This is a genomic window from Methylobacterium sp. J-088, assembly GCF_022829295.1.
Taxonomy (GTDB): Bacteria; Pseudomonadota; Alphaproteobacteria; order Rhizobiales; family Beijerinckiaceae; genus Methylobacterium.
In genome coordinates, this window is sequence record NZ_JAKSYH010000049.1 from 113,171 (window position 1) to 154,580 (window position 41,410).

A 41,410-nucleotide genomic window follows, 5' to 3' on the forward strand; every position below is an offset into this window, starting at 1 on the left:
CAGCTCGCCGGACGGCGTGCCGTCCGGCAGCTTCGGCACGCCGTCGATGGCCGTGTGCTCATCGAAGCCGGCCATCTCCAGGAGCAGGCTGTTGACGTTGGTGATGTGCAGGCTGGCATGGTGGACCATCACCGGCCGGGTGGTCGAGACCCGGTCGAGGTCGTGGCGGGTCAGGCGCGCGCCGCCGAGATGCAGCGGATCGAAGCCCCAACCGTAGAGCAGCTGGTCCGGGTCGGCGATGGCCCGGTCCGCCTCCGAGAGCCGGTCCACGACGGCGCCGATGTCGCGCAGACCCGGCACGCGACGTCCGTCCGGGCTGCGGCGGTCGCCGGCGCCGACATAGGTCTGGCGCCAGAGGGTGCCCTCCATCACGTGGGCGTGCCCCTCGACGAAGCCGGGGAGGATGACCTTGTCGGCGAAGCGGCGATCCGGCACCGCGTCGAGCCCGTCGAACTCGGCCGGCGTCCCGACCATCAGCACGCGCCCGTCCCGCACGGCGATATGCGTCGCATCCGAACGCGATGGGTTCATCGTGATGACCCGCCGGGCCTCAAAGAGGGTGATCTCACTCGGCATGGCTGTCCTCGGCACGACGCTTAGGATGCCGGCCGTTCGCCCGGACCGCTAGCGCCAGACGCCGGGGATGAAGGGAGCCAGGGCGCGGCGCCGCCGATCGGAGCTCCGGCCCACGCGGCGATGCAGGTGCTGCCGGGGATGACATGGCCGGTTCCGCGTCCCGAACGGCTTGGTGGCCGACCGTACCACCACACCGAGGGATCAAAAACCTAGGCGGAAAGCCTCAGGATCACCGCGGACGATCCGGCGATGTGAGCCAAGGTGACCAGCACCGACCCGGTATGAAGCACGCCGAAACGTCTACGATTGCCCATGTCGGTCGCCCCGTTGATGGCCGGCATGAGGATTTGGCGCGCGAGGAGTGCCGTGACGGCGATGAGCCCCAAAATGAGAGCGGAGGTCCTATCGATGCTGGCTGTCAGCGCTGCGCCGAAGAGGGCGCACCCTATGACGAAAACGTAGAAGTGCGGGAAGGCGCGGCGCAGGAGCGGGCCTGCCGCGTCGGCGGGCAGAGCGCTAAACAAGAACGTGGCGAAGCCGAATGAGTACAGGATCATCCCGCCGAACAGGAGGGCGGTCAGGAGGATAGCTGTTTGCGAGAGCATCGGTTTCAAGCCTCATGATTTTCTGATCGCCCTTGCGGGTGGCGTTCGGTTCCCTCGGCCCCATCGATGCCGTGCTCCTTCCTCGGGAGAATACTCTCTTGCTTCACGAGCGAGGTGGGGGGCGACGCTCAGATCGAGTCTTTCAGTGTCTGTTTAGTGCAGGCATTGAACACGTCGCTGATCGCCAAGTTGGCATGCGCGTCCATGCACAGTGCGATGGACGTTGCCGTCGACCACCTCGGCTAGCGATCGGCCGTAGAGGACCGAGGCGAAGCGCGCCTCGTCCGTGTCCTGGGCCGAGGGCTTGGTACCGAACCAGTACAGGAACTTGGCTGCGTCCTCTTCCTTTACGAAGGCGGAGATCACCACCGAGGTCGAGAGCCCGATCGAGTCGGCGGTCTCGAAGCGGAAGCCCTGATCGGCGGCCGAAGTGCCCCGGTTGGACGAGGTCGTCCACTCGCGCGAGACGGGCGTTCGGTCGACGATGATCAAACGCGCGGCTGGCACATAATAGTCTGACAGCGTGCCGGTGTTGGGCAGCTTGGTGTGCGGGATCTGGACACGCTTGGCCGCGACCTTGCTCTCGGAGAGGAAGCGCTCCGAGCCAAACTGCGCCTGCGTTGTCTTCGTGTCCCCGCTCTCCGAGATCACAAAGGCTGATTGGTTCGGTAGGATCTCGATGTACTCGCCGTAGTCGTACTTGCTGAAGTAGGCGCGCGCGGGCTCGGGCGCTGCGGCAGAGGCAAGGCCCAGGACCAAGACGGCGAGTGGCACCCGGCGGGCGGGAGCCAGCCAGATCACTGCTAGAACGGCGAGGAGTGCCAGGAACGGCAGCGTGGAGCCGCCGGCGAGGTCAGCCGCGATCTGCGTCTTCAACGGAGCGATGTCGCTGTCGGACAGCTGATCGACGGCGATGCGACCCGCAGTCATGGCGGCCTCGGTCGAGGCGAGCCGAGGCAGGCCGGCGAAAATGGCCAGGGCGCCGAGCGAGAGGCCGGCGCGGATGAGGGTGGACATGGGAAGTCTCGATCGTTCAATGCCCATGACGGGCGACGGCAATATCAGTGTTCGGGATACGCTTGCTCAGTGGGGCTTCAATGAAGCTCGGCCTTGAGCCGAGCCAGCGTCGCATGGAACTTTTCGCACCTGCGTAAAGGTTGCCGAGCGGGTCTGGTCAGGCTAGTCGCTCGCGGGTTGCAGCCCAGTCCCTCGGGTCGATCTTCCTGACATCCGGTAAGATCGGACTTTCATGCGTCCGCTTCTGGTGACCGGGGAAGATCAACCTGACGACAGAATTGGGTTGGTTGGAGAGCGTCCGCTTTCGTGGTCGCCCGCCTCCGAAGCGGACCGGCAGCTTTCGTCCAGATGCAGCCTACACGAAGCGCTGGCCTAAGCGTCTAAGATGGGTGGAAAGCGGCTGATCCGCTTCCGAGGTGGCCAACAACGAAAGCCGCCGTTTGGCGGGCGTTGCTGGTTATTACCAGGGGCAAGGCTCGATTAGAACTGGCAGGGCTTCGGCAAGTAGGATCAGGCAGGGGAAGCTGAATATGGGTGGACGGCTATGCGCATCGGTGGTTCGGCGAGAAGCTCGATGATCTCGTCCCGCAGACTATCTGCAAGCGGGCTATTCTCATACCTATCTTTGGCTTCGTCGGAGTTGAACACTTCGATGTTCCAAAGCACATCGGGGTTGCCGTCTTCCCGCGCGATGATGTAGCGATCCGAGGCGCCGGATTTCGCCATACCGATGGTGGCAAGTTCGAAGAGCCTGTCTCTGGTTCCGGGCTTGGCCCGCATCCTGATTATGTAAGCAGGCCGATCCTGTAAGGTCATGCCGGTCCCTCAATTTGGCGGACAGCCAATTACTGCCGAATGGCCGATTTATGGGCCTCTAGCAACGGGGTCGGAGGTCGAGGCGGATCGGAAGCCGAATGGCGACTTGAAGTGATTTTCTGCCAGTCGGCTTTGGAGGATCAGCAGCGCGAGATAGGACGTTCGCTTAATCAGCCACTGAGATCCGCCTCAAGAGCCTCGGTCGGCTGATACCGGGCAGCGCCCTCCTCGACATCTCAGGCGGGCAACCGGGTGGTAGGCTTCCTGACCTCGTAATCGCGCATACCCGGTCCCGATCCCTTGATCTCAAAGTATCCTGCATCTCCAAGTGACTGGAGACGACCGAACAGAACGATGTCGCTAACCACCTGACCGGGTGGGTCAACCTCGTCGGTCAGGTGTTGCATGGTGCGCCCGATCACTCGTGCGGCTACTTCCCAGTCTCGTGTGGCTTGGGACATGAGCGCGGCGTCGTAGTGTGTCAGTGGAGCCGAGACCAAGCGGCCGTCGCGCACTATGCGCAGCGGTGCATTCTCGCTCCTCAATGCCGTCCACGCAGCAGCGGCGGCGTCGCGCTCGGTCCGAGAGAAGACGCGTCGCTTGTCCCTTAGGCCAGACGCGACGATGTCCTCGCGGCGCATGATCCCAAGCGACCAGGGCTTTCGAATGCCGTCGCGCGTGACGAAGTCGAGAGCCGTGGCGTCGATGATGTCGAACGGGCGGCCATTCATGCGGAACGCGAATTCGAGAAAACTGGCGTTCTCGGCCGCGTCGCTCATGCAGACCCAGTAGACCAGATGCACGCGGGGTGACGTAACTTCCATCCATGGCTCCTCTGCCTCACGCTGATCGGCGTAGGGATCGGGTCGCATGACGGCTCTGAGCCACGCGTGGCGAACATCTGGGTCCGGCGGATCGATGGGCCCGAAATGCAAGGAGCCTGAGAGCGCGATGACCCGCGCTTCGTCGCCCTGCGACCGCAGGGCGTCACGAATGGTGTCCGCCCTGCTCACACCCCATGCCACGTGGACGACTTCGGCCTCACTGGGCATCTGCGATCCTCATTGCCGCATAGTAATCAGGGCGGCTGGAAGCATTGTCACCATCCGACATGGCTGTGATGTGATCCTGCTGGGCTACTGTGTATCGTTTGGTAACAGCATCCCGAGGTTGTCGTGATCCCTCCCCGCTAAGCGTCGATCCTGCGTCCGGTTTTGGGCGAAGGGCAGACGAGCGTGGACGACCATGTTGGGTCGGTAGGAGCCTGTCCGCTTTTCCGGCGGCCCTGCTCCGAAACGGACCGATTGCTTTCGGCCAATCCTGGTCACCGCTCAGGGCCCGCGTGAGCGCCTGAGATGGGTGGATCTCTGACCGTCTGCTTGCGCGAAACTGAGGCATGAGAGCGGACGGCGAGATCCTGCATCATTTACTTGGTCACACTCAGCCGCACCCAGGACGCACCTGCAGCGGTTTGGCTCGGTCCACGACATAGAAACTGCCGCGGCGAAGGCGACATGCGCGCGTTCACCTGATCCGGCAGGTCGGCTTTGGACTTGGGGGGAGCCGGAGCGACTACTACGCGGCGTGAATGTTCGGCGGCCCGAGATGCTGCAGAAAATCCGGCTTGCCGAGGCTCACTCCAGCGCCGCGGAGGATCCCGTAGGCTGTGGTCACGTGGAAGAAGAAGTTCGGAAGCGCGAAGCCGGTGAGATAGGCCTGCCCGTTGAAGCGGTATCCCATGCCGTTCGGAAACTTCAGCTCGATTTCCCGCTCCGCGCCTGAGGCCAACGCCGCCGGATCAATGCCTTCAACGAAGGTAATCGTCCTGGCACAGCGCTCCTTGAGTTCAGCGAAGGTCGCCTCGACGTCGGGCATCGAGGGCGCTTCGATCCCAGCGAGCCGTGCCACCGCGTTCTTCGCGCTGTCGGACGCCATTTGGTACTGGGCAGGCAGTGGCCTCATGTCCGGAGCCAGCCGCCGGATGAGCAACTCGGCCTCCGGCTTTTCCGATGCCGCCTTGTCGAGCCACGTGCTCATGTTGCGAAGCGCGTTGACGAAGACGGGGACGCTGACGTCGTGGATGCTGATGCTCATCTGAGCTGGCTAAAGCACCTGCTTTCAAAGACACGGTGCGAAAGCGCACACCGTCTAAGGCTGCGTCGAACGGAGTTGCCAAACCGCGGACGAACATCCGCTTTGGAGAAGCGACGGGAGCGGTTCGGGCGGCTGGGTTGGGTCGGAAGCCGCGCGTCCGCTTTTACCGCGGACCTTCTCCAAAGCGGAACAGCAGCTTACGGCCAAACTACGTCACGCCGCGGCGCCATCGCTTACAAGACCGGACCTTCGGCAAAGCGCCCATTCCCGCCGTTCGAACGGTTACGCCAGGCGCCGAGAAGCGGACAGCGCGAGGGGCTGACGCGGCAGCTCTTGCACTGGGATGCTCTCATCCCCGAGCGGCTGACCGATCCCGGAAGCGCAGCCAGCCGAACACAGCCGGCATGAACCACGCCTTGCCAGCGATAAGCGGGACCCACCGCGGCGGGCGGAAGTCGAGGGCCGAGCCTCCAGCCTGATCGCTCAAAACCTGATGCGCCGCCTTCCGCCCGGCCCATCGCGCCCACACCACGCCCGATCCGCAGTAGCCCGCGGCGTAGCGCCGGCCGTCTCGCGCGAAGATGCGAGGGATCATGTCGCGGTTCATAGCGACGTTGCCGTACCAGCTGTGCTCGATCGCGACGCCGTCGAGCTGGGGGAAGATGTCGGCGAGCGCGCGCCGCAGGCTCGCGGTCGGCCATTCCGCCTCGCCGGCGATCGTCCCGTCGCGCCCCCCGAACAGGATGCGTGTCCCGTCGGGCGAGGGCCGGTAGTAGTAATGGAGCTTGCGCGTCTCTGAATACATCATAAGGCTCGGCATCAATTCGCCCATGAGGTTGGTCGAGAGCGGCACGGTCGCGATAATGCGGCTGCGCACGGGCACGAGCCGGCTGCGCAGCCATCGGTCGAACCGGTCCGTGTAGCCGTTGGTGCCGACGATCACGTGGCCGGCGCGGACCGCACCCCGCGCGGTCAGGACCTCGTAGCCCCCGGCCTCGCCGCGGATACCGAGAACGGCGGTCTCGCCGTGCACGAGGGCGCCCGCGTCCTGGACGAGGCGGAGCATCGCGGCGTGCAGTTTGGCCGGATGCAAGCCCCCGATGTCCATGCGGATGTTGCCGCCATGGTAGAACGTCGTACCGATGTAGCTGCGCTGCTCGCTCCGCATGACCGGGTGGGCCTCGATGCCGAACGCGCCGCGGAGGTGATCGGCCTCCCGCGCCAGGCGGTCGTAGTCGGCGGCCCGGGAGGCGCCGGCGAAGCGGCCGACAAGCTTGAAGTCGCAGTCGATGCCTTCCTCGGCGATGAACCGATAAAGGTCCTCGCGCGCCGCCTTGGACTCGGCCACGAGGGCGGCCGCCCGCTCGGCGCCGAACCGCTTCGTCAACGCGGCGAGGGACGGGCGCAGATTTCCGCTCGTGATGCCGCCGTTGCGAGAGGAAGCGCCCTCGCCGGGTCTCTGGCGGTCGAAGACCTGAACGCTGCGGCCGGCCCGAGCCAGCGTTAGCGCCGCGGACAGCCCAGTATAGCCCGCGCCGACGATGACCACGTCGGAGCTGTCGCGCACGGGCATAGGGTCCGACGCGGCCAGAGGTGCCGCCTGCCACCAGTACGGCTCGCTCTTGATCATGGGCGCTCCCTTCGACGGCCGGCGAGACCACGCTCCGATCTCCGACGTGAGTATGCAAGCGCGGGGCTAGACCGCGGACCACCCCGGCAGCCCGCTGCGTGTGCGGGACGTCGCAAATGCGATCAGAATCGCCCGTGATTTCTACTAGCCGGGCAGTATTTCCTGCGCCTAAACTCCGCGCCGAGGTAATGGGAGCCCGCGGTGCCGAAGCTGTCCACGACCCCGACGCGGCGCAGCCTCGTCATAGGCGGCACGGCATTGCTCGCCATGCCGGCCGTGATCACGAATCCCGCCCGGGCCGCCACGCAGCTGCGCGTGCGCACCCCCGGCGGCTCCTTCGACGAGATCAAGCGCCGGACGGTCTACGAGCCTTTCCTGAAGGAGACCGGCATCGAGATCGTGCCCGTCCCGAGCACGGTGGGCAAGCTGCTCGCCATGTACAAGGCCGGGCAGGTCGAGATCGACTGTATCGACACCGGTAACGACGCCAACCTCATGCTCGAGGAGGCGGGTGCCCTCGTCCCGATCGACTACGGCGCGTTTCGCTACACGAAGCTCGAGGACATCGATCCGAGCCTGAAGCTCCCCTATCAAGTCGGCTCGTTCGTGTACGCGTTCGTGCTGTGCTACCGCACGGACGTGTTCAAGCCCGGCTCCGAGCCGAAATCCTGGGCCGAATTCTGGGACACGCAGGCGTTTCCAGGGCCGCGCACGCTGGCCGGCATCGAGTCCGGGGCCCCGAACCTCGAGATCGCGCTCCTCGCCGACGGCGTGGCGATGGACAAGGTCTACCCCGTCGATATCGAGCGCGCCCTGAAATCCATGGGCCGGATCAAGCCCAGCGTGCCCAAGTTCTGGGACACCGGCGCGTTGTCAGCGCAGATGATGGCTGACAAGGAGGCCGTGCTCGGCGTGCTCTGGAATACCCGCGCCCAGGCCTCCATCGACGGCGGCGCGCCGCTCGGCATCCAGTGGAACCAGAACCAGGTCCTGGTGCAGTCCTACGCCATACCGAAAGGGGCCAAAGCGCCCGAGGCCGCGCTCAAGTTCATCGATTACTCGATCAGCGAGGACGTGCAGAAGCGCTGGCTCGCCGAGTACAAGGCGATCCCGGTCAACACCAAGGTCTACCCGCACACCTCGAAGCTCCTGCTCGATCCCGCGACCGGCACGCCCTGGACCGTGTCGAAGGGCTTCAAGAACGACATCAACTGGTGGTCGGCCAATCGAACCAAAGTGAGCCGCGCTTGGTCAAATTGGGTGCTGTGATCGGACGGGGCGCGACCGTGCCGGGCGCCGTCGGCCTCGCCCGCCCGCACGAGCGCGCGGCAGCTTCCATCTCGGCACCAGCCGGCAAGGCGTTGGAGCTTCAGGGGCTGACCAAGATTTACGGCTCCGAGACTGTTGTTGACCGCTTCGACACCCGCATCCAGGCGGGCGAGTTCTTCTCGCTGCTCGGACCCTCCGGCTCGGGCAAGACCACGACCCTGATGATGGTCGCGGGGTTCGCGGCGATCGACGCCGGGCGCCTCCTGGTTGACGGGGTCGACCTCGCGGCTGTGCCCCCGGAGCGGCGGGGCTTCGGGATGGTCTTCCAGAACTACGCGATCTTCCCGCACATGGACATGTTCGAGAACGTGGCATTCCCGCTTCGGGCGCGCGGGATGCCGAAGGCGCTCGTGCGCGAGCGGGTCGCAGCCGCCCTTGACCTCGTCCAGCTCGGGCACCTGTCCGACCGCTACGCGCGCCAGCTCTCGGGCGGGCAGCAGCAGCGCGTGGCCATCGCCCGGGCGATCGTGTTCCAGCCGCCCGTCGTGCTCATGGACGAGCCGCTCGGCGCCCTCGACAAGAACCTCCGCTACGACCTGCAGGTCGAGATCAAGGAGATCCAGCGGCGGCTCGGCATGACCGTCCTCTACGTCACTCACGACCAGGAGGAGGCGATGAACTTGTCCGATCGCGTGGCGATCATGAGCCGCGGCCGCGTCGAGCAGATCGGCGCGCCCCGCGACGTCTACGAGCGTCCGGCCAACGCCTTCACCGCCCGCTTCCTGGGCGAGGCGAACCTCCTACCGGGCGCAGTGGTGACGTCCTGCCCAGGCCGCGTCGCGTTTCAGCTCAGGGACGGGACAGTCCTGCACGCGGACGATCCGTCAACGCGCACGGCGGGGACTGAGGGTGAGCTGTTCGTGCGCCCGGAGAAGCTGACCCTGCACCCTTTAGCCGATCCGCCGCGCGACGGTGTCAACCGCCTGAGCGGCACGGTGCGGCGCGCGTCCTTCCTCGGCAGCGTCGTGCGCTACGCCGTCGAGACGGGCAGCGGCGCGCTCGTGACCGCCGACGCCCCGAACGTGGCCGCCCATCACCACCCGGAGCTCGGCGAGCGCGTCGCCCTTGCGTGGTCTCCGGCCGACACGGTCATCCTGCCGCCGGACGCGGCCTGATGGGACGGGACAGAACGTGGCTCCTGCTCCTGCCCGCGCTCGGCCTGCTCGCGCTTTTGTTCCTCGGGCCGCTCGCCTGGTTCCTGGCGCGGACCCTGTTCGTCGAGACGGCGCCCGCCGAGGTGCCGGCGCTCTTCGTCGACGTCCTGACCGCGCGCTCAATGCAGGTAGCCGCGCTCACGACGCTCTGGGTCTCAGTCCTCGTCACGCTCGCGACCTTGGTGATCGGCTACCCGATCGCGTTCTACTTGGCCAACCGCCGCGGCTGGCGCGCCGCGCTCGTCGTGTTCTGCGTGATCGTGCCGTACTTCACCAGCGTGATCGTTCGGACCTACGCGCTGACCGTGGTGCTCGGCCGCAGCGGGCTCATCAACGAACTCCTGGGCGCATCGGGGCTCGTCGGGGCGCCCCTGGCGCTCCTCTACAACATCTTCGCGATCGTGGTCGGCATGGCCTACGTGCTGCTGCCCTACATGGTGCTCACCCTCTACGCGACCATGAAGGCGATCGATCCGAGCCTGCTGCGGGCCGGGCGCGCCCTCGGGGCGAGCCCGCTCTACCTGTTTCGGCGCGTTTATTTCCCGCTGTCCGTCCCTGGTGTGGTGTCGGGCTCGCTCATCGTTCTCATCCTGGCGCTCGGCTTCTTCATCACGCCCGCGCTGATAGGCGGCCCCGGCGACGTCACCGTCGCGATGCTGATCGAGCGGGCGGTCGAGATCCTGATCGACTGGCCGAGCGCGGCCGTGATGTCGGTGGTCTTGCTCACAGCGACCCTGATCCTTTTCGCGATCTATGCCCGCGTGACGGATCTGCGGCGCATGATGGGGGCCTGAAGCGTGCGCGCCGCTCTGCCGCTGTTCGTCGGATGCGCCTGCCTGCTCCTGATCCTGCCGATCGGCATCGTGGTGGTGCTGGGCTTCAGCGGCGGCACCCTCCTGCGCTTCCCGCCCACCTCCCTGTCGCTGCGCTGGTTCGCGGCCTTCCTCGGCGATCCGGCCTGGCGTGCCGCGCTGTGGTCGAGCCTCGCGATCGGCGGCGTGGCCTGCTTCGTCGCCACTGGGGTCGGGTTCCTGGCAGCCTACGCGCTCGTGCGCGGCGCGTTCCCGGCCAAGCGGCTGATCCTGGCCGTCGCACTCCTGCCGATCGTCTCGCCGACCGTCGTCACGGCGATCGCCATGTACTACGCGTCCGCGCGCCTCGGGCTGGTCGGGAGCGTGGTCTGGGTCGGCCTGTGCCACGCGGTGATCGCCTTCCCGGTCGTCCTGCTGATCCTGTTGTCCGCGCTGCAAGCCGTCGACCTGCGCCTGGAGCAGGCGGCCCTGGGCCTGGGCGCGAGCCGCGCGCGGACGCTGCGCACGATCGTCGTGCCGCTCGCCGCACCCGGCCTCGCCTCGGCCGCCCTGTTCGCGTTCCTGACCTCCTTCGACGAGCTCATCATCTCACTCTTCCTCACCAACGCGGCCACGCAGACCCTGCCGGTGCGCATCTGGAACAGCCTGCACATGCAGGTCGAGCCGACGGTGGCGGCGGTCAGCGCGTTTCTGATCGGCGTCACGGGCGTGATCCTGGCCGCAGACGCGCTCCTGCGCCGGCGCCGGGCCACATGACCCCATGCCCGGTTCTCGCCCCGCTCCCACGATCCCGCCCGCACCGTGCGGGCGACGCGCGGTCCGCGATCGCCGGAGCGGGATCCAAACGCCATCCGTCCGACCAAGCACGGTCGAACCACCGCCTGTCCTCGGCCGCCGGAGACGCTGCATGAGCGATGAGAACACCGCGATCGTCCTCGGCGCGGGCGTGGTCGGACTGTCGACCGCGCTCTACCTCCGGCGCGCCGGCCGGGATGTCACCGTGATCGATCCGCTGCCGCCGGGCGGCGGCGCCTCCTACGGCAACGCCGGCATGATCAGCGCCGACACGGCCTCGCCGATCGCGATGCCCGGCATGCTGCGCCAGGTGCCCGGCTGGCTCCGGGACAAGAAGGGACCCCTCGTCGTCCACCCCTCCTACTTGCCCACCGCGCTGCCCTGGCTGATGCGCTGGATCAAGGAGGGGCGGATCGAGCGCGTCCTAGCGATCTCGGACGCGCTGCGCGCCCTGCACAAGGACGCGTTCGCCTGCTGGCAGGACCTGATCGGACCGCAGGCGTTCGGCGAGCTCGTCCGGCGCACCGGCCAGATCCAGGTTTGGGACGGCGAGGGCGAGAGCGCGGGCGCGCGCGTCGAGCGGCAGATCCGCGAGCGGCACGGCATCGAGGCGCAGGTGCTCGGGGCCGACGACCTGCAGCAGATGGTGCCCGGCATCTCCCGCGCCGTGCGGCGCGCGCTCCTCGTGCCCGGCAACGGCTACACGATCAGCCCCGCCAGGCTCGTCGGGGCCCTGGCCGAGCGTCTGCGCGGAGAGGGCGGCACGATCGTCGCCGAGCGGGCCCTGAAGCTCATCCCGCGCGAGGGCGGCGGCTTCACGGTCTGGACCAACGTCGCGAACCGCGTCGCCGCCGACGTCGTGGTCGCGGGCGGCGCGTGGTCGAAGGCGCTGCTCGATCCGCTCGGCGTGCGCGTGCCGCTCGAGACCGAGCGCGGCTACCACGCCATGTTGCCCGCGCCCTCGATCGAGCCGCGCTACACGATCAGCTACAAGTCGCGCGGTTTCGGGGTGACGCCGATGGAAGGGGGCCTGCGCGCGGCCGGAACGGTCGAGTTCGCGGGCCTCGACGCCCCGCCGGACGAGACCCGCGCCCGGATCCTGGCCGAGCACGCGCGTGCGCTCTTTCCCGGCCTCACTCACGGGGAGCCGCAGCTGTGGCTCGGTTTCCGCCCCTCACTCCCGGACACGCTGCCCGTGCTCGGTCCGGTCCCGCAACAGCCGGGCCTGCACCTGGCGTTCGGCCATGGCCACTACGGCATGACCGCCGGCCCGCCGAGCGGGCGCCTGGTCGCCGCGCTTCTGGCACGGCGCGCGGCCCCGATCGATCCGGCCCCTTACGCCGTCGGCCGCTTCGCGTCCTGAGCGCAAGTGCGGCCGCTCGCCCTGAGACGGATCTAGCGGCGATGACGCGGCGAGACCTCAAGCGGAGGGTGAGGCCGCCTCAGGAGGCCGAGCGCGTTCTCGCCTCGTTCGCGGCGGATATCGAAACCTCAGCCGCCGGGCCGATCGGACACGGCTTCCGGGAAGTAGAGGTCGCGCCACGACGCGGGCGCACTCGCGATCATGCCGGTGCGTGCCATGAAGTGGGCGAACGTCATCACGTTCTGCGGGGTGAGGCTCCAGTTGGTCCCGGGCTCGTCCAAGACGCGCGCGGCGACCGCGAGCGGCAGCTTGGATCCGGTGGCGGCGATCCAGCCCGCGATCGCACCGCGCGGGTCCGCCGCGATCGCCGCCTCCGCCTCCTTCAGGGCCACCACGATCGCGCCGAACAGCTTCGGGTTCTCGTCATGGAATCGGGTCGTCGCCAGGACGTTCGCGTAGCTGTGCGGCCCGCCCATCACGGCGAACGAGCTGAACAGTCGGCGCATCCCGGGCGCAGCGAGCAGCTGGTCTTGGAAGGGCGGCGTGCTGACGACGCTCTTCACGGTATCAACGCCCGCCAGCATGCCCGTGGTGGCGTCCGGCTGGCCCATCGAGAACAGTAGGGGATCGAACCGGGAGACGCTCGCCTCGCCCAGGGTCTGCGCGACCGCCATCTGCAGCAGGACGGCGTTGATCGTGCCCTTGCCGCCCGGGGTGGCGATCCGATCGGTGTCCTTGAAGTTCCGGATGGAGGCGATCGCCGGGTCGCGGGTCACGAGATAGAGCGGAACCGCGCCGATCGCCGCGATGCCCTTCACCGCCTGGCGCGAGCCGCGCGTGCGTGCCCAGACGATGAGCGCCCCCGGGATGCCGGCCGCCGCCACGTCCGCGCTTCCGGACAAGAGCGAGGAGATCATCGTGTCCGGCCCGCTGAAGGTGAGCCAGTTGACCTTGACCTCCGGCAGGCCCGCCTCGCGGGCGTGCTTCTCGATCAAGCGGTCGCGCTCCATGACGATGAGCGGCAGGAACGCGATCGAGAACTGCTTGGCGATGGCGATCTCGGTCTTCTCAGCCTGCGCCGCACCGGGCAGGCCGGCGAGCAGCGCGATCAGCGCCGCGGCGAGCGCCCGCCGCCAGGGCCGGCGATACGGTGATGCGAGACGGGAGCCGGCGATTGCCATCATCCTCAAACCCTCCGATCGCTCCGCGAGGCTACGCGCCCCAGACATCGCCGAGGAAGCGAACCCAGTTTTCGCCCATGACGCGCCGGATGCGAGACTCCGGCCAGCCGCGCGCCTCCATGGCGGCGGTCAGCGCGCCGTAGCTCGCGTAATCGACAAAGGCTGCGGGCCGGCGCTGCGGCGCGAAGGTCGTGAGCTGGCGGGCGTAGCCCTTGTCATGCGTCCAATAGGGCGGGTCGGCCTCGGTGTAGTCCTCCCAGTAGATCGACCACGCCTCGTAGCGCTGCCGGGCGTCGGTGCCGAAGCCGACGCCCTCCTCGCCCACGACGCCGATGATGTGCTCGACGACGTCGAGGAAGTCGTCGAGCGTCGCGTCCATGCCGCGCGCCAGAAACGTGGTGAAGAAGGTCACGCCGACGAACCCGCCCTTCTCGGCGATGGCGCGGAGCTGGCCGTCCGACTTGTTGCGCGGATGATCCTTCAAGGCCCGCGCGGCCACGTGGGAGTAGCAGACCGGCAGGCGTGAGGCGGCGATGGCCTCCTCGGAGGTCCTGGGCCCGACATGCGACAGGTCGATCAGCATGCGCACGCGGTTCAACTCCGCCACGACCTCGTGGCCGAAGCCTGTGAGGCCGGAGTCGCGCGCCTCGTAGCAGCCGCAGCCGATGAGGTTCTGCGTGTTGTAGGTCAGCTGCACGACGCGCACGCCGACGTCGTGGAAGAGCTGGATGAACGGGATCTGATCCTCGATTGCCGACGCGTTCTGCCAGCCCAGGACCACGCCGATCCGGCCCTCCCGTTTGGCGGCGCGTAGATCGGCTGCGGTGAGCACCGGGCGCGCGAGGTCGGCGTTCGCAGCGAGCGACATCTTCCAGCGCGCGATGCGCTCCATGGTCGGGCGGAACCCCTCCCACACCGAGCAGGTGAAGTTGGCCCCCGTCAGCCCACCGGCCCGCATGAGCTCGAGTTCCCGGCGACCGCCGGAGGTGAGGATGAGGCCGTCGAAGACGAGCAGGTCGGGATGAAGGTCAGATGCAGCCACGGAGCTCCTCGCGCGTGGGTGTAAGGGGATGCGAAAGCCCCGCTTCCGCGTCCTCGGACGATTCGAGCCTATCGCGAAGGTTCGCCGCGCTGTGGCGAACGGCGCTCCCCGCGCGCACCCTGAATCCCGCGGCGCGTTCCAAGAAGCATGCCTACCCGGTTCGACCACTCGCCGAAGTTCGGCTACTTGGTCTCGGCGGAAAGGATCGTGCTCGGCCCCGCCTATCCTTCCATCACGACGGGGCCGTCAGGCACCAACACCCCCCGGCGTCGCCAGCGCAGGTAGAGCTGTCCGAGGATCAGGATGGCGCAGACGGTAAGGAAGGCGGCGCTGATCGGGCGCTCGACGAACACTGTCAGGTCGCCTTGCGACAGCAACATGGCGCGCCGGAAGTTCTCCTCGAAGCGCGGCCCGAGCACGAAGCCCAGCAGGATCGGGGCCGGGTGGAAGCCGAGGATCAGTAGCAGGTACCCGAAGATCCCGATCACCAGCGTCTCACCGACGTGGAACAGGCTGCTGCTGGTCGAGTAGACGCCGATGCACACGAAGAACAGCGCGCTGGGATAGAGGTAGCGGTAGGGGATCGTCAGCAGCTTCACCCAGATGCCGATCAGGGGAACGTTGAGCCCCATCAGGAGAATGTTTCCGACCCAGAAGCTCGCGATCAGGCCCCAGAAGATGTCTGGGTGCTGCGAGATCAAGAGTGGGCCTGGCGTAATCCCCTGGATGGTCAGGGCGGCGAGCAGCAGCGCCATCACCGCGTCGCCCGGGATGCCGAGGCTCATGGTCGGGATGAAGTCGCCCTGGACCGAGGAGTGCGTCGCGGTCTCGGGCGCCGCCACGCCCTCGATCGCCCCCCGCCCGAAGCGCTCAGGGGTGCGCGAGATCTTCTTCTCGGCCGCGTAGGCGACGAACGAGGCGATGGTCGGGCCGGTGCCCGGGATGAGCGAGCACAGGCTGCCGATCAGCGTGCCGCGCAGGATCGGCAGGGCGGAGCGCTTCAGGTCCGCACCGCTCGGCCGCATATCGCGCAGGCGCACGCTCGCGCCGCCGCGCAGCGGCTCGACCTTGTTCACGCTCTTGAGGAATTCCGCGATGCCGAACAGCCCGAGCGCGAGGGCGACGATCTCGACCCCGTCGGCGAGTTCGGGCAGGCCGAAGGTGAAGCGCTCGAAGCCCGAGGTGACGTCGGTGCCGAAGATGCCGAGCAGGAGGCCCAGCGTCGTCATGGCGATGCCCTTCAGCGCCGAGCCGCGGGCCAGCGTCGAACCGGCGAGCAGCCCGAGCAGCATCAGCGAGCACACGTCGGCGGGCCCGAACTTCAGCGCCGCCCGCACGAGGAGGGGGGCGAAGAAGATCATCATCACGATGCCGAACGAGGCGCCGAAGAAGCCGCCCATCATGGTGATGCCCAGCGCCGTGCCGCCCTTGCCCTGCTTGGTCAGGGGATAGCCGTCGAGGCAGGTCACCGCGTGCGGCGGATGACAGGGCAGGTTGAGCAGGATCGAGCAGATCGCGCCCCCGTACTGCGCCCCGTAGAAGATGCCCGACAGCATCAGGATCGCGGCCACCGGCGGCATGGCGAAGGTGAGCGGCAGCAGGATCGAGATCGCCGCCATCACGCCCATCCCGGGCAGCACACCGACGATGTTGCCGAGCAGAACCCCGGCGAAGCAGGCCAGGAAGTTGGTCGGCTGGAGGGCGACCTCAAAGCCGTGGGCGAGGTCGGTGAGCGCCGTGCCGATCATGACTGCCCCCAGGCGAACGGCGGCAGCTGGATGTGCAGGCCGTAGTAGAACAGGGCGCAGCCGAAGGCCGCGATCAGGGTCGCGAGGAGGGAGGCCCCGCGCACCGTCGAGGTGCGGTCGCCCATCGCCGACAGGAACACGCAGGCGAACGTCGCCGGGAACAGGCCGGCGGTCCGGGCGAGCAGCAGGAAGGCGAGCATCCCGCCGATGATGCAGGCCCAGCCGCGCCATTCGGGTCGGCTGAGGTCGACGCGGTCGTGGTCGTGCGCGTCGGCGGCCGGAGCCTCCGACAGCCCGATGCCGAGGCCGCAGGCCAGGAGGATGACGCCCATGGCCAGCGGGAAGGCCCCCGGCCCGATCGCCGCCATCGTGCCGAGACCGTAGGTGGCCGCTTCCGCGATGGCCCCCAGGCCGATCAGCGCGGTCAGGACGCCGGCGTAGCGCTCCCTGTGCTGTTGAATCGAGTGAAGCACGCGTCCCTCCGGTCGACCTGGCTTTCTTTTCTTGCTCGTGCGACGGCCCCGGGCGTTGCGGGGCCGCTCGATCCGTCAAGGACGATCAGACGTAGCAGGGGCCGTCGATCAGCGGATTGGCGGCGAGGAAGCGCTCGTCGACCTCGACGCCGAGGCCCGGACCGTCCGGCGGGCACACCTTGCCCTCGGCGTCGAGCCGGTAGGGCAGACCGACCACGTCGTCGCGGAAAGGGTTGTGCCGAGCCACATCCCCCTCGAAGTAGCCGGGGTTGTCGACGGCCGCGAGCACGTGGAGCGTCGCCACCATGTTGATGCCGGTGGCCGAGGTGTGCGGGTTGACCGAGATCTTCCACGCGGAGGCGAGGGCGGCGATCCGCATCGTCTCGGTGATGCCGCCGGTCTTCGATAGGTCGGGCTGGACGAAGCCGAGATAGCCGGCCTGCAGCGCCTGCACGAACTCGTAGCGGGTGAAGTGGTTCTCGCCGGCGGCGAGCGGCACGGTGCCGAGCCGCGCCGCCTCGCCGTAACTGTAGCCGTCTTGGGGTGGGAACGGCTCCTCCAGCCACGCGACCCCCGCCGCCTCGAACGCCGGCATCACCCGGCGCACGTCGTCGACCGTGTAGCCGGTGTTGGCGTCGACCAGGATCTCGACGTCGGCGCCCAGGGCTTCGCGCACCGCCTCGACCCGGGCGATGTCGCGCCGGGGGCTATCGCCGACGCGCAGCTTCACCGCCCTGTAGCCGGCGGAGACGTGGCCGCGCGCCTCGTCGGCGAGCGAGGCCGGCTCCTGCCAACCGAGCGAGATGCCGCCTGCGTAGGCCGGCACCGCGCGGGGGCCACCCCCGAGCAACCGGTAGATCGGCCATCCGGCCGCCTTGCCGCGGATGTCCCACAGGGCGATGTCGAGGCCGGACAGCGCCATCGCGGCGGCTGCGCCCATGCCGTGGCTGGCAAGCTGCATGCGGTAGACCCGGGCCCAGACGCCGTTGACGTCGAGGGGATCCATGCCGAGGACGAGCTCGGACAGGGTCGTGTCGATGAGCTTGGCGATGGCGCCCGGGCAGCGCCCGTGATGGGCCTCGCCCCAGCCGACGAGGCCTTCGTCGGTCTCGACCTTCACGAGCACGGCGTCGCGCTTGACCGCGCGGCCGATACCGAGGCGGACGTTCTGACCTTCGGGGACCCGGAACGAGATCGGGACGGACTGGATGCGGGTGATGCGCATGGGTTCTCTCAGGCGGACAGGGTCTCGGGTAGGATTTCGGGGTTCACGAGGTTGCGCGGTCGATCGCCGCGCAGGATGCGCAGCATCTCCTCGACGGCGCCGACGCTCATCGCGCGCGAGCTGGTCTGCGTGATGCCGGCCACGTGCGGGGTCAGCAGCAGGTTCGGGCAGGCCAGGAGCGGGTGGTCGGAGGCCAACGGCTGCACGTCGAACACGTCGAGTGCCGCCCCGGCGAGCGCGCCGGAATGCAGGGCGGTGGCGAGCGCGGCCGTCTCGACCACGGGCCCGCGGGCGACGTTGATGAGGACGGCATGCGAGCGCATCCGGCCGATCAGCGCGGCGTCGACGAGGCCGCGGGTCGCCTCGGTGAGCGGGCAGGCGATCACCACCGCGTCGCTCTGCGCGAACAGGGTCTCCAGGTCGACCGCCTGGACCAGACCGCCGAGCGTCGCGCCGCTGCGGGAGGCGCCGAGCACGCGCAGGCCGAATCCGTGATGGGCGATCCGCGCGACGCGGCCGCCAATCTCGCCCAAGCCCAGTATCCCGAGGGTGCCGCCGCCGATCTCGGCGAGGCCGTCGGCGATCGGCCGCACGGCGCCCCATCCCTCCGCGCGCAGGCCGCCGTCGAGGCGCCAGACCTGGCGGCGCAGGTGAAACAGCGCCGCGAACACGTACTCGGCCACGGCCTGCGTGTTGCTGCCGGGCAGGTTGGCGACCGGAATGCCCCGCGCGGTCGCCGCCGCGACGGGGATCATGTCGAGGCCGACGCCGTGGCGGACGATGCCACGCAATCGCGTCGCGCCGTCCAGGATATCGTCGGGCAGCTTGACGCGCACCACGAGCCCCTCCGCTTCGGCGATGAGCGCCCGCAGGGTCTCGGGGCTCGGGTCGGGTGCGGTGACGGGGCGGGCCTGGACGGCCAGCATCGCCTCCGCCTCCGGATGGATCGGGTTGGTCAACAGGACCACGGGGCGCTCGGTCATGGACCATCCTCGACGATGGGGCTGATCAGGCTGCCTAGACCCTCGACCCAGGCGGTCATCGTCGTGCCGGGCCGAATCCAGGCCGGCGGTTGGCGCAGGGCCGCGATCCCCGCCGGCGTGCCGGTGGCGATCACGTCGCCCGGCTCCAGCACGGTCTGCCGCGACAGGTGGGCGACGAGGTCGGCCACCGAGAACAGCATCCGGGCCGTGGTGGAGGCCTGCAGGCTCACCCCGTCGATCGACAGGCCGATCCGCAGCGCCTGCGGGTCGGGGACCTCGTCGCTGGTCGCGAGATAGGGGCCGAACGGGCCGAAGGTCGCGATGTTCTTGCCCGGGCCGAAGCCGTCGCGGCGGATCAGCTCGCTGGCGCTGATGTCGTTGAACACGCCGTAGGCGCAGACATGGGCCAGCGCGTCCTGCGCGGCGACGTGATCGGCGCGGCTGCCGATCACCGCGGCGATCTCCGCTTCGTAGGTGCAGCCGCCGATGCCGGGCGGCAACACCACGGGCTCGCCCGGACCGATCACCGTCCACGGCTCCTTCATGAACAGGAACGGCTCGGCCGGATGGGGCGCGCCACGCTCGGCCAGCGCGTCCACGTAGTTGTGCGCGATCCCGAAGATCCGGCCGGGCTTGGGCAGCGGTGCGCGTAGGCGCACCGATCGCAGCGGCAGCTGTGCCGCCTCCGGGATGGCGTGATCGCGCAGGCGGGCTGCGGCGGCGGCCAATCCGGAGCGGATCAGGTCGAGGACCTGCGGCGGGCAGCCGGCGAGCGCCGGCTGCAGCGCGGGATGGGCGAGGTCGACGACCATGTCGTCCGGCCCGCTGGCGTCGCCCAGCAGGAGACCCGCCCGCTCCACGCCGTCGCTCGAGAAGGTGACGAAGCGCATCGCGGTGTGCCTCAAGCGGCGCGGTAGCGGTCGATCACGGCGCGGTCGACCTCGATCCCGAGCCCCGGCGCGGTGGGGACCGCGACCTTGCCGCCGACCTGTCGGATCGGCTCGAGGGCCAGGTGATCCCGGAAGGGGTTCTCTTCCTGCTCGAACTCGAGCATCGGCGCGACCGGGAACAGGCAGGGCGGCTGATCGGGGATCGAGGCGAGGAAGTGGATGGTCGCGGCCAGGCCGACGACCGAGCCCCAGGCGTGGGGCACGCACTCGACGCCGTGCGCCGTCGCCATCGCGGCGATCTTCTTACATTCGGTGATGCCCCCGGCCGCGCACACGTCCGGCTGGACGATGTCCATCGCCTTGCGCGTGATGGCGTCGCGGAAGCCCCAGCGGGTGAACTCGTTCTCGCCGCCGGCCACCGCCATGTCGAGGGCGCGGGTGACCTCGACGTAGCCGTCGAGATCCTCCGGCGAGATCGGCTCCTCGAACCACTCGATGCCGAGTTCCTCCAGCCGCCGCCCCATGCGGATGGCGGTCGGCACCGTGAGCGAGTGGTTGGCGTCGACCATGAGGCGGATGTCCGGGCCGACCGCCTCGCGCACCGCCGCCACGCGCGCGATGTCGCGCTCGATCGAACCGAGGCCGATCTTCATCTTCACGGCCTTGAAGCCGGCCTCGACGTAACCGCGCGCCTCCTCGACCGCCTCGTCGACGAGGCGGTCCATGTCGGTGAAGTACAGGCCGGTCGCGTAGGCGTCGACGCTGGTGCGGAAGGCGCCGCCAATGAGCTTGTGCACCGGCTTGCCCACACTCTTGCCGATGATGTCCCACAGCGCGATGTCGATGCCGCTGATCGCGGCGATCGACATGCCCTTCGGCCCGTAATCCTTGATCCGGTTGTAGAGGTCTTCCCAGACGACCTCGACGTCGAACGGGTCCTGACCGATCACCCGGGGCGCGAGCTGCGTGTCGATGAACGCCTTGGCCACCGCGGACGGCCCGTAGCACTCGCCCCATCCGACGATGCCGTCCGCCGTCTCGATCTCGACGAGGCAGGTGCCGCGGGTCTTGTACAGCCAGCCGCGCGAGGAGGTGAACGGCCGTTTGATCGGCGTGGTCACCACATGGCAGGTGATGGTCTTGATCTTGGTCACGCTATCCGTCCCAGTCGTTATTCAGATCGTTCGAGCGCTCGGAGTGGCAGGTCGGCTCAGGATTTGAAGACCTTCTCGGCCACGACCTTGATCGACTGCTCGACTCGATCGACCTCGGCGGCCAGCGCGTCCCCGGTCAGCGGCGCGGTCAGAAAGGCGTTGCGCTCGGCAAAGTCCTTGAAACGCTGGTCCCCGATCGCGGCGCTGAAGCCGTCGATCAGCTTGGTGCGCACCTCCGGCGGGAGCTTGGCCGGGGCGACCACGTAGGCCATCTGCACCACCGGGCCGAACGGGAACACGTCGTAGCCGCGCTCCTTGAAGGTCGGCACGTCGGGAAACTGCCGGAGGCGCTCGTCGGCGAACACGCCGAGCGCACGCACGAGGCCCTGCTGCAACTGGCCGAGCGACTCGGCGGGCTTGAGCACCGCGGCCTGGATCTGCCCGCCGGCAAGGTCGGTGATGACCTTGGCACCGCCCGTGTAGGGCGCGTTGATGTAGGCGACGCCGGCCGCCCGGGCGGTCATCGAGGCGAAGATGTGATTGAGGTTGTAGTTGCCCGGCGTGCCGATCGACACGCTGCCCGGGTTCTTCTTCATGTGGGCGAAAAAGTCGTCCAGCGTCTGGTGCGGGCTCGATCCGGGGACGAGCAGCATCAGGGGATCGATCGACACGCGGGCGATGTGGGTGAACTGATTGCTCTTCAGGGGCGTCTTGCCCTCGGCCATGTAGGCCAGCGTCGAGCTCGTCCCCATGCCGAGCGTGTAGCCATCCGGGTTGGCCGTCGCGACGCGCCGCATCCCGATCGTGCCGGTGGCGCCGGGCTGGTTCTCGACGATCATCGTGATGCCGCGCTCCTTGAGGAGCGGCTGAAGTCCGCGCGCCAGGATGTCGTTCGAGCCCCCCGCGTTCCAGGGCACGATGAAGGTGACCTCGCGCGCCGGGAAGGGCGACTGCGCCATGGCGGTCTGTGCCCCAAGGGCACCCAGGGCGAAGCTTCCGACGAGGCTGCGGCGGGTGAGCATGGCGTTCCTCACGTCTTTGTTGTTTGTTATAACGATGGAATGCGGGTACGTTGTCAAGCGGGGTCGAATCCCCCGGGTCGGTCTGGCTCGATCTGCGCCGCGTGGGCTGCCGAGAGGCTGGGGGGCCAACATCATGAGGCACGTCGAGCGGCTGCCGCTCTGGGATCAGGCCTATGCCGAGCTGCGGACCGCCATGCTCGGCGGACGGTTCGGGCCGGGTGAGCGGATCCTCCTGCGCGAGGTGGCGGCCGAACTCGGCATCAGCCTCACGCCGGTCCGCGACGCGGTCAACCGGCTGATCGCCGAGCACGTGCTGGAGCGTGGCAGCTCGGGGCAGGGGGGTGGCGCCGTGGTCCCGCGCATGAACGTGGAGCGTTTCGACGAGTTGCTGACGATCCGCTGCGACCTCGAAGGTCGGGCCGCGGCCCGCGCCGCCGAGCGCGCAGTACCGGACGACCTGAGTGTCCTCGACGCGCTGCTCGCCGAGATGAAGGCCCTGATCCGGCAGCAGAGCCTCGACGCGTATCTCGATCTGCACCGGCGCTTCCATTTCGAGCTCTACGCCCTCGCGCGTATGCCCATCCTGGAGGGGTTGATCGAGAACATCTGGCTCAGGTGCGGCCCGGTCCTGACCTACGTCATCCCGGACTACGTGCTGCTTGAGAAAGGGAGCGACCTGCACACCGCGGCACTCTCGGCCCTGCGCACGGGCGACGCGGAGGCGGCAGCCGCCGCGATCCGGCAGGATATCCGCGAGGCGGGCCAGTACATCGCCGGTCTCGCCGACGCCGCCGGGCTCATCGAAGACCCGGCGGCGAGCCGCCGGCCGCGGGCGCACGCGGCGTCATGACTTGTATGGGCACGCCCCTAAGTCAGGACCGCCTTTGTCTTCGCGTGGATGAGTTCGTGGTCGATCTCCGCGCCGAGCCCCATCCCCGTGGGCGCGTGCACCATGCCGGTGGCATCGACCGCGATGTCCGCGGCGAGGCCGTACTTCTGCGCCGCATCCGGCAGCAGCACCTCGAAGAACTCGGTGTTGCGGATCGCCATGACGACGTGGAGGTTGGCGACGTTGTTGAGCGAGTTGCCGCCGTGGTGAACCTCGAAGTTCATCCCGAAGGCCTCCGCGAGATGGGCCGCCTTGACGAGCGTGGTGATGCCGCCCTTCACCGCCACGTCGCCGCGCAGAAAATCGGTGGCGCGCTGCAGGATCCAGGGCGCGTAGGACTCGAAGCCGGCCTGCGGATACTCGGTCGCCATGATCGGCACATCGAGCTTGGCCTTGAGCTTGACGTAGCCGTAGAGGTCGGAATCCGCGAGCGGATCCTCGTACCAGTAGTAGCCCGCCGCCTCGATCGCGCGGCCCACCCGCAGCGCCTGCTCGTAGGAATACCCCCAGCAGGCGTCGAGCATCAGCGTGAACCCGTCACCCATCCCGGCCCGCACCGCCTCGCAGATCGCGATGTCCTCGCGCCAGACTTGAGGTGGGTGGATCTTGTAGGCGCTCCAGCCGGCGTCGCGATACGCACACGCCTGCTCCACGTAGGCCGTGGTCCCCTCGAGGATCTGCGAGCTGGCGTAGGCGGGCACGCGGTCGCGATAGGTGCCGATGAGCCGATGGATCGGCAGTCCCGCGGCCTTGCCGGCGAGATCCCAAAGGGCGACGTCGAGCGCGCCGATCGTTCGGACGGAGGCCGCGCGCACGCGGGCCCACAGCTCTTGGTTCAGGCGCTCGCGGTCGAGGGGATCTCGCCCGATGAGCACCGGCTTGAGCACCCGCACGAGAAGCGGCGCGTCGAGATCGGCCGGTCCGTAGGCCGATCCGAGGAAGGCGTGCCCCTCGATGCCCTCGTCGGTGTAGATCGTGACGAGGCCGAGTTGGCTGCTGCCCACCGCGCGCGCCGTGCGTCCGGAGTAGCGCGTCGGCGGGATATCGTCCCAGCCGAACAGGGTCACAGTGACATCTCGTATGCGCATGACGTCGCCTCCGGCCCGGGGCCACCGCGGATGCGGCCTTCGCTCTTCGGCGCGTTCGGGCCACCCACCATCTAGAGCCACCGTGACCCGCGCGTCGAGACGTGGGCCGGCCAAATACTGGGAGGAACACCGTGAGTATCCCGTCGATGCCGGCTGACGCGGTCGGCCGAGAAGCTCTGCGCAGGATTAGTCTGCGTTTGCTGCCATTTCTGGCGCTGAGTTACCTCGCGAACTACATCGACCGGGTCAACGCGGGCTTCGCCGCCCTGCAGATGAACCGGGAAGTCGGGCTGACGGCGAGCGCGTTCGGCCTCGGCGGCGGGATGTTCTTCATCGCCTACCTGCTGTTTGAGGTGCCGAGCAATCTCGCGATGGTCCGGGTCGGAGCGCGCCTATGGCTCACGCGGATTATGATCACGTGGGGGCTCGTCTCCGGAGCGATGGCGCTGACCTCCGGTCCGGTCTCTTTCTGCGTGCTGCGGTTTCTGCTGGGTGCGGCGGAAGCCGGCTTCGTGCCCGGCGTGATCCTGTACCTGATGCAGTGGTTCCCGGCCCGGGAGCGGGCCCGCGTCATCGGCCTGTTCATGGTCGCGAGTCCCGTGGCCGGCATCGTCGGCTCGCCGATCTCGGCGGCGCTGCTCGGGCTCGACGGCTGGCTCGGCCTCTCGGGCTGGCAGTGGCTGTTCATCATCGAGGCGATGCCGGCCGTCTTGATCGGCCTCGTCGGCCTGTTCTGGCTGACCGACTCGCCGGCGCAGGCGCGTTGGCTCGACCCAGAGCACAAGGATTGGCTCGCCGACCGGCTCGCCGCCGACGCTACCGCACGGATCAGCGTCGAGAAGACCTCCGTCTGGGCGGTGATGGGTGATCGCACCGTGCTGGTGCTGTCGCTGATCTACGCGGGGCAAGCCACCGCCAACGCAGGCTTGTCGCTGTGGCAGCCGCAATTCCTGAAGTCGTTCGGCCTCTCGACGGCGGAGGTCGGCCTCGTGAACGCGATCCCGTTCGCCGTCGCCGCCTTGGCGATGTACGCGGGCGGCCGGAGTTCCGACAGGCGCGACGAGCGCGTCTGGCACACGGCCGTCCCCACCGCACTGACGACGCTGGGCCTCTGCCTGTGCCTCGTCCTGCACGGCTTGATCCCGACCGTATGCCTATTGTGCCTCGCCTTGTTCGGCGTATCGGCGTCGCGCGGCCCCTTCTGGGCGCTGACGACCGAGTGGTTGTCCTCGCGCGCGGCAGTCGCGGGGATCGCACAGATCAACGCGGTGGGCACCGGTGCGAGCTTCTTCACGAGCTGGGCGACCGGGGCGATCAAGGATGCGACCGGAAGCTGGCCGTTGGCGCTCCTGCCGCTCGCCGGCGTGACCGCGGTCGCCACGGTGGCCGTCGTTCTGCTCGGACGCCCGAGGCCCTCGGCCGCAGCGTCTTCGGACCGACCCGAGCCGCACGTGACCCCGACGACGCCCGTGGCGGCGGAGCCGTGAACGCCGTCCGCGCCCCGCGTGACCCGATAGTCGCGGCGCCAGCCTGACGCCGCGACGTGTTTGGGCACGGCCGCGCCGGAAGGCTTTGTGGCCACGCTGCGCGCCGCGGAATTCATGACCGGTGCCAGGACCGCCGCGGCTGGTCCAGCATGGGGTAGTCGGCACGCCTGATTAGGCGATTTGACGGAGCATCTCACGTTGGCCGGTGCGCGGCCTGCCCCTGAGGGCGGCCCCCCAAACGAAGGAGTGTAGGGGTTGTTCCATACCGCGGCTGCTCGGCTCAAGGCCGAGCTTCGCGAAGAAGACCCTGACACGCTTCGGCGCGAGTACTGATATCGCTGACGCTCGTCTTGGGCATTCGATCCTTGAGACTTTCCATGTCTACGCTCATCCGCGCTGGCCTGTCGCTCGGCGCCATAACGGTTTTCGCCGGCCTGCCACGGCTCGCCTCGACCGAGGCCGGATTGGCCGCAGGCCGCATGGCCGTCGCACAACTCTCCGACAGCGATGCCGCCCCCTTCAAGACACAGATCGCGTCCGACCTCGCTGGCGGCTCGCCCCTAGCGTTCCCGGCACTGCTCGCCGTCCTCGCGATGATCTGGCTCGTGCCCGCCCGACGCGCGCGCCTGGCTGTCGTCGTCCTGGGACTTGGCGCATTCGCGGAACCCGAGCCCGCGTGCGCCTACTTCAGCAAGTACGACTACGGCGAATACATCGAGATCCTTCCGAGCCAGTCGGCCTTCGTGATCCCGGAGAGCGGGGACACGAAAACCACGCAGGCGCAGTTCGGCTCGGAGAGGTTCCTCGCCGAGAGCAAGGTCGCGGCCAAGCGCGTGCAGATCCCGCACACGAAGCTGCCGAACACCGGCACGCTGTCGGAATACTACGTGCCGGCCGCGCGCCTGATCATCGTCGACCGCACGCCGGTGTCGCGCGAGTGGACGACCTCGGCCAACCGCGGCACGTCGAGCTTGGATCAGGGCTTCCGCTTCGAGACCGCTGAGTCGATCGGTCTGTCGACTTCGTTGGTCATCTCGGCCTTCGTGAAGGAGGAGGACGCGGCCAAGTTCCTGTATTGGTTCGGCACGAAGCCGGCCGCCCAGGATACCGACGAGGCGCGCTTCACTTCGGTGCTGTACGGCCGCTCGCTCGCCGAGGTGGTCGACGGTAACGTCCACCGCACGGTTCAGGCGGCGCTCGCGCGCGAGTTCGGCCGCCGCTCGACCGATGACGCGATCTACCAGAAGGCTGAGATCATGGCGGCCGTCGAGAAGGCGGTGATCGACCAGTTTGCGCCGATGGGCGTCACAGTCACGACGCTGGGTTTCGCCGACGAGTTGAACTTCGAGAACGCCGCGATCCAGGCGGCGATCGACGACACGTTCATCGCCAACAAGCGGGCGCAATCGGCCCAAGCGCAGCTCGCCACGCTGCCGATCCAAGAGCGGATCCTCGACCTAGAGATCCGCCGCTCGGACGCCCAGGCGCGGCAGACGCTGGCGGGGCGCTGGAACGGTAGCGTCGCGGGCGTCCTACCATCCTGGGTCGTGATCCCGAGCGACATCCTCGGCACGATCCGCGGCTGGTTCGGCGGCGACGTGAAGCCCGCACTTCCGGCCGCGGCGCCGAGAGGCTGAGCTCGACGCGACCAAGCCGTCGGCGATCGGCGTACCGAGAACCAGGCGTCAGACGGTCAGGACGATCTTCCCGAAATGCTCGTTCTTCCTCATGCGGGTGAGCGCGGCCGGCGCCTCGGCCAGGGCATAGCGGCCATCGATCGGCAGATGGAAGCCCCCGGCCGCGATCGCCGGCCACAGGTCGGCCCGGACGCGCGCGGTGATCGCGCGCTGCTCCTCGATCGACCGAGTCCGGTTGGTCACGCCGATGTAGCTGATGCGCTTCGTGGCGTGCAGATCGAAATCGAACTCGCCCCGGCTCCCGCCGAGGCGGCCGACGTTGACGATGCGGCCCAGGACCGCCGCGGCCTGCAGATTGCCGTTGGCGACCGGCGCTGAGACCTGATCGATGATCACGTCGACGCCCCGGCCGCCGGTCGCCGCTCGGACCTGTTCGGGCCAAGTCGGATCCTTGGTGTCGATCGCCACGGTTGCGCCGGACTCGGCCAGCCGCGCGCGGTGCTCGGGGCTTCGCGACGTTCCGATCACCAATGAGGCCCTCCGCCACCGGGCGATCTGAAGCCCCATCAGCCCGACGCCGGAACTCGCCCCCTGGATCAGCACGGTCTCGCCCGGTTGCAGGTGCGCCTGCGTGATGAGCGCATCGTGCATCGTCTGCAGGGCGACCGGCAGGGTCGCGGCGACCTCGAACGACAGGTCCGCGGGAAGCGGAAGGGTCCGCCCGTGATCCGCCACGGCATACTCGGCGTAGCCGCCGGCGCCGGAACACATGACGCGGTCACCCGGATAGAAGTCGTTCACGGCCGCGCCGACCGCCACGACCTCCCCGGCCCACTCCAGCCCCGGGATCGCGTCGGGCCCTCCGGTCGGGCCGTGCGGCTGCCCCGAGGCGACGGCGAGATCGGCGCGGTTGAGGGCGGCGGCCCGAACCCGGACGAGCACCTCCGCGGGTTTCGGCCTCGGCATGTCGATCTCGACGAGGCTCGGCCCCTCCGGTCCGACCACGATGGCCTTCATCCGGGTCTCGGCCGGCGCGATGGGGCGATCCTCGGCTGTGGCAGCGTGGGACGCCAGGAGTTGTGCGGCCGCGCCGGCCAGGAGAAGGCGTCGATCGATGTCCATAGATCTCTCCTGCCCTCGCTTTGCCTACACAGCTGGGCCGTAAATCCCGGACGGCAACGGGATCACCGCCGCTCGGTCAGAGGACCACCCGCCGCACCGCCGCATCCATCCAGCGCGCGATCGCCGTCATCCGCGCGTCTGTCCCGGGCTGCCCCACGACCTGAATGCCCATTGGCAGGCCGCCCACGGCCGCGAGGGGGACCGTCACAACGGGCGCGCCGAGGAGCGAGCTCGGCGTGTTGAACACGGAACCCCCGTCGGGCGCGGCGCGAGCGGCTCGCCGGGACGATCGCCCGACCAGGGCGGCGCCGGTCCGGGCGAGGCCGGCGCGATCAGCGCGTCGAGCGTGGGCGCCAGCGCCGCGTACACGGTGCGCACCGCCTCCCGCCGCCGCAGCAGATCCTGGTAGCCCTCGGCCCCTAGGCGTTCCGCGGTCGCGACCGTGGCCTTGGCCCGCGCGCTGACGCCGTCGGGGTGCTGCGTCACGAGGTTGCGGATCGCCCAGTGGTTCTCCCAGGCCGTGATCGTGTTGGCCATCTCGCGCACGCCGACGAGGGCGCGCTCGAGGCGTTCGATCGCGGGGACGTCCCGGCGGCGCAGCACCGTGACGCCGGCGTCGGCGATCTGCGCCACCACAGCCTCGAAGGCTGCCCGCGACGCGTCGTCGAGCGCCTCCCACCCCTCCGTCTCCATCACCGCCACGGTGAGCGGGCGGTGCGGGGAGGGCGGATCCGCGGGACCGGCGAGCGGTGCGCGGCCCGGATCGCCGCCGGCCCGGCGCGCGATCTCGATCGACACGCGCCACATGTCCTCCGCGCAGGTCGCGTGCACGCCGTGCGTGCTCATGCTGGTCGCCTGTCGCTCGCCGCGGTTGATCGCACCCTGGGATGGCTTCAAGGCCCAGTTGCCGCAGTAGCTCGCTGGCCGGATGATCGAGCCGCCGACCTGGCTGCCGATCGCGGCCGGCACCATCCCGGCCGCGACCGCGGCGGCCGAGCCAGAGGACGACCCGCCCGGCGTGCGCGCCGGATCGAACGGGTTCGTCGTCGCCGGCGGATGCGTGCCGCCGAGCTCGGCTGTCGTGGTCTTGCCGAGCACCACCGCCCCGGCCTCGCGCAGCGCCCAGACCGCGGCGTTGTCGCGTCGGGGAAAATTGCCCGCGTAGGCCACGCAGCCCATCTCGGTCGGCATGTCGCGCGTCTCGAGGAGGTCCTTGATCCCCACCGGCATGCCGTCGATCGGCGAGAGCGGCCGCCCCGCCCGCCAGCGCGCGCCGCTCGCATCCGCGGCCTCCCGCGCGCCGGCCTCGTTCACGACCACGAAGGCTCGCACCGCAGGCTCGCGCTCGGCGATCGTCGCGAGGCAGCGTTCCAGGTAGGCACGGGGCGAGTCGGCGCCTGCGAGGAACGTCTCCGCGGCGGCCTCAAAGCTCGGGGTTCGGCGGTGCGGATCGTAGGTGCCCATCTCTGCTCCTCGGGTCAGTCGAGTTCCGGCAGCGGCGGCCGCCGGTCCGCCCAGGGCATCGCCCGCTCGAAGGCGGCCGCCACTCGCAGCAGGCGCGCGTCCTCGCCCACGCGTCCGACGAGCTGGATCGAGACCGGTACGCCCGCTTCGTCGAGCCCGCAGGGCAGGCTCACGGCCGGGTTGCCGGTAAGGTTGAACGGCATCGTGTAGGGGTACCAGGCCGCGCGCAGGTTCGGCACGGGTGTCCCGTCGATCATGATCGGCCCGAAGAAGTCCTGGTCGATCGGCAGGGCCGTGCGCGACAGGGTCGGCATCGCCAGGACATCGATGTCGTCAAACCACGCTTGCACCTGACGGTAGAGGGCGGTGCGCGCGAAGATCGCCGCGTAGAGCTCGGCCGCCGAGACGTCGCGCACCCGGTCCATCTGGCGCACGAAGGTCGGGCATAGGATCTCCCGGTGCCGCGCGAGGTGGTGGCCGAACTGCGCCATGCGGTAGGCGCCGTTGCTGACGAACCAGAGGGTCTCCGGGTTCTCGAACGGCGCCGCGTGCCCGCGCGTCTCGGCACCGAGATCCGCCAGGGCGGCGACCGCCCGCTCGCAGGCGGCCAGCACGTCGGCCGCCACGTGCGCGTTGCCGAGGAGTGGTCGCCAGCCGACGCGCAGCCCGGCGAGGGACTTCGTTCCGGGCGAAACGGCGTCCAGCGTCGCGACGAAGCCCGGTTGGAGCCGACCCGCGCTGAGCGGATCCCGGGGATCGGGTCCGGCCATCGCGTCGAGCATCAGCGCCGTGTCGCGGACGGTGCGGGTCATCGGCGTCACGTAGGAGATGTTGCCGAACCCGTCCTGGGCGTACTCCTGCGGCACGACGCCGAGCCCCTGCTTGAATCCGACGACGCCGTTGCAGGCGGCGGGGATCCGGGTCGAGCCGCCGCCGTCCGTGGCGACGCCGAGCGCGGTCAGTCCCGCCGCCGCGGCGACCGCCGCCCCGCCGCTGGAGCCTCCCGATGTGCGGCCCGCGTCCCAGGCGTTGCGCGTGCGCCCGAACAGGGGCGCCTGGGTCAGGCATTGCTGCCCGAATTCCGGTGTGGTGGTCTTGCCCACGACGATTGCGCCGGAAGCCTTCAGGCGGGTCACGACCTCCGCGTCGGCCTCCGGCACGTGCTCGGCGAAGACGCGCGAGCCCCAGGTGGTGCGGATCCCGGCGGTCGGAACGAGATCCTTGATCGAGACCGGCAGACCGTGCAGCGGCGCCAGCGGCTCTCCGCGCATCACCGCGGCCTCCGCTGCCCGGGCGCCGGCGAGCGCCTGCTCCTCCGCGACGGTGATGAAGGCGTTCAGCACCGGTTGGGCCCTGGCGATACGCGCGAGCGTCGCCGTCATGAGCTCCACCGGTGACAGCCGCCGCGTTCGAATCAGGGTCGCGAGTTCCGCCGCGGGCATGTAGGCGAGGTCATCCGCCATGATCCCGATCTCCTCAAGCCCGCCGCACATTCCAGAAGGTGCTGAAGCCCTTCAGAATACCTGTGAGGTCGCGCTTGGCCGCCGTGGCGTAGAAGGCTTGCCCCAGCGGCATGAAGGGCACCTCGGCCATCGCCCGTGCCTGGATGTCCCTGCAGATCGCCCGCTGCTGCGCGGGGTCGCCGCTCGCCAGCCACTGGGCGCGCAGATCCTCCACCCGTGCGTCGGTCGGCCAGCCGAACCACGCGCGCTCGCCGGTGCCGCGCAATGCCAGGTAGCCCGCGGGGTCAAGCAGGTCCTGGCCGGAGAAGGTCGTAAAGAACGCGCTCCAGCCACCCTGCGCGACCGGCTCCTTCTTAGCGCGGCGCTGCACCACGGTGCCCCAGTCGGTAACCTGCGGGTCGACGTTCATGCCGACGCGACGCATCAGGTCGGCCGCCACCTCGCCGAGCGCCTGGAGCTTGGGGCTGTCGGTCGAGATCAGCACCACCGCGCGCTCGCCCCGATAGCCCGCCGTCTCCAGCGCGCGCTTGGCCTCCTCCACCGGCCGCGGGCTCGTCAGGACGTCGAGGCCGGCCTCGCTCGCCATCGGCGTGCCGGGCGGGAAGACGCCGACCCCGTCGCGCCATAGGGCGCGGTCCTCGCCCATCATCGCCAGCATGAAGTCCTCCTGGCGCACGGCCGAGAGGACGGCGCGGCGCACGCCCGGATTGTCGAAGGGCGGGTGCAGGTGATTCACCCGCATCAGGGCGACGTTGCCGAGGGGATCGCCCTGGAAGACCTGGAGGTCGCGACTGCGGCGCAGGATCGGCAACAGGTCGGTGGGTGGATTGTAGAACATGTCGACCTCGCCTGCGACGAGGGCGTTGACGGCGGTGGCCGCGTCCGGCTGGACGAGCCACTCGACCCGGTCGAAATGCACGATCTTCGGCCCGGCGGTACCGCTCGGCGTCCCGGTCTCGCGCGGGCGATAGCCCTCGAACCGGGTGTACACGGCGCGCGCGCCGACGACGCGCTCGTCCGCCTTGAAGCGGAACGGGCCGCTCCCGACGATCTCGGTGAGCTGGGTGAAGGCGTCGGTCCGTGCCAGCCGCTCGGGCATGATTGCGGGGTAGGGAGCGCCGTTGCGGGCCAGGGCGTAGGGCAAGAGCGGGAAGGGCCGCTTGAGGCGGAAGCGGATGGTGCCGTCGTCGGGTGCCGCGAGTTCGTCGGTCACGGCCATCAGCGCCCCGCCGAAGGCGTCACGGCGCGCCCAGCGCACGAGGCTCGCGACGCAATCGCGGGCGAGTACGGCCGAGCCATCGTGGAAGTTCAGTCCCGGCCGTAGCGTGAGATCCCAGGTGAGGCCATCGTCCGAGACCGTGTGGCCGGCGAGCATCTGGGGCTGGGGCGTCAGCCGTTCGTCGAGGGCGAACAGCGTGTCGTAGACCATCGCCGCGTGGTCGCGGGTGACGTAGGCGGTGCTCCAGGTGGGGTCGAGGACCGTGACGTCGGTGTAGGACACGTAGCGCAGGACGCGTGTGCCTTGCGCGGCGACGCGGACCGGCCGTGCGATGCCCGCGGTGAGGGCCGGGGCCGCTGCGAGCCGGAGGAAACGACGGCGATCCATCCTGCACCTCGTCGAGCACGCACGCGCCCGGCGCGCCGGTCAGGGTCACATCCCCAGGGGCACATGGCAAGCCGCATGCCGGCGGCGCGTTCGGGCCTAGCAGCCGGTTGATCGACGGTCCAAGATGGAGCCGATCCGCGTCATCGTTCGGCACAGCCGATGCGTAAGGGTGGCGGTGGCCGGCCGTTCCGGCCTGGATAAAGCGGAACCCCAGCATGCCGCCGCAGGAAGCAGCCAGATCGCCGGTCCGCGGTGGGCGCGTCGCGATCGCCGGCCTCGGCACCGTCGGGCGCGCCGTAGCGCGCGCACTCGACGGGGGGGCCATCCCCGGACTGAGCCTGACCGCCGTCGCGGTCCGCGACGCCGGCAAAGCCCGCGCCGAGCTCGCGGCGCTCGCTGAACCGCCCGAGGTCGTCACAGCGTTCGACGGTCTGGAGCCGCGGGCCGACATCGTGCTGGAATGCGCGCCGTCCCAGCACCTCCCCGCGATCGTGCGGCCGTTCGTGACGGCGGGCAAAACCGCCGTCGTGTTGAGCTGCGGGGCGCTCCTCGACCACGAGGACCTCGTGGCGGCGGCGCGTGCCCACGGCGGGCAGATCGTCGTGCCGACCGGCGCCTTACTCGGTCTCGACGCCGTGACGGCCGCCGCGGAGGGAACGATCCACACCGTGCGGATGATCACCCGCAAGCCCGTGCGCGGCCTCGTCGGCGCGCCCTACCTCGTGGAGAACGGCATCGCGATCGCCGGCATCACCGAGCCGATGCGGGTCTTCTCGGGCAGCCCGCGCGAGGCGGCCCGGGGGTTTCCGGCCAACCTCAACGTCGCGGTCGCGCTCTCGCTCGCCGGCATCGGACCGGATCGGACCGAACTCGAGATCTGGGCGGACCCGAACCTCGACCGCAACACCCACCGCATCGAGGTCGAGGCCGACGCGGCGCGGTTCTCCATGACGATCGAGAACGTGCCGACCGACGAAAACCCCCGTACGGGCCGCATCACGGCCCTGTCGGTCATCGCCTACCTGCGCAAGCTCGCCGCCCCGCTCCGGGTCGGCACCTGACGGGCCGGGCTGGCACAGCCCGTGCTGCCGGTCGCCTGCGCCCGGACCAGCATCCGCGCGCGGATGCCCCCTCAGACCCGGAGCGGCCCGTGACATCGACGAGCGACGACACCCCGTCCGAGATCGAGCGGGCGACGATGCGGCGCGTCACGCTCCGGATCATGCCGCTCTTGATGCTGGGCTTCCTCGTCGCCTTCATCGACCGGGTCAATGTCGGCTTCGCGGCGCTGCAGATGAACGCCGATGCCGGCCTCTCGGCCTCGGTCTTCGGCCTGGGCGCGGGCCTGTTCTTCGTCGCCTACTTCCTGTTCGAGGTGCCCTCGAACCTGATGCTCGAGCGGTTCGGCGCCCGCCTGTGGCTGGCCCGGATCATGATCACCTGGGGGTTGATCTCCGCGGCCACCGCGCTCGTCGTCGGACCGGTCTCGTTCTGCGCGGTCCGCTTCCTGCTGGGCGCGGCTGAAGCCGGATTCTATCCCGGCGTGATCTTCTACCTGACGCGCTGGTTCCCGAAGGCCTATCGCGCCCGGGTAATCGCCCTCTTCGCGGTGGCCGTGCCCCTGTCGAACTTCGTCGGCTCGCCGCTCTCGGCGGCGCTGCTCGGGCTCGACGGCTGGCTGAATCTGCGCGGTTGGCAGCTGATGTCGATCGTCGAGGCGATGCCGGCCGTGGTGCTGGGCTTGCTCGTCCTTCGGTTCCTCCCGGAGGGCCCGGACCGGGCGCCCTGGCTCGACGCGGCGCAGCGCGGCTGGCTCACCGGACGTTTGGACGCCGAGCGCGCGGAGCAGCCGCTGGTCCGGCCGTCCGTCTGGCGGGTGATCCTCGATCGACGCGTGCTGGCGGCCGGCCTGATCTTCGCCGGCAGTGTCGGGGCGAGCGCGTGCCTGTCGATCTGGCAGCCGCAGATCTTCAAGTCCTATGGCCTCTCAACCATGGAGATCGGCCTGCTCAACTCGGTGCCGTTCGGGGTCGCGGCCGGGCTGATGGTGCTCTGGGCCCGACGCTCGGACCGCACGGGGGAGCGGGCCTGGCACGTGGCCGGGCCGCAGGCGCTCACCGCGCTTTGCCTCGCGGCGGCGCTGGCCGCGCAGGGGTTCGGATCGACGGTCGCGATCCTGTTCCTCGCGATCCTGGGGACCTACGCCGTCAAGGGCCCATTCTGGGCCATGGTCACGGAATGGCTGCCGCCGGGCGCGTCCGCGGCCGGGATCGCGCAGATCAACGCCATCGGCAATCTCGGTGCCTTCATCGGGACGTTCCTGATGGGCTTGATCAAGGATGCGAGCGGCAGCTACGCGCTGGGCCTGCTGCCGCTCGCCCTGGTCACGGCCACGGGCGCCGCGCTCGCGGTGGGATTAGGCCGCACGCGCCCCCCGCTGATCCCCGTCCTACCGGGCGAGCGGGCGTAGGCCGCAACGCTCGCCCGGCGAGGCAGGATGAGGGGCAAGTCCCGGCTTCGAGCACCGCCCGCTCCGCGCTCTGTGGCCGACAGCCCGCCCTCGCTGTCCGGGCTCACTTCCCCAGGCGCCCGAGCGGCGATGCCACGAGGAGAGGCGTCCCGGTGCCACCGTATCTGGCGTCTCCGGGGCCGCGCCCGGACGGGGGAGGGCGCGACGGGGGAGGGCGCGACAGGCGGGGAGGCGGACAGCGGCCGGACGCAGCCCATCGTGTGTAGAGTGCGGCGCTCCGCGTTCCGCAATCCGACGCATCCCGTCGGTTCGCGCGATCGCGGGCGTTGCGCCCGAGGAGAAATTCCATGTGCCGAGCTCAGCTGCTGTCGATCGCCTGCTGCATGGCAGCGCTTAGCCCGCCCGCGGCGGCGGCCGACATCCGTGTGCTCGCAACGGGCGTCTACGCGTCCAGCCTGCGCGCCCTCGCCGGGCCGTTCGAGGCAATGACCGGCGATCACCTCGTCCTGACGATCACCAATGCGGGCGGCGTCCTCGCCAAGCTTGCCGCGCACGAAGACGCCGACGTGGTCATGACCGCCTCGGCCGGCATCGACGCGCTGGTCGCGCGGGGCGACGTCCGGCCGGAGACCAAGTTCGATGTCGCACGTATGCGGCTCGTCGCCGCCGTCAAATCCGGGGCCGCGCTCCCCGACCTGACGGGCGCGGCAGGTTTCCGCACCGCGCTCCTTGCGGCGCCCGCCGTGGCCTACATCGATCCCAAGGGCGGCGGCTCGGCGGGCGCCTTCTTCGACGGGATGCTGACTCGGTTCGGCCTCGCTGAGGCCGTGCAGGCCAGAGCGGTGCTCTGCGCCACCGGCCCCGAGGTGGCATCTGCCGTCGCCTCGGGCCGGGCAGCGATCGGGCTGACACAGGCCAGCGAGCTCATCGACGCACCAGGTGTGGCGTTCGCGGGGTTCCTGCCCGAGGCCGTCAACACGTGGACGCCCTACGCCGCCGCCGTCACGACAAAGACGCAGGACCCGAGCGCGGCACGCGCCTTCATCGCCTTCGTGACCGGACCGAACGGGAGCGCCCGGCTGAAGCAGGCGGGTTGGGACGTCCCGCCACGCTGAGGGAAGGACCCGTATCAGCGGGACATCCGAGGGATTCAGCGTTCTCGATCAACCGGCGAGGAAGGCGAGCAGGCGCGCGTTGAACGCCTCCGCGCTATCCAGAGACGAGATGTGCGCGGCCCCAGGGATGATCGTGAATTGCGAATCGGCCATGCCGTCGCTGACCTCGCGCGCGACGGCGGGCGGGAACAGCCTGTCCTCTTCGCCGGCGATCACCAGGGTGGGATGCCCGATACCCTGGAGGCGGCCCGCGACGTCGAACGCGCGCATGCCGAGGGCGACGTTCGCGAGCGAGGACCCGCTGTGTCGCTCGGCCAAGCGGCACCAGGTCGCGTAAGTCGCGCGTCCGGCCGAGCTTTCCCGGTACTGCGCGTTGAGCATCACGGGCCACGTCGCTTGGAAGCGTTGGAGCGGCCCGCCCGGCTGATGAAACATCTCGACCCAGCCGGCGACGAGATCCGCCGTCGCCGGGTCGTTGAACGCGGCCCGCGAGTTGGCCACGACCAGCCGGTCGACCCGCTGCGGCTGCTCGAGCGCGAGCGTCAGCGCGATCATGCCGCCGAGCGACAAGCCGCAGACCGAGGCGCGCGCGATCGCGAGATGGTCGAGCAACCCGATCACATCCCGGGTCAGATCGCCCACGGTGGTGACGTCGGCGGCGGGATCCGACAGGCCGTGCCCGCGCAAATCGGGCAGGATCACACTGTAGCCGGCGAACACCAGGGCGGCGACCTGGTTCATCCAGGACCACCCGGCGTTCGTGAAACCGTGAATCAGCATTACGGGATCGCCCCGGCCGAGCACCTCGTAGTGCAGCCGGCGTCCGTCGCGTTCGAAATGCGGCATCGTCTCACACCTGACCCGTCGTCCCAGCGAGTTCCGCCGCGACCGCTTCCAGCGATTTGCCGCGCGTCTCGTAGCCGAGGAGGTAGCCCCCGACACCCCCGATCAGCAGCAGGACGCCCAAGGCGGTGAAGAAGGCGTAGTTGGGGGCGCCGCTGCCCAGCATCCATCCGAGCATCGGCGCCGCGACGATCCCGCCGATCCTCTGCCAGGCCGCGGCCCAGCCCGTCCCGACCGCGCGGTACCGCGTCGGGTAGACCTCGCTCGTGTAGGCGAAGAGTGGACCGCCCGCACCGCCCGAAGCGAAGAACGCCGTCAGCGCGCCGAGCCCGAGGATGGACCAGGATTCGGTGGCCTGTCCCCACGCGAACATGAGGAGACCCCCGACGCAGAGGAACACGGGAACGGTCGTGCGCCGCCCCCAGCGATCCAGCAGCAGGCCGCCCGCGATGTTGCCCAGCGCGCCCGTCCCGGCGATCAGTCCGGTGAACGCGAAGCTTTTGACCACCGGAAAGCCCATCCGCGCGAAGATCGACGGCAGCCAGATCGCCACGGCGAAGAACACCGCCCCGCCGGTGAGCTGCATCAGCCAGATGCTCGCGGTCGGCCGCAGATAGCCGCCGCGCAGAATTGCACTCAGGTGCGCCGGCTCGGCCGGCGGTCGATGTCGGGGCGGCGGAAGCGTCCGTGGGTCGATGGTGCTGAGACCATCGACAATGCGGCCGGCCTGTTCGAGACGTCCGCGGGCGATGAGGAAGCGGACCGACTCGGGTAGCATCACCCAGAGCACGATCAGAACGAGGCCTGGAACGGCTCCCGCGATGAACATCCCCCGCCACGTGAACGCCGGGATGATGAAGAGGGCGACCATCGCCGCGAGGAAGCTCGAGCCTTGCCAGAACGCCACGGTCGAGGCGAGCATGAGGCCGCGCCGGCGCGTCGGGATGAACTCGGAGAGGTACGTGAAGACGAGCGGCACCTCCGCCCCAAACCGATACCCTGGAGGATCCGCAGCACCAGGAGTGAGTCGTGGTTCCAGGCGAACGCGACGGCGCAGCTGAGGGCGCAATAGGCGGTGATCGCGCCGACCATCGTCCACTTGCGTCCGAACCGGTCGGCGAGGAAGCCAACACAGGTCGAGCCGATCAGCATGCCGATGAAGACGCTCGAGGCGAGGATGCCGGCCTGAGCCGGGCTAAGCGCGAAGGCCGCGACGATGCCGGGCAGCGCGAAGCCCATCATGTTGATGTCGAAGCCGTCGAACAGATGGCCGAGCGCGGCCGTCACGTACATGCGCCAGTGTTTGGGCGTGAGCGCTGATCGATCGAGGCTTTCGAGCAGCTGACCCGAGTTTATCTGTGGCATCGTATTCAGCAACTCGACTGTCTTAATTGTTTCGTCTCTTCGCTCGAATATCGCTGCAAATTCGGGTCCATCACCCATCGACTTGTCGCCCCGGTGCTTCAGGCCGCTCGGCGCTGAGCGTTCGGCAGAGTGCGCAGCGCGCGTTATCGGGCGCGCGGGTGACGAGCGGCGCAGGAGGCTCCCCGCGCCGCTTCGCGGACTGACCGGGCAGAATCCGGGGCCGTGTCGTCGCGCCAGCAGACTTTGCCCGATCCCGAGACGTCGCGACGCTCCACGCGGGCCTGAGCGCTCCCGTGCCAGGCCCCGGACGCCGCGCCGCTCAGGAGAACGGAAGCCGGTCCGCGAGCCCGATCTCGCCCGCGAGTGTCCGCAAGTCGTCCAGCGTATCGTCGGGCAGCTGCAACCCGGCGCGCCGATGATCGGCATCGTTTCGAGCCTCGATCTCGCCGGGATAGAAGACCTCGTCGTATCCCTGTGCCAGCGGGACGGCCTTCAGGCCCGCGATCATCTCGTCCATGCGCGTGCCGAAGTTCTCGATCGGCTGGAATGCCGCGATATCGAGGGCGATCATCAGGTGACCGGCGCCGCTGCGTTCCCGGGCCTGATACGGCCCGTGCACCCCGGGTCCGAAGGCGCTGCCGCTGAGAACCCCCGAGAGCATGTCCATCGCGACCGAGATGGCATAGCCCTTGTGCTGCGCCATGGGCAGGATGATGCCGTCGATCGCCTCCTGCGGATCGATGGTCGGCGCGCCCTCAGCGTTGATCGCCCAGCCTTCCGGGATCGTTTGCCCCCTCTGACGCGCGAGGTAGATCTTGCCGCGGGCCACGCCCGTGTTGGCGATGTCGAGCACCAGAGGCGCGTGGGTGCCGGCGGGTGCGGCCCAGGACCACGGATTGTTGCCGACGACCTTCCGCCGCCCGCCCCAGGGCGCCATGGCGGGGCTGGCGTTCGTCGAGAGAAAACCGACGCAGTCCGCGCGCGCCGCCATCAGCGTGAAGTACATCGCGGTTCCGAAGTGGTTCGAGTTGCGGACCGCCACGGCGCCGATACCGTGCCGCTTTGCTCGATCGACCGCTTCCTGCGCCGCGCGGGCAGCCGAGATCTGTCCCATGGCCTCGCGGCCGTCGAGGACCGCGATCGCACCGCCGTCGACCACGAGTTCGGGTTCGGCGAGCGAGTCGCAGACGCCGGCCCGCAACCGGGCCATGTACCAGGGCAAGCGCATGACGCCGTGCGACTGGTGCCCCCAGAGATCGGCCTGCACGAGCGTGTCGGCGCACAGCGCCGCCCGATCCTCCGGCATGCCGGTGGTCGCGTAGGCGGCCGTCGCGAAGGCGCGCAGCCGGTCTGGGGAAATTCGCTCGTCGGTCATGGGCGCGGATCCGGGGTCGGACGGGGATTCGATCTGTGAAGAGAAAGGCCACCATCCACCGCCGGGTTCGGCAGGCGGGGCGGCGCGCGGCCCTCCGCCATGCAGCGAACGGCTCTGGCGCGGAGCGCTGATCCATCATGCCGCCGGGCTGCCGAACACGACGCAGACGGGCGATCCGGTCTCGACCGCCTGCCCGGTCCGGGCGAGAGCGCCTGTGACCTGATCCACGGCGAAGGATACGATCGTATCGCTGTCCTCGTTCGCGACCAGCAGCGTCTGTCCGGTGGGGTCCAGCGTGGTGAAACGCGGCTTCGCGCCCCCGGTTGGGATCCAGGCCGTTGGTCTCAGGCCCGCAGCACCCACCGCGATGACTGCGATGCTGTCGTCGCCACGGTTCGACACGTAGAGCCAGCGCCCGCACGGGGTCAGCGCGATGCCGGCGGCGTGGCTCGTCTTGAGGCAGCTGGCCGGCAGCGTGGAGACGATCTCGAGCGGCGAGAGGCGACCGCTGCCCGCCTCATAGGCGAAGCGGGTGACCGTCGAATCCAGCTCGTTCGCCACGAAGAGGATGGTGCCGGAACGATCGAAGACGGCATGGCGCGGCCCGGCGCCCTCGCGGCCGGGTGGCGGTCCGTCCGGACTGAGTGCGAGGCGGCCGTCATCGCGTCCGACGGCGACGACGAACACCCGGTCCAGGCCCTTGTCCGGCACGATGACCCGGTCGCCGGTCGGGTCCAGCACGACCTGATGGGGATGAGACCCCGTCTGCTGGGTTCGATGCGGGCCCGTCTGACCGGGCAGTTCGAGACGCTGGGCCACGCAGCCGAGCGTGCCGTCCGCGTGGATCGGCAGGCGCGCGAGGCTCCCGGTGGCGTAATTCGCGACGAGGAGCGCGCGCGCGCGTTCGTGGATCAGGAGGTGGACGGGGTTTCGCCCCTCGGTCGCTCGTGTGCCGAGGAGCGAGACGGCACCGTCCCGCGCGACCGCGAAGGCGCTGACGCTCTCTCCGTCGCCGTGCACGGCGTAGAGCCGATCCGCCGCCCGGCTCAGGGCGAGATAGGACGGGTTGGTCAGACCATGCAGCACATGGCGCAGCTCCCAGGTGCCGCCGGGCAGGACCGCGTAGACCGACAGACCCTCGCCGCGCGCGTTGCGCTCGACCGTCGTGCGTGATCCGACGAAAGCGAACATGACGGCCTCAGATCCGCTGCGACAGGGGAGCGACCTCTGCCTCGGCTTCGGATCGCCGCGCGCCGATCGGCGTGCGGGTGAGCGTCAGGACCGAGGCCGCGCCGCAGATGAGGAGGGCACCGGCGACGTAGAAGGCGCCGTCGTAGCTGCCCGTCGCCCGGATGACGTACCCGGTCACGATCGGCGCCATCAGCCCGAAGACGTTGCCGCCGACCACGACGAAGGCCATGGCGACACCGATATCGCGCGGGTTCGGCAGCAGGTCGTTGACCAGGGAGAACGTCAACGACGTCGTCGAGGCGATGCCGGTCAGGGATACCGCGATCAGCGCCAGGTTCAGCCACACGGCGTCGACGAAGGGCGCGAAGAGGACGGTGGCCGCGAGC

Annotated in this window: 37 protein-coding genes and 1 pseudogene (1 of these 38 only partly in view); 11 read left to right on the forward strand and 27 right to left on the reverse strand. The window is 69.3% G+C overall.

Features of this window, described 5'->3' with window-relative positions:
* From MKK63_RS05880 to MKK63_RS05910, 7 genes are all read right to left on the reverse strand, one after another.
* Nucleotides 1-576 carry the 5' portion of an amidohydrolase gene (locus tag MKK63_RS05880; protein ID WP_243999586.1) on the reverse strand. It extends 1,062 nt beyond the left edge of the window, so 576 of the gene's 1,638 nt are visible here — the first part of the coding sequence; the start codon lies at nucleotides 574-576; its stop codon lies off the left edge, out of view.
* A 209-nt stretch (nucleotides 577-785) separates the two neighbouring features.
* Nucleotides 786-1,181, reverse strand: a complete 396-nt coding sequence (locus MKK63_RS05885) for a DUF4149 domain-containing protein (protein ID WP_243999682.1) — start codon at nucleotides 1,179-1,181, stop codon at nucleotides 786-788.
* 153 nt (nucleotides 1,182-1,334) lie between these two features.
* A complete protein-coding gene (locus tag MKK63_RS05890; protein ID WP_243999588.1) occupies nucleotides 1,335-2,198 on the reverse strand; it encodes a hypothetical protein in 864 nt (287 codons plus the stop codon).
* Between the two features lie 510 nt (nucleotides 2,199-2,708).
* The gene (locus MKK63_RS05895; RefSeq protein ID WP_243999590.1) at nucleotides 2,709-3,014 is read right to left on the reverse strand and encodes a putative quinol monooxygenase; all 306 of its coding nucleotides are present in this window, start codon (nucleotides 3,012-3,014) and stop codon (nucleotides 2,709-2,711) included.
* 236 nt (nucleotides 3,015-3,250) lie between these two features.
* A complete protein-coding gene (locus tag MKK63_RS05900; protein WP_243999592.1) occupies nucleotides 3,251-4,066 on the reverse strand; it encodes a DUF3658 domain-containing protein in 816 nt (271 codons plus the stop codon).
* A gap of 523 nt (nucleotides 4,067-4,589) precedes the next feature.
* A complete protein-coding gene (locus MKK63_RS05905; protein WP_243999594.1) occupies nucleotides 4,590-5,108 on the reverse strand; it encodes a DUF1993 family protein in 519 nt (172 codons plus the stop codon).
* 349 nt (nucleotides 5,109-5,457) lie between these two features.
* Complete coding sequence (locus MKK63_RS05910; RefSeq protein WP_243999596.1) at nucleotides 5,458-6,738, reverse strand: NAD(P)/FAD-dependent oxidoreductase; 1,281 nt, start codon at nucleotides 6,736-6,738, stop codon at nucleotides 5,458-5,460.
* A 201-nt stretch (nucleotides 6,739-6,939) separates the two neighbouring features.
* Between MKK63_RS05910 and MKK63_RS05915 the strand changes: the two genes are divergently transcribed.
* The 5 genes from MKK63_RS05915 (at nucleotide 6,940) to MKK63_RS05935 (ending at nucleotide 12,191) form a co-directional block, all read left to right on the forward strand.
* Nucleotides 6,940-8,007, forward strand: coding sequence for an ABC transporter substrate-binding protein (locus tag MKK63_RS05915; protein WP_243999598.1), 1,068 nt, complete (start codon nucleotides 6,940-6,942; stop codon nucleotides 8,005-8,007).
* A 17-nt stretch (nucleotides 8,008-8,024) separates the two neighbouring features.
* The gene (locus MKK63_RS05920) at nucleotides 8,025-9,182 is read left to right on the forward strand and encodes an ABC transporter ATP-binding protein (protein ID WP_243999600.1); all 1,158 of its coding nucleotides are present in this window, start codon (nucleotides 8,025-8,027) and stop codon (nucleotides 9,180-9,182) included.
* Nucleotides 9,182-10,015: an ABC transporter permease gene (locus tag MKK63_RS05925; protein ID WP_243999602.1), complete on the forward strand. Its 834-nt coding sequence runs from the start codon at nucleotides 9,182-9,184 to the stop codon at nucleotides 10,013-10,015. Before MKK63_RS05920 ends, MKK63_RS05925 begins: the two co-directional genes overlap by 1 nt.
* 3 nt (nucleotides 10,016-10,018) lie before the next feature.
* Nucleotides 10,019-10,789, forward strand: a complete 771-nt coding sequence (locus MKK63_RS05930) for an ABC transporter permease (protein WP_243999614.1) — start codon at nucleotides 10,019-10,021, stop codon at nucleotides 10,787-10,789.
* Nucleotides 10,790-10,940: 151 nt separating this feature from the next.
* Nucleotides 10,941-12,191 (forward strand): NAD(P)/FAD-dependent oxidoreductase, encoded by a 1,251-nt coding sequence (locus MKK63_RS05935; protein ID WP_243999616.1) that lies wholly within the window; start codon nucleotides 10,941-10,943, stop codon nucleotides 12,189-12,191.
* 128 nt (nucleotides 12,192-12,319) lie between these two features.
* Here MKK63_RS05935 and MKK63_RS05940 read toward each other — a convergent pair whose 3' ends face one another.
* The 9 genes from MKK63_RS05940 to MKK63_RS05980 form a co-directional block, all read right to left on the reverse strand.
* Nucleotides 12,320-13,375, reverse strand: a complete 1,056-nt coding sequence (locus MKK63_RS05940; protein WP_243999618.1) for an ABC transporter substrate-binding protein — start codon at nucleotides 13,373-13,375, stop codon at nucleotides 12,320-12,322.
* A gap of 28 nt (nucleotides 13,376-13,403) precedes the next feature.
* Nucleotides 13,404-14,414 carry a dipeptidase gene (locus tag MKK63_RS05945; protein ID WP_243999620.1) on the reverse strand — a complete coding sequence of 337 codons (1,011 nt, stop codon included), beginning with the start codon at nucleotides 14,412-14,414 and terminating at the stop codon, nucleotides 13,404-13,406.
* Between the two features lie 221 nt (nucleotides 14,415-14,635).
* Nucleotides 14,636-16,162, reverse strand: a complete 1,527-nt coding sequence (locus MKK63_RS05950) for a tripartite tricarboxylate transporter permease (RefSeq protein WP_243999622.1) — start codon at nucleotides 16,160-16,162, stop codon at nucleotides 14,636-14,638.
* Nucleotides 16,159-16,635 (reverse strand): tripartite tricarboxylate transporter TctB family protein, encoded by a 477-nt coding sequence (locus tag MKK63_RS05955; protein WP_243999624.1) that lies wholly within the window; start codon nucleotides 16,633-16,635, stop codon nucleotides 16,159-16,161. The genes MKK63_RS05950 and MKK63_RS05955 overlap by 4 nt, the downstream gene beginning before the upstream one ends.
* Nucleotides 16,636-16,720: 85 nt before the next feature.
* Nucleotides 16,721-17,860 (reverse strand): mandelate racemase/muconate lactonizing enzyme family protein, encoded by a 1,140-nt coding sequence (locus MKK63_RS05960; RefSeq protein WP_243999626.1) that lies wholly within the window; start codon nucleotides 17,858-17,860, stop codon nucleotides 16,721-16,723.
* 8 nt (nucleotides 17,861-17,868) lie between these two features.
* Nucleotides 17,869-18,843, reverse strand: a complete 975-nt coding sequence (locus tag MKK63_RS05965) for an NAD(P)-dependent oxidoreductase (RefSeq protein WP_243999628.1) — start codon at nucleotides 18,841-18,843, stop codon at nucleotides 17,869-17,871.
* Nucleotides 18,840-19,733, reverse strand: a complete 894-nt coding sequence (locus MKK63_RS05970) for a fumarylacetoacetate hydrolase family protein (protein WP_243999631.1) — start codon at nucleotides 19,731-19,733, stop codon at nucleotides 18,840-18,842. The genes MKK63_RS05965 and MKK63_RS05970 overlap by 4 nt, the downstream gene beginning before the upstream one ends.
* Nucleotides 19,734-19,744: 11 nt before the next feature.
* Entirely contained in the window at nucleotides 19,745-20,887 is a 1,143-nt protein-coding gene (locus MKK63_RS05975) for a mandelate racemase/muconate lactonizing enzyme family protein (protein ID WP_243999633.1), read from the reverse strand.
* Between the two features lie 56 nt (nucleotides 20,888-20,943).
* Nucleotides 20,944-21,909 carry a Bug family tripartite tricarboxylate transporter substrate binding protein gene (locus tag MKK63_RS05980; RefSeq protein WP_243999635.1) on the reverse strand — a complete coding sequence of 322 codons (966 nt, stop codon included), beginning with the start codon at nucleotides 21,907-21,909 and terminating at the stop codon, nucleotides 20,944-20,946.
* A 133-nt stretch (nucleotides 21,910-22,042) separates the two neighbouring features.
* On the opposite strand from MKK63_RS05980, the gene MKK63_RS05985 reads away from it, so the two are divergent.
* Nucleotides 22,043-22,759, forward strand: coding sequence for a GntR family transcriptional regulator (locus MKK63_RS05985; RefSeq protein ID WP_243999637.1), 717 nt, complete (start codon nucleotides 22,043-22,045; stop codon nucleotides 22,757-22,759).
* A gap of 17 nt (nucleotides 22,760-22,776) precedes the next feature.
* Here the strand turns inward: MKK63_RS05985 and MKK63_RS05990 are convergent, their stop codons facing one another.
* Nucleotides 22,777-23,886 (reverse strand): enolase C-terminal domain-like protein, encoded by a 1,110-nt coding sequence (locus MKK63_RS05990; RefSeq protein WP_243999639.1) that lies wholly within the window; start codon nucleotides 23,884-23,886, stop codon nucleotides 22,777-22,779.
* Nucleotides 23,887-24,083: 197 nt separating this feature from the next.
* On the opposite strand from MKK63_RS05990, the gene MKK63_RS05995 reads away from it, so the two are divergent.
* Entirely contained in the window at nucleotides 24,084-25,373 is a 1,290-nt protein-coding gene (locus tag MKK63_RS05995) for an MFS transporter (RefSeq protein WP_313901750.1), read from the forward strand.
* A gap of 377 nt (nucleotides 25,374-25,750) precedes the next feature.
* Nucleotides 25,751-27,010 (forward strand): SPFH domain-containing protein, encoded by a 1,260-nt coding sequence (locus MKK63_RS06000; protein ID WP_243999641.1) that lies wholly within the window; start codon nucleotides 25,751-25,753, stop codon nucleotides 27,008-27,010.
* 48 nt (nucleotides 27,011-27,058) lie between these two features.
* On the opposite strand, the gene MKK63_RS06005 is transcribed toward MKK63_RS06000, so the two are convergent.
* The 5 genes from MKK63_RS06005 to MKK63_RS06020 all read right to left on the reverse strand — a co-directional run bounded on the left by MKK63_RS06005 (nucleotide 27,059) and on the right by MKK63_RS06020 (nucleotide 32,665).
* Entirely contained in the window at nucleotides 27,059-28,027 is a 969-nt protein-coding gene (locus tag MKK63_RS06005) for a zinc-binding dehydrogenase (RefSeq protein ID WP_243999686.1), read from the reverse strand.
* 181 nt (nucleotides 28,028-28,208) lie between these two features.
* Nucleotides 28,209-28,340: a hypothetical protein gene (locus MKK63_RS31655; protein WP_279574525.1), complete on the reverse strand. Its 132-nt coding sequence runs from the start codon at nucleotides 28,338-28,340 to the stop codon at nucleotides 28,209-28,211.
* A complete protein-coding gene (locus MKK63_RS06010) occupies nucleotides 28,337-29,596 on the reverse strand; it encodes an amidase (protein WP_243999643.1) in 1,260 nt (419 codons plus the stop codon). The genes MKK63_RS31655 and MKK63_RS06010 overlap by 4 nt, the downstream gene beginning before the upstream one ends.
* A 14-nt stretch (nucleotides 29,597-29,610) precedes the next feature.
* Nucleotides 29,611-31,059, reverse strand: coding sequence for an amidase (locus MKK63_RS06015; protein ID WP_243999645.1), 1,449 nt, complete (start codon nucleotides 31,057-31,059; stop codon nucleotides 29,611-29,613).
* Between the two features lie 13 nt (nucleotides 31,060-31,072).
* Nucleotides 31,073-32,665 carry an ABC transporter substrate-binding protein gene (locus tag MKK63_RS06020; protein ID WP_243999648.1) on the reverse strand — a complete coding sequence of 531 codons (1,593 nt, stop codon included), beginning with the start codon at nucleotides 32,663-32,665 and terminating at the stop codon, nucleotides 31,073-31,075.
* 215 nt (nucleotides 32,666-32,880) lie between these two features.
* Here MKK63_RS06020 and MKK63_RS06025 point away from each other — a divergent pair, with 215 nt between their 5' ends.
* The 3 genes from MKK63_RS06025 to MKK63_RS06035 all read left to right on the forward strand — a co-directional run bounded on the left by MKK63_RS06025 (nucleotide 32,881) and on the right by MKK63_RS06035 (nucleotide 36,250).
* Nucleotides 32,881-33,726, forward strand: coding sequence for an aspartate dehydrogenase (locus tag MKK63_RS06025; protein WP_243999650.1), 846 nt, complete (start codon nucleotides 32,881-32,883; stop codon nucleotides 33,724-33,726).
* 89 nt (nucleotides 33,727-33,815) lie between these two features.
* Nucleotides 33,816-35,135: an MFS transporter gene (locus MKK63_RS06030; protein ID WP_243999651.1), complete on the forward strand. Its 1,320-nt coding sequence runs from the start codon at nucleotides 33,816-33,818 to the stop codon at nucleotides 35,133-35,135.
* Between the two features lie 347 nt (nucleotides 35,136-35,482).
* Nucleotides 35,483-36,250, forward strand: coding sequence for a molybdate ABC transporter substrate-binding protein (locus MKK63_RS06035; protein WP_243999653.1), 768 nt, complete (start codon nucleotides 35,483-35,485; stop codon nucleotides 36,248-36,250).
* Between the two features lie 48 nt (nucleotides 36,251-36,298).
* Here the strand turns inward: MKK63_RS06035 and MKK63_RS06040 are convergent, their stop codons facing one another.
* The 5 genes and pseudogenes from MKK63_RS06040 to MKK63_RS06065 form a co-directional block, all read right to left on the reverse strand.
* Entirely contained in the window at nucleotides 36,299-37,096 is a 798-nt protein-coding gene (locus tag MKK63_RS06040; RefSeq protein ID WP_243999655.1) for an alpha/beta fold hydrolase, read from the reverse strand.
* 4 nt (nucleotides 37,097-37,100) lie between these two features.
* Nucleotides 37,101-38,884 (reverse strand): annotated as a pseudogene (locus tag MKK63_RS32175) (MFS transporter).
* Nucleotides 38,778-39,833 carry an Ldh family oxidoreductase gene (locus MKK63_RS06055; RefSeq protein ID WP_243999659.1) on the reverse strand — a complete coding sequence of 352 codons (1,056 nt, stop codon included), beginning with the start codon at nucleotides 39,831-39,833 and terminating at the stop codon, nucleotides 38,778-38,780. Before MKK63_RS06055 ends, MKK63_RS32175 begins: the two are co-directional and overlap by 107 nt.
* A gap of 135 nt (nucleotides 39,834-39,968) precedes the next feature.
* On the reverse strand, nucleotides 39,969-41,024 hold the full coding sequence (locus MKK63_RS06060) for a lactonase family protein (RefSeq protein WP_243999661.1): 1,056 nt from the start codon (nucleotides 41,022-41,024) through the stop codon (nucleotides 39,969-39,971).
* A 7-nt stretch (nucleotides 41,025-41,031) separates the two neighbouring features.
* Nucleotides 41,032-41,410, reverse strand: a 379-nt coding sequence (locus MKK63_RS06065; protein ID WP_409564476.1) for an MFS transporter, incomplete at its 5' end; no start/stop codon positions are given.

What these genes read in the sequence shown, in the direction of transcription:
- MKK63_RS05885 (WP_243999682.1), bottom strand. Translation starts at nt 1,181, where the DNA reads ATGCTCTCGCAAACAGCTATCCTCCTGACCGCCCTCCTGTTCGGCGGG.
- MKK63_RS05890 (WP_243999588.1), bottom strand. Translation starts at nt 2,198, where the DNA reads ATGTCCACCCTCATCCGCGCCGGCCTCTCGCTCGGCGCCCTGGCCATT.
- MKK63_RS05895 (WP_243999590.1), bottom strand. Translation starts at nt 3,014, where the DNA reads ATGACCTTACAGGATCGGCCTGCTTACATAATCAGGATGCGGGCCAAG.
- MKK63_RS05900 (WP_243999592.1), bottom strand. Translation starts at nt 4,066, where the DNA reads ATGCCCAGTGAGGCCGAAGTCGTCCACGTGGCATGGGGTGTGAGCAGG.
- MKK63_RS05905 (WP_243999594.1), bottom strand. Translation starts at nt 5,108, where the DNA reads ATGAGCATCAGCATCCACGACGTCAGCGTCCCCGTCTTCGTCAACGCG.
- MKK63_RS05910 (WP_243999596.1), bottom strand. Translation starts at nt 6,738, where the DNA reads ATGATCAAGAGCGAGCCGTACTGGTGGCAGGCGGCACCTCTGGCCGCG.
- MKK63_RS05925 (WP_243999602.1), top strand. Translation starts at nt 9,182, where the DNA reads ATGGGACGGGACAGAACGTGGCTCCTGCTCCTGCCCGCGCTCGGCCTG.
- MKK63_RS05935 (WP_243999616.1), top strand. Translation starts at nt 10,941, where the DNA reads ATGAGCGATGAGAACACCGCGATCGTCCTCGGCGCGGGCGTGGTCGGA.
- MKK63_RS05940 (WP_243999618.1), bottom strand. Translation starts at nt 13,375, where the DNA reads ATGATGGCAATCGCCGGCTCCCGTCTCGCATCACCGTATCGCCGGCCC.
- MKK63_RS05950 (WP_243999622.1), bottom strand. Translation starts at nt 16,162, where the DNA reads ATGATCGGCACGGCGCTCACCGACCTCGCCCACGGCTTTGAGGTCGCC.
- MKK63_RS05960 (WP_243999626.1), bottom strand. Translation starts at nt 17,860, where the DNA reads ATGCGCATCACCCGCATCCAGTCCGTCCCGATCTCGTTCCGGGTCCCC.
- MKK63_RS05965 (WP_243999628.1), bottom strand. Translation starts at nt 18,843, where the DNA reads ATGACCGAGCGCCCCGTGGTCCTGTTGACCAACCCGATCCATCCGGAG.
- MKK63_RS05970 (WP_243999631.1), bottom strand. Translation starts at nt 19,733, where the DNA reads ATGCGCTTCGTCACCTTCTCGAGCGACGGCGTGGAGCGGGCGGGTCTC.
- MKK63_RS05980 (WP_243999635.1), bottom strand. Translation starts at nt 21,909, where the DNA reads ATGCTCACCCGCCGCAGCCTCGTCGGAAGCTTCGCCCTGGGTGCCCTT.
- MKK63_RS05985 (WP_243999637.1), top strand. Translation starts at nt 22,043, where the DNA reads ATGAGGCACGTCGAGCGGCTGCCGCTCTGGGATCAGGCCTATGCCGAG.
- MKK63_RS05990 (WP_243999639.1), bottom strand. Translation starts at nt 23,886, where the DNA reads ATGCGCATACGAGATGTCACTGTGACCCTGTTCGGCTGGGACGATATC.
- MKK63_RS06000 (WP_243999641.1), top strand. Translation starts at nt 25,751, where the DNA reads ATGTCTACGCTCATCCGCGCTGGCCTGTCGCTCGGCGCCATAACGGTT.
- MKK63_RS06005 (WP_243999686.1), bottom strand. Translation starts at nt 28,027, where the DNA reads ATGAAGGCCATCGTGGTCGGACCGGAGGGGCCGAGCCTCGTCGAGATC.
- MKK63_RS06010 (WP_243999643.1), bottom strand. Translation starts at nt 29,596, where the DNA reads ATGGGCACCTACGATCCGCACCGCCGAACCCCGAGCTTTGAGGCCGCC.
- MKK63_RS06015 (WP_243999645.1), bottom strand. Translation starts at nt 31,059, where the DNA reads ATGGCGGATGACCTCGCCTACATGCCCGCGGCGGAACTCGCGACCCTG.
- MKK63_RS06020 (WP_243999648.1), bottom strand. Translation starts at nt 32,665, where the DNA reads ATGGATCGCCGTCGTTTCCTCCGGCTCGCAGCGGCCCCGGCCCTCACC.
- MKK63_RS06025 (WP_243999650.1), top strand. Translation starts at nt 32,881, where the DNA reads ATGCCGCCGCAGGAAGCAGCCAGATCGCCGGTCCGCGGTGGGCGCGTC.
- MKK63_RS06035 (WP_243999653.1), top strand. Translation starts at nt 35,483, where the DNA reads ATGTGCCGAGCTCAGCTGCTGTCGATCGCCTGCTGCATGGCAGCGCTT.
- MKK63_RS06040 (WP_243999655.1), bottom strand. Translation starts at nt 37,096, where the DNA reads ATGCCGCATTTCGAACGCGACGGACGCCGGCTGCACTACGAGGTGCTC.
- MKK63_RS06055 (WP_243999659.1), bottom strand. Translation starts at nt 39,833, where the DNA reads ATGACCGACGAGCGAATTTCCCCAGACCGGCTGCGCGCCTTCGCGACG.
- MKK63_RS06060 (WP_243999661.1), bottom strand. Translation starts at nt 41,024, where the DNA reads ATGTTCGCTTTCGTCGGATCACGCACGACGGTCGAGCGCAACGCGCGC.